Genomic DNA, 56549 nt, shown 5'->3' with positions numbered 1-56549 from the left:
TACACCTTCCCGCTGCACATGGCGGCCAAGTTCAACACCCCTATGCTCTGCTACGGCGAGAACGTCAGCTTTGAGTACGGCGGCAATGCCGACAAGGAAACCTACTCTGCCATGGACCAGATCGAGAACGGCGTGGCCGTGGGCTTCCCCATGGAGGAGCTGGTGGGCGACGGCGTCACCGAGAATGACCTGAGCCTGACCCTAGCTCCCAGTGCCGAGGAGCGTGCCAAGCTGGATCCCTTCTATATGAGCTACTTTGTACCCTGGAACAGCTACAAGAACTACCAGATCGCCAAGGCCCACGGTTTCCACGATCTGACTCATGAGTGGGACCGCACCCATCACGCCGAAAACTTCGACCAGATCGATTCCCGCGCCTACCTGGTGCATTCCTGGCTGAAGTATCCCAAGTTCGGCCATGCGGCTGCCACCGACTACACCGCCCGCTATATCCGCTACGGCATGATGACCCGTGAGGAAGCCATTCCCATCATCAAGGAGCGGGACGGCAAGCTGGATCCCCTCTGTGTGCGGGATTTCTGTGAGTTCTGCGGCTACACCGAGAGCGAGTTCTGGGCCATTATGGACAAGTTCTACAACCGCGACCTGTTCGAAAAGAACGAGTGCGGCGAGTGGGTCCTGAAAGATCCCATCTGGGAGCAGAAGTAAAGCATGAATGATCAGGAACAACTGACCGCCTATCGCGCCATGCAGGCGGCGGTAGAGACGGAGTACACCCGCACGGCGGACAAGATGGCAGCGCTCAAAGCCCAGGGCAAGGAGAAGACTGCCACCTATCGCCAGCTGTTTGCCCGCAAACTTACCTTGAGCGAACTGCTGTCCTGGTACAAGACCTACGGGCTGACACAGAAAGGGGAAAGCAACGTATGACCAAACACATTATTCTCTGGACGCTGAAGGATGAACTGAGCGCTGAGGAAAAAGCCGCCGTCAAGGCAGGCATCAAGGAGGGACTGGAAGGCCTCGCCGGCAAGATCCCGGGACTGGAGTCCATCTACGTGCAGGCTGACTGCCTGGCCAGCTCCACCGCAGACCTGATGCTGGACTGCACCTTCACCGATGAGGAGGCCCTCAAGGCCTACTCGGTGCATCCCGCCCATGTGGCGGTGGCCGACAGCAAGGTGCGCCCCTACACCAAGGTGCGCAGCTGCCTGGATTTTACGATCTGACAAAAAATGCCGCCCCTCTTGCACAACGGGGCAAGTTGTGCTATAATACGCTGGAACGGCAAAGGCGCCGTCCGTTTGGCATCGCCATACGGACGGCGCCTTTTTTGTATTTGGAAACGCCGGATTGGAGTGCAGAAATATGGAAAAATTACCCCGTTACGTGGACATTGATTACAGCAAATACGCCCCGGATATCCCGGAGGATCAGCTGGAGGCCTACTACGGCCTGCCCAAGCATGTGCAGTTCTGCAAGGAATGCGTCATGAGCAACCAGAAGCCCAACTCCTGCTATGAGTTCGAGCACACCATCCATTCCATCAAGAAGACGATGGTCATCCAGGAGGACGGCGTCTGCGATGCCTGCCACGCCTGCCACAACAAGGCCAACGGTCATATCGACTGGGCGCTGCGGGAGAAGGAACTGCGGGAACTCTGCGACGAGTACCGCAAGAACGACGGCTCCTACGACTGCCTGGTGCCGGGCTCCGGCGGCAAGGACAGCTTCTATGCCGCGCACCTGCTCAAGTACAAGTACGGCATGCATCCGCTGACCGTCACCTGGGCACCCCATATCTACACCCCCTGGGGCTGGGAAAATATGCAGGCCTGGATCCATGCGGGCTTTGACAACTATCTGTGCACGCCCAACGGCATGACCCACCGCCTGCTGACCCGCCTGGCCACCGAGAACCTGTTCCATCCCTTCCAGCCCTTTATCCTGGGCCAGAAGCAGCTGGCGCCCAAGATGGCGGCCAAGTTCGGCATTCCTCTGGTCTTCTACGGCGAGAACGAGGCCGAGTTCGGCAATCCCATCGCCGACAACAACTCGGCACTGCGGGATGAGCATTTCTTCGCGGTGAACGATTACGATCACATCTATCTGGGCGGCGTGAGTCTGCGCCAGCTGGAGGAGGACTACAAGATCGACAAGGCCGATCTGGCCATCTATCTGCCCTCCGAGACCTCCAATCTGGAGAAAAACCACATCCAGGTGCGCTACCTGGGCTACTACGAGAAATGGCATCCCCAGGGTGCCTACTACTACTCGGTGGAGCACGGTGGCTTCCGTCCGGCACCGGAGCGTACCCAGGGCACCTACTCCAAGTACAACTCCATCGACGACAAGATCGACGATTTCTTCTATTACACCACCTACATCAAGTACGGCATCGGCCGCACTACCTACGACGCTGCCCAGGAGATCCGCAACGAGGAGATCACCCTGGAGGAAGGCAAGGCGCTCTGCAAGAAATTCGACGGCGAGTATCCCGATCGTTTCGAGAAGGAGATCATGCAGTATCTCTCCATCGACAAGCAGCATTTCCCCCATGCGTCCCAGCTGTTCGAGCAGCCCAAGATGGACCGGGCCTACTTCATGCATCTGGCCGACCGGTTCCGTTCGCCCCACCTGTGGAAGTGGGAGGACAACATGTGGAAGCTGCGTCACACCCCCTACGAGGGCGACAGCGAGGTGCTCTGGGGCGATCCCAAGGGTACCCACCACGAGATCTGATCCCGTTGAATCGGAGGCAAACACATGGCAGACAAAATACGCCTGATCGCGCGGCTGGATGTCAAGGACACCAACCTCGTCAAGGGCATCCAGATGGAGGGGCTGCGCAAACTGGGCGACCCCAACCAGTTCGCCAGGCGCTACTATGAGCAGGGCATCGACGAGCTGTTGTATATCGACATTGTAGCCAGCCTGTATAACCGCAACAACCTCAGCGACATCGTGCGCAAGACGGTGGATGACGTATTCATCCCGGTCTGTGTGGGCGGCGGCGTGCGCAGTGTGGAAGATGTGCGCCACCTGCTCTCCATGGGCGCTGACAAGGTGGCGGTGAATACGGCGGCCATCAAGCGCCCCGAGCTCATCACCGAGATCGCCGAGGCCTTCGGCAGCCAGTGCATGGTGCTGTCCATCCAGGCCAAGCGCAGCCGGACCTGGCCCGGCAAGTGGGAGGCCTACTACGACAACGGCCGTGCCCATTCCGGGTACGATGTGGTGGAGTGGGCCAAGCGTGGCGAAGCACTGGGGGCAGGGGAGATCCTGCTCATGAGCGTGGACAACGAAGGACTCCAGCGCGGCATGGACCTGGAGCTGATCCAGGCGGTGACCAGTGCGGTGCATATCCCGGTGATCTGCGGCGGCGGTGTGGGCTGCGGCGATGACATCGTGGAGGCGGCCCGGGCAGGGGCCGATGCAGTGGCGTGTGCGGCGGTGCTGCATTATGAAAAGGAAACGGTCCCGGAGCTGAAAGAGGAGATCCGGGCCGGAGGCGTGGAGGTGCGCAGCGTATGAAGGTCACGGTAATTGACTACGGACTGTCCAACCTGCGCAGCGTGCAGAATGCCTTTGCCCACTGCGGGGCCGAGACATTGCTGACCAGCAGCCCGGCGGATGTGCGAGCCGCCGAAGCGCTGGTACTGCCGGGCGTGGGCGCTTTCCGGGACGGCATGGCCGGCCTGGAGCGGCTGGGCCTCGTGGATGTTATCCGGCAAAAGGCCGCGGAGGGAACCCCTTTGCTGGGCATCTGTCTGGGAATGCAGATGCTCTTTGATGAATCGGAGGAATTCGGCACCTACCCGGGTCTGGGTCTGATCCCCGGCCGGGTGGTAAAAATTCCCGATACCGATGTGCAGGGCCATCCCCAGAAGGTGCCCCACATCAGCTGGGATCCGCTGTTTCCGGCGGGCGGCCATGCCGACTTTGCCGGTACCGTGCTGGCGGAGGTGACCCCCGGCCAGGAGTGCTACTTCATCCACAGCTACGAGGCCAAGCCCGCCGATGAGGCAGACCGCCTGGCCGATACCCGCTACGGCGGACGCAGCGTCTGTGCGGTCGCTGCCCATGGGCCGGTGGTGGGCTGTCAGTTCCATCCCGAAAAATCCGGTCCGGTGGGATTGTCGATCATCAGTCAATTTATAAACATTTGTCAAAAATAAGCCTTCGCCCCGCGTCCAGCCCGACGCGGGGCGTTGCTTTTTATATGGCAATCGGCTATAATGTATTCTGTATGAATGTGTAGAAATGGGGCGAAGCGTGTGCACAATGATCTTCTGGTAGGATCCACCGGATTTGTGGGCGGCAATCTGATGGCCGCCCACGATTTTGCGGCGGTCTGCCACAGCAAGGACGTGGCGGTACAGTATGGCAGCCGCCCCGATCTTTGTGTGTACGCGGGGGTGCCGGCGGCTATGTTCCTGGCCAACGCCGACCCCGAGGCGGACCTGGCGGTCATGGCGGCCGCCCGGGAAAATCTGCGCAAAATCGCCCCCAAAGCGCTGGTACTGATCTCCAGCATTGCCGTCTATGGCGACAGCCGCGGCAAGGATGAGGACGACCAACCCGATACCGGAAACCTTTCGGCTTACGGCCGCAACCGGCTGCAGCTGGAGCATTGGGTGCGGGAGGATTTCCCCGATGCCCTTATTGTGCGTCTGCCGGCGCTGTATGGCAAGGGACTCAAGAAAAACTTCCTGTACGATCTGCGCACCATCACGCCGTCCATGCTCAAGCCGGAAAAATACGACGAACTTTCCCGGAAATCGGCGCTGGTGCGGGACGGCTATACCCTGGCGGACAACGGTTTTTACAAGCTCAACGGCGCCGTAAATGCTGCCGCACTGCGGGACTTCTTTGCCGGCAATGACTTCAACGCCCTGGCTTTCACCGATTCCCGCAGCCGCTACCAGTTCTACAACCTGGGCCGCCTGTGGAATGATATTGGTACCGCGCGGGCGGCGGGGCTGCATCTGCTTCACCTCTGCACACCGCCCCTCTCGGCGGAAAGGGTGTATACCGCGGTGACCGGCAAAACCGACTGGCATAACGAACTGCCCAAGCCTCCCTTTGATTACGACCTGCGCAGCAAGTACGCGCGGCTTCTGGGCGGCAGCGGGGCCTATCTCTGCACCGAACAGGAAGAACTGGACGATATACGGAATTTTTTGCAGCCGGGAAAGGAGCGGGACGATGCCCGTATGTAAGCTGGCCATCTCCAACATTGCATGGCATAAAAATGACGACGAAGCGGTCTACACCGCGATGCAGCAGGCCGGATTCACCGGCCTGGAGATCGCCCCCACCCGGATCTTTCCGGCGGAGCCCTATGAGAATCTGACCTCCGCCGCTCTCTTCGGCGGCTACCTGAAAAACCGCTGGGGCTTTGAAGTGCCCAGCCTGCAGAGTATCTGGTACGGCCAGAAGGGCAATATTTTTGATGCGGCCCAGAGTGAGGAACTGCTGGATTATACGGCGGGGGCTTTTCAGTTTGCCCACAGTCTGAACTGCCCGTCGCTGGTCTTCGGCTGCCCCAAGAACCGGATGCGGCCGCTGGGGGCCGAGGATGCTCTGGCGGAATCCTTCTTCATGCAGGCCGGCAATCTGGCGGCGCGGTACGGCGTGCGGCTGGCCATCGAGGCCAACCCGCCGGTGTATACCAACTATCTCAACGGCACCGCGGAAGCCTTTGCCCTGGTCAAACGGCTGGACAATCCCGGTCTGGCGGTGAATCTGGATCTTTCCACCATGCTGGCCCAGGGAGAACGGCTGCAGGATTTTGTGGATGACCTGCAGTACGTCAGCCATGTGCATATCAGTGAGCCGGGCCTTGCGCCCATCCAGAAGCGCCCGGAACACAAGGAACTGGCGCTGCTGCTGGGGGCTGTGGGGTATCGCGGCTATGTCTCGGTGGAGATGGCCAACACCGATCTGGACACTGTCCGGCGGACGCTGGACTACGTTGCGGAGGTTTTTGCATGATCGAATATGAACGCCATGACCTCTCCGGTGTGCCGGATTACCGTGCCGCCGAACTGGAAGCCCGGCTGAGCGATTACTGCCTGCTGATCCCCGTCATCAACGAGGGCGCCCGCATCCTGACCGAACTGGGCCGTGCCCAGCGGGCCGGGGTGGACAAGCTGTGCGATATTGTGATCTGTGACGGCGGTTCCACCGACGGCAGCATGAACCCCGAAACTCTGGCCCTCTACGGCGTCAATACGCTGCTCACCAAGACTGGCCCCGGCAAGCAGGGGGCCCAGCTGCGCATGGGCATCTATTTCGCGCTGGACCGGGGCTACAAGGGAATTCTGACCATCGACGGCAACAACAAGGATTCCATCGAGGATGTGCCCCGCTTTATCGAGAAGCTGCAGGCCGGGTACGACCTGGTCCAGGGCAGCCGGTTCCGCAGCGGCGGCCACGCCATCAATACGCCGCCCATCCGCTATGCGGCAGTGCGCCTCATCCATGCGCCGCTGGTCAGCCTGGCGGCTCACCAGTGGTTTACGGACACCACCAATGCTTACCGTGCCTACAGCCGGGAATACCTGACCCATCCCGAAGTGCGCCCGCTGCGGGACGTCTTCCAGGGGTATGAGCTGCTGGCCTACCTGAGCATCCGCGCCACCCAGCTGGGAATGCGCGCCTGTGAGGTCCCGGTTACCCGGGCCTACCCGGCCACCGGCAAAACGCCCACCAAGATAACCGGCTTCAAGGGCAACAGCGATCTGCTGAAAGTCCTGCTGGCTGCCATGGCGGGCAAGTACAATCCGTGACACTTTGGGCAGGCGGCAGAAAACCGCCGCACAGGGAAGAGCGCTGTGTTCTGTCCGGGCCGGTCTGCGCAGCAGAAAGGATCTTTCATGAACTACGACAAAATCATCCTGGGAGCCGGACTGTACGGCCTGTATGCGGCGCAGAAATGCGGTGCGGCGGGCCAGCGCGTCCTGGTGCTGGAACGGGACCCGGCGCCTTTCATGCGGGCCACCTATATCAACCAGGCGCGGGTGCATATGGGGTATCATTACCCGCGCAGCTACTCCACGGCCATCAAGAGCGCCCATTATTTTGAACGGTTCTGCCGGGATTACGGTTTCTGCCTGTACACCGAATTCGACCAGATCTACGCCACCAGCGCCCATTTTTCCTGGACCAACGCGGCGGAATTCCGCCGCTTTTGTGGGGCAGCGGGGATCCGCTGCGACGACGTGGCCCCCACCAAGTATTTCAATCCCGGCCTGTGTGACGGCGCTTTCCTGACGACAGAATATACCTATGACGCCCAGGTGCTGAAGAAGTGGTTCCTGGAACAGCTGGCAAAACAGCCCAACGTAACGGTACAGTACAACCATAAGCCGGAACGCATCGAGCGCGTGGGCAGAGCATGGCGGGTGACGGCGGGGGAGATCACCGCCGAAGCGCCTTACCTGCTCAATGCCACCTATGCGGGTGTGAATGATGTGCACGCCCTGCTGGGACTGCCGCCTTTCCAGATCAAGTACGAAAAGTGTGAACTGATTCTTTGTACAGTGGACGAGCGGCTGAAAAACACCGGCATCACGGTGATGGACGGGCCGTTTTTCAGTCTGATGCCTTTCGGACAGACCGGGCTGCACAGCCTGACCAGCGTGACCTTCACCCCCCACGAAACCAGTTACGACAGCGTGGCAACCTTCCCTTGCCAGCAGGAGAGCGGCGGCCGCTGTGCGCCGGGCAGCCTTTATAACTGCAACGAGTGCCCGGCCAAGCCGGTGAGCGCCTGGCCCTACATGAGCCGACTGGCCCGGAAGTATCTGAAAGAGGAATACGGCTTTGCCTACCACAGCAGCCTGTTCAGCATGAAGCCCATCCTGAAAGCCAGCGAGATCGATGACTCCCGGCCTACGGTGATCCGGGTGATGTGTGAGGAACCCAAGCTGGTGAGCGTATTGTCGGGCAAGATCAACACGGTATACGATTTGGACGAGGTGCTGGAACTGTGAATACCAAAGAGAAAAACTTTATTTCGGCGGTCGTCTATCTCCACAATGACGGCCCCCGGGCGGCGGAATTCTGCCGGACCATCGCGGCCGAGCTGGATGCCCATTTTGCCCAGTACGAGCTCATCGCGGTGGACGACGCCTGCAGCGACGACACGGTGGAAGCCCTGCGCGCCTGGGGCAAAGAGCAGTCTGCCCCGCTGACCATCCTGCACATGAGCCTCTACCACGGGCTGGAAAACGCCATGAACGCCGGGCTGGATGCCTCCATCGGCGATTACGTCTACGAGTTCGATTCCACCGGGATGCCCTATCCGGTAAGCTGCATTTTCGAGGCTTACCGCACGGCGCTCCAGGGCAACGACATTGTCTCGGTCTGCCCGCGTACCACCCGCAGCGGCGCCAGCAAACTTTTTTACAAGATCTTCAACGCCAATTCCCATTCGCCCTACCGGCTGCGCACCGATGCCTTCCGGCTTGTCACCCGGCGGGCCATCAACCGGGTACACGCTTCCAGTGCCCATCTGCCCTACCGGAAGGCTGCCTACGCGGCCTCCGGCCTCAAAATGACCGACCTGGTGTTTGACGGCCGGATGATCGAAAAGCAGGCGGGACGCTTCAATCTGGCGGTGGACAGCCTGGCGCTCTACACCGACGCCGGCTTCAAGACCAGCATGGGCATCACCCTCTGCATGCTGGTGCTGGCCCTGGCCGAATTGCTGTACACCCTTGTGATTTTCTTTACCGGACATCCGGTGGCCGGGTGGACGACCACGATGTTCGTCATCACCGTGGGCTTTGCCGGTCTGTTTGCCGTGCTGACCATTGTGGTCAAATATCTGTCCCTGCTGCTGGATCTGACCTTCAAACAGCAGAAATATCTTGTGGAAAGCATCGAGAAACTGCAAAAATGAAAAAATCCCGCCTGCAACTGAGCTCCCGCGCCTTCTGGCTGTGCGTCGCACTGCTGGTGTGTTTGCGCTGCGCACTCACCGGCTTTCAGCAGGCATATACTTGGGTGGGCGGCGCGCCGCTGGACGATGAACTGATGTTCCGCGCGGCCAACGCCGTCTCGGCAGGGGAGTGGCTGGGGGCCTATGACTACCTGACCCTCTCCAAGGCCATGTTTTTTCCGGTGTGGGCGGCGCTGCTCCATCTACTGCATCTGCCCTATCTCGTGGCGGGGGCAGCCTTGTGGTGCGCTGCTTCGCTGCTGGCGGCCTTTGCGTTTTCTCCGTTGTGGCGGCAAAAAAACACAAGCCGAATCTGTACTCTGGCGCTGTTTGCCTTGCTGGCCTTTCTGCCCTCCAGCTGGGCGTCCTACACTTTGCGCTTTTATCGGGATAACATCTTTCCGGCGCTCTGCCTGATTTTTTTCGCCGGTATGGCCGGCGCGGCGCTCCGGATCGTGCGCGCACCTGCCGCCGGAACGCGCCGCTGGCCCTGGGTGCTGGCGGCCGGCATTGGTCTGAGCTGCGCCTACCTTGACCGCGAGGACGCAGGGCTGTTCCTGCTGCCCTTTGCGGCGGTGGCCACCGTCGTTATGGTGGTGGTGCTGGTCCGTGGCCGACGCTGGCGCAGCTGCGCCGCCCAGCTCCTGCCCTACGGTGTGCTGGCGGCAGCCGTGCTGACTTTCTGCGGCCTCAATTACAGCCATTACGGCGTGTTTGCCCTGTCGGATTTTTCGGAAGGTTCCTTTGCCGCGGCCATGGGCGCCATGATGCGGGTGGATACCGACAGCGAGGAACCGCTGCTCTCGGTACCTGCCGACGCCCGCGCCCGTATCTACGAGGCGGTACCCGAACTGGAACCGCTGGCCTACTGGCTGGAGGAAGACCTCCAGATGCAGAATGATTTCCGGGACCCGCAGCTGGACGATTACCGGGCAGGCAGTTTCTACTGGGCCATCCGCCGTGCCGCCCAGTATGAGGGCATCTACGATACCCCCCAGAAGGCGGACGCCTACTGGCAGCGTGTGGCCGATGCTATCAACGCAGCCTGCGATGACGGTACCCTGCCCAGCCGCACGGGGGAGCGGGCGGCCACCAGCCAGCCCATCAAGGCATCCTATGTGGCGCCTACCCTGGCCGAGACGGTGCGGGGGATCGTCCATGTAGTGACCTTTGCGGACTGTGCGCCCTATGAAACGCTGCGCTCCATCGGCACCGAGGAGGATATTGCACAGTGGTCCTCCTATCTGCACTGCGGCCTCAACAACGCCGCTGAGGCGGGCAAGGATACGCCCTATTACAGCCCCTGGCAGAAGATGGCCTTCGGCGTGATGGAAGCCATCGCCTGGGTCTATCGTGCCCTGTTGTGGCTGGGGCTGCTGGCGGGGTTGGTCTGCCATTTCGCAGCGCTGCCGCGGGTGCTGCGCCGCCGCACCGCCGGCGAGGTGGTGCCCTGGCTGCTGCTCTTCGGAGTTCTGGGCATGGCGCTGCTGCGCTGTGCCATGATCGCCTTTGTGGAAGTGTCCAGCTTTGGCATCGGCACCAGTACCATGTACCTGGCTACGGTGCATCCGCTGTTTTTGCTCTATGCGTTTGTGTCGGCCGCAGCGTTCGGCAGACCGAAAAAAGGAAAGGAGAACGCTGCATGACCGATCTTCTGATCATCGGGGGCGGTGCCGCCGGCCTGATGGCGGCGGGGGCTGCCTGCGCCCGCGGGCTGCGGGTCACGGTGCTGGAACACAACCCCAAGGGCCCGGGACAGAAACTGCTCATCACCGGAAAAGGACGATGCAACGTCACCAGCGACAGCGATGTGCGGGAATTCCTGCCCTTTGTGCGCCACAACGGCCGGTTTCTTTATTCCAGCCTGTATGCCTTTCCGCCTTCGGCAGCGATGGAACTGTTTGAATCCCTCGGTGTGCCGCTGAAAACCGAGCGGGGCCGCCGGGTCTTTCCCCGGAGTGACCGGGCGGCGGATGTGCTGGCCGCGCTGCGCAGCTATGCCCGGGAGGCAGAGTTTGTGCGCGGCAGCGCCAGGAAGCTGCTCCTGGAGGAAGGCGTCTGCCGGGGCGCCGTGACCGACCGCGGTCAGACTTTGCGGGCGTCGGCCACCCTGATCGCCACCGGCGGCATCAGCTACCCGGTCACCGGCAGCGACGGCAGCGGCTACAAACTGGCTGAACAGGCGGGACACGCCATTGTGCCGCCGCAGCCCAGCCTCTGCAGCCTGGTCAGCCCCGACCCGGCCTGCCGCAAAATGATGGGGCTCTCACTGCGCAACGTGAAACTGACGCTGCTTTGTGACGGCAAACCGCTGTTCTCGGAGCAGGGCGAGGCGCTGTTCACCCACTTCGGCCTGTCGGGACCGCTGGTGCTGTCGGCCAGTACCTACATCGAGGATCTGGCCCGTCACCGGTATGTCTGTGAGTTTGACCTCAAGCCGGCCCTGGACGAGAAGACCCTCTATGACCGGCTGACCCGGGATTTTGCCGCCCTTGGCGGGCACAGTGCCCAGGGGGCGCTGGAAAAGCTGCTGCCTCACTCCATGCGCCCCGTGGCGGTGGAAAAATGGGGTGTGGACCCCGCCACCCGGGCTGCGCAGATCACCAAAGAGCAGAAGCAGGCGCTGGTCCGGCTGTGCAAACACTGGCAGGTCCCCATCACCGCCCTGGGCGACCGGGAACATGCGGTGGTCACGGCAGGCGGCGTGGATGTGCGGGAGGTGGACCCCAAGACCATGGCCAGCAAATGCTGTGGGGGACTGTATTTCGCCGGGGAAGTGTTGGATGTGGATGCCCGCACCGGCGGCTACAATCTGCAGATCGCCTGGTCCACGGCCCAGGCGGCGGTGCGTGCCGTTGCAGAAAACCAAGGATGAATCCGGGCGCTCTGCCCGTCAACAATAGGATACGAGGTGTTTTTCCATGATTTCTGTTGCCATCGACGGCCCTTCCGGGGCCGGTAAGTCCAGCCTGGCCAAGCGGCTGGCGGCAGACCTGGGCTATGTCTATGTGGATACCGGTGCCATGTACCGGACTATCGGGCTCTATGCTGCGCGGCAGGGCGCCGATCTGCACAATGCCGATGCCGTGGCGGCACTGCTGCCCCAGATCCGGCTGGACATCCGTCTGGAGGACGGCACTCAGCATGTCTACCTGAACGGGGAGGACGTGAGCGAAGCCATCCGTGCCGAGGCCATCGGCATGGCGGCATCGGCCGTGTCGGCCCATCCGCCGGTGCGGAACTTCCTGCTGGATACCCAGCGCAGCCTGGCTGCCAACCAGAATGTGCTGATGGACGGCCGGGATATCGGCACCGTGGTGCTGCCCCATGCCACCGTCAAGATCTTCCTGACCGCCAGCCCTGAGGCCCGCGCACAGCGCCGCTGCAAGGAACTGCAGGAAAAAGGGCAGAATGCAGCCTATGAGACGGTACTGGCGGACATCCGCCAGCGGGACTATCAGGACACCCACCGGGAGATTGCGCCGCTGAAGCAGGCGGAGGACGCTGTTCTGGTGGACACCAGCGACATTGATTTCGACCAGAGTTTTGCGCTGCTCAAGCGCACGATCCTGGAACACATCTGACAGGGAGGCCGCACATGCTGCTGTATTGGATCATTCTGCCCATCGTCTGGGTTCTCGCGCGGCTCGTCTGGCGCATCGAGGTCGTCGGCCTGGAACACTATAAGGCCGTGCGCGACGGCCGTGCCTATGTGATCGCGTCCAACCACATCGCCAACCTGGACCCCGTGTTCATCGCCATTGCCGTCATGGACTGGCGCCGCATGTGCGTGCTTGCCAAAGAGGAACTTTTCAAGAATCCTTTCATCGGCTGGTTCCTGCGCTGCATGGGGGCAGTCTCCATCGAGCGCGGCAAGGGGGACACCGCCACCATCGACAGGGTCACTTCGGCCTGCCGCAAGGGCACCGGCGTGCTGATCTTCCCCGAAGGCACCCGCACCAAGAACGGCAAACTGGGGGTCCTGAAAAGCGGTGCTTTTGTCATTGCTGCGGCGGCGGGGGCCGACATGCTGCCCTGCCGCATCATCTACCATACCAAGGACGGCAAGCTGCACCTGTTCTGCCGTATCCGCATCGTTTTCGGTCCGGCTATCCCCGCTTCGGAATTGCAGATCGCCGATGCAGGGCATAAGGTCACGGCACTGCGTCATATGAAGAACAAGCTCAAGACTGCGCTGGAAACCCTGCTGGAGGAGAACGCCTTTGAACCCTATCCCGTGCAGGAGGAGGCGTCGGCCGGTTCTGTGGCCCCGCCGCTGCCCCAGGGGGATACCCCGTCCCAAACCTGAACATTTCACAAGGAGTCCGTTTATGAAAGTCATCCGAGCCAAGACCGCCGGTTTCTGCTTCGGCGTGGACCGGGCCGTCAAGCTGACCTATGATCTTTTGGGGCAGGGGCGCCGCGTAGCGACGCTGGGGCCCCTGATCCACAACCCGCAGGTGGTGCAGGACCTGGAAGCCAAGGGTGCGCTGACCTGTGACGGGGTGGAGGATGTGCCCGACGGGTACGAGGTGATTATCCGAAGTCACGGTGTGCCGCAAAATGTGTATGAGAAAATAAGCACACGTGGCCTGGCGTATCATGACGCCACCTGCCCGTTTGTAGCAAAAATCCATAAATTGGCCGCAGAAGCGGGCAAAAAAGGTGCGCTTCTGCTGGTGGCAGGGGATGCGAACCACCCCGAAGTACAGGGAATTGTGGGCCATGCGACGGGCCCGGTGCGGGTTTTTGCCGATCTGGAAGAGCTGCAGAATTTGCTGCCGGAGCTTTTGCAACAAGAGTCCATTCATGTGGTGGCGCAGACGACTTTTCGTGTAGAAAGTTGGGAAAGCTGCAAAGCTTTTTTAAAAAAAGAGTGTACAAAAGCCGAAATTTTTGATACAATATGTAACGCAACGTGGGCGAGGCAACAGGAAGCGGAAGACCTCAGCCAAAAATGTGATCGTATGGTCGTCATTGGTGGTCATCATTCTTCCAATACCCAAAAGCTGTTACAGGTCGCCGCCAGGCATACCACCGCCATCAACGTCGAGACTGCTGATGAACTCGACCCTGCATGGCTGGCTGGTGCCGAAACGGTGGGCGTGACGGCCGGGGCTTCAACGCCTTCGTCTATAATTGAGGAGGTACTTAACAGTATGAGTGAAGAGATCCGTGACGACATGAGTTTTGAGGAGATGCTCGCAGCATCTGAAGCAAAACCCCTGTATGCAGGCAAGATCGTAAAAGCCAAGGTCATCAGCGTTTCCCCGACGGAATGTGTCGTCGGCATCGATGGCTCCAAGCACACCGGCGTTGTGACGCTGCGTGAGATGAGCCATGACCCCAACGCCAAGATGGAAGACCTTGTTAAGGTAGATGACGAGCTGGATCTGGTGGTTGTGAAGACCAACGACCAGGAAGGCGTGGATACCCTTTCCCGTGTCCGTTTCGAGGCCCAGAAGGGCATGAAGGACGTCGCTGAGGCTGCCGAAAACGGCACCGTCATGGAAGGCGATGTCATGGAAGCCAACAAGGGCGGTGTGGTCGTCAATGTGAAGGGCGTGCGCGTCTTCGTGCCCCGTTCTCAGGCCACCATGCGCCGTGACGAGGACTACACCAAGCTGGTGGGTCAGCATGTCAAGCTGGTCATCACCGAGTGCGCCGGCCGCAAGATCGTCGGCAGCATCAACAAGGTGACCGCCGAGGCCAACAAGGCCAAGCGCGAGGAGTTCTGGGCCAATGTCGAGGTCGGCAAGAAGTACCAGGGCGTCGTGAAGAGCCTGACTTCTTACGGTGCTTTCGTGGACATCGGCGGTGTGGACGGTCTGTGCCACATCAGCGAGCTGAGCTGGTCCAACATCAAGCATCCCTCTGAGGTCGTCAACGTGGGCGATGAGATCGAAGTCTACGTCAAGAGCTACGATCCCGAGAACCAGAAGGTCTCCCTGGGCTACAAGAAGGAAGAGGACAACCCCTGGGTCAAGCTGGAGAATGAAGTGCCCGTGGGCACCGAGTTCACCGCTCCGGTGGTCTCCATCACCAAGTTTGGCGCCTTTGTCCGCATCATGCCGGGCATCGACGGTCTCGTTCACATCAGCGAGATCAGCAACGAGCGCGTCAACAAGGTGTCCGATGTGCTGAAGGTGGGCGACGAGGTCCGCGTCAAGCTGACCAACGTCGACTTCGACCGCAAGCGCATCAGCCTGTCCATGAAGGCTTGCCTGAACGAGGACGAGAGCGCCGAATAATTTTTCTTCGCAACCGTAAGGGGGCCTGCCTGTCAGTACAGGCAGGCCCTTTTTGTTGAAAAAAGTGGAATTATGCAAAAAATCAAAGATTTCATCGTAAAATATTACGAGGGCCTGGCCTACCTGTTCTTCGGCGGGGTGGCCACCCTGTTGAACCTGGTGCTGTTCGCGGCGTTCCAGGCAGCCTTCGGCACGGACTTTGCCGCCGGCATCGGCAACGTCATCGACAACATCATCTGTATCCTCTTCGCCTATTGGACCAACCACACCTTCGTTTTCCGCAGCGAGAACAAGGGCAAGGCGGCCCTGGCGGAGTTCGGGCAGTTTGTGTCCTGCCGCATTGCCACGATGATCATGGACCAGTGCATCATCTGGCTGGGGGTCTCCCTCATCGGGCCCCATGTGGCGTTTGCCGCGGCCAACGGCGAACTGTGGGCCATGGGCGTCAAGCTGTTCAGCCAGGTCATGGTCATCCTCTCCAACTACGTGTTCAGCAAACTGTTCATTTTTAAAAAGAAATAAGGCTTCAGCCGCCGTGGTATCTACGGTCGGTTTGTACGATTTTCTGATTCCCGAAGGAGGCAACTCTCATGAACAAGAAAGTCCGCGGTCACGGTTTTCGCCTGGTCGGTCTGATCCTGGGCATTGTCGGTGCCACGATCAGCATCACGTCCATCGTCTTCTCGGCACTGGGCCTGCACCAGGCACGTCTGTGCAAACACTGTACGAAAGGAGATAATTTCCGTTGAAATACACCAAGGAATATATGCTGAGCAAGGTGGATCACACCCTGCTCAAGCCGGAGGCCACCTGGCCCCAGATCCAGACTCTCTGCGATGAGGCCATCGCCAACCACTGTGCTTCGGTCTGCATCAACACCTGCTATGTCAAGCAGGCGGTGGAATATATGGCCGGTCGGGTGCCGGTGTGCTGCGTCGTCGGTTTCCCTCTGGGTGCCATGGACACCCGGAGCAAGGCCTTTGAGGCCAAGACGGCGGTGGAAAACGGCGCCTCGGAAGTGGATATGGTCATCAACATCGGCTGGCTGAAGAACAAGCAGTACGATGACGTCCGTGCCGACATCGCCGCCGTCAAGGCGGCTGTGGGAGACAAGGTGCTCAAGGTCATCATCGAGACCTGCCTGCTCACCGATGAGGAAAAGATCAAGATGTGCGACATCGTGCCCGAAGCCGGTGCCGACTTCATCAAGACTTCCACCGGTTTCTCCACCGGCGGCGCCACCTTCCATGACGTGGAACTTTTTGCCGAGCACGTCAAGGGTCGCTGCAAGATCAAGGCGGCGGGCGGCATCTCCACCGTGGAGGACATCGAAAAGTTCCTCGACCTGGGCGCTGACCGCCTGGGTACCTCCCGTGCCGTCAAGCTGCTGACCACCGGCGAGTCCGGCAGCGGCTACTGATCCGGAACCAAGCCATCACTTCTGCGCCCGCTGCCCAGCGGGCGCTTTTTGTATAGAGCCCGGCCCCTTTGCATAGGTTTGAAAAAACCACAAGGGGGCTTTTGTCTATGCATCCATTGCTGCTCACCACCCTGGCCGGGCTGTCCACCGGCCTGGGCGGCCTCATCGCCCTGCTCTTCCGCCCCGGCGAAAAGCTGCTCACCGTCAGCGCCGGTTTTGCGGGAGGCGTTATGCTGGCAGCCTCGCTGGCTGATCTGGTGCCCGGGGCGCTGACCTTTTACAGTGCCTATCTGCCACCGCTGGGCTGCGGAGCGGCGCTGGTTCTGTTGCTGCTGGCTGGCATGGTGGTGGCGGCCCTGCTGGGACGGCTGTTGCCCGACGAGGCCGAACTGGCGTTGCGCCTGGCGGGGGACAGCGCCCGCACGGCGGCCCTGCGCACCGCGCTGCTCACCGGCACGGCCCTGCTGCTGCACAATTTTCCCGAAGGCGTGCTGACCCTCTTTGCCGGAACGGCGGACCCGGCCCTGGGATGGCGCACCACCCTGGCCATCGCCCTGCACAACATTCCCGAAGGACTGGCTGTGGCGGTGCCCTTTGTCTTTGCCCTGCACAGCCGGACGCTGGGAGCCCTGGCGGCCTTCCTCTCGGGATTGGCCGAACCGGCGGGAGCGGTGCTGGCTCTTCTTTTTCTGCAGCGGTGGTTTACCCCGGGGTTCCTCAACGGTACGGTGGTGCTGGTGGCGGGGGTCATGCTGTGGGTGGCTTTGGGACAGCTGCTGCCTGCGGCGCTGACCGGACGGAACCGGATCGTCGGACTTCCCGGTGCGGCGGCGGGCATCCTGCTGATGCTGCTGGGCATTGCGGCTTTGCCCTGAATGTGTTATACTATACCCTGTATCAATGTTGAAAAAATGCCGGGAGGGATGCCGCGTGAAGAGCCGAATCATCGCCCTTGCGCTGGGCGTTGTGCTGCTCAGCGGTTGCAGCACCTCCAATGACGTGGAGACGCTGCTGCGGGCACCGCAGCTTTCCGGCGAGTCGGCTGCCGTGCAGAAAGCCCTCAACAGCTATCTGGGGGGCAGTGCCACGCTGAAGTATCCCGCCAGCGGCGACTTCCTTTCTCCCTTTGCCTTCGGCGACTGGGATGGTGACGGCACCCAGGAAGCGGCGGTGCTGTATACCGCCGACACCACAGGCTCCAACGTCTTTCTGGCGGTGCTGGAACCCAACGGGGAGGACAGCTGGCAGGTCAGCCGCACGGTGGAGGGACTTTCCAGCGAGGTGGAAACCTTCTCGGCCGCCCACCTGCGGGATGCCCAGAGCCAGCAGATTCTGGCGGGGTACGGCAGCGCCCAGGGGGACCGCTACCTGGTGGTGTATGAATACAACGGTACCGAGCTTTCCACCATCATCAGCAATCGCTACAGCGAGATGGTGTTGGGGGATTTCACCGGCAAGGGAGATACCCAGGATCTGGTGCTGGCGCTGCCCACCGATACCGAGTACGGCGGTGTGACCCTGCAGCTGCTGACCAACGTGGACGGGGAATTCCGTTCCTACCAGACGCTGAATCTGGGGGAGGGATCCTACAGCGGCTGCGCGGCGCTGAGTGCCGGGCAGGGGCGGGATGATGCCATGTATCTCGTGATGGATGCCTGGTCGGGCAACAACAGCCTGGTGTCGGACATCATCCTCTACGATGAGGAGACAGGCTTCCTGCAGCCCTATCATCCTCCGGGCCTGACAGACCCCCAGCGCAGCACCCTGCGCTACCACACCGAGCTGCTCAGCCGGGACATCGACGGCAACGGCACGGTGGACATCCCCGTGGAGGTGGATGACGGCGGGAATCTGCAGTCGCCCATGGACAAGAGTCTGGTTTTCTTGCTGTGGAAGGACTATGCCGGTGCCGACGGGGGACACAGTCATTTCGGCATCTATGACAGCAAAAACAATTTTTATATGTCCCTGCCGGAATCCATGCACGGCAGCATCCTGATCCGCAGCAATCCCGCGGGCAATGGCTGGATGATCTGCAACAGTGACGGCACCACCGTCTACTGCGAGATGCGGGTGGTGGACCCGGCGGAGGAGACCGACAGCGGTGCGGCAAGCTACGAGCGGATCGCCAACATCGGCAGCCAGCAGTTGCAGGCGCGGATCGTGACACCCTATTACGGACTCAGTATTGACTCCATCACCGGCAGCACAGTGCTGCTGGGACTGGAATGAGGAAAGGGAGCGCAGTATGAAACGAGTTTTGGTCGTGGAAGACGAGGCCAGCATCCGGGAGATGGTGGCCCTGAACCTCAAGATGGCGGGCTGGGAAGTGCTGGAAGCGCCCAGTGCCGAGCGGGCGCTGGAACTGATGCACAAGAGCGAGCCCTGCGATGCGGCGCTGCTGGACATCATGCTGCCCGGCATGGACGGATTGAGCCTCTGTGAGACCATCCGCCGCGACGACAACGACATCGGCATCATCATCGTGTCGGCCAAGGGACAGGAGAGCGACAAGATCCGCGGCCTTTCCATCGGCGCCGACGACTATATCACCAAACCCTTCTCGGTGTCGGAACTGGTGGCGCGGCTGGAGGCACTGACCCGCCGCATCAAGCGTGGCTCCTCCTCTCCCAAGGCGGCGGAGGAACCCGAACAGCTGGTCAGTGGTCCCTTTGTGCTGGACGAGAAGAGCCGGGTGCTCTACAAGGCCGGCAAACCCATCGACCTGACCCAGGTGGAGTTCCAGATCATGGAATTGTTCTTCCGCAACCCGGCCACCGCCCTGGTGCGGGAAAAGATCCTGGAGGGTGTCTGGGGTGAAAACTACTTCGGCGACGTCAAGATCGTGGACGTCAACATCCGCCGCCTGCGGATGAAGATCGAGGATGAACCCAGCAATCCGCAGCACATTCTCACCGTATGGGGCTACGGCTACCGCTGGAACGCCTGAGCGTCGGCACATCACAAGGGGCACCGCGGTGCCGGAAAGGGGAAAGGGCGATGGCAAAGACCAGCATCATCCAGCGCTGGATCAAGGGCAGCCTGCTCATTATGGTGCTGGTGCTGTTCGCGGCCGAAGCAATCTTCCTCTACAACAGTTATCGGGAACTGTATGGCGGTGTACAGCATGCCATCGAAAACCGGTTCTCCACCATTGCGGGCCGCCTGCAGGCCACCGGCACGGCGGGGGATAGCCTGGAAACCGCCGAAAGCCGGGGTCAGGCACTGCGGCGCACGGTGGAACAGTTTGACGAAAAGGACAAGTTTGAATTCATGCTGCTGGACGCCCAGGGCGTCATCCTGACCACCAGCAGCGGCACCATGACCCGGGATCTGACGGACGGCACCGATTTTGCCCAGGCCCTTACCTCGGCCAGTGGCATGGGACATGCCATCTTCACCACGCCCCAGGGGGAGCGGGTCATGGCGGTGACCTCGCTGGTGCCCTACGCGGCGGGCAACATCGCCGCCATGCGGATGGTCACCAGCCTGACCCTGGTGGACCGGCAATGGGGACAGTATGTGGCGCTGTCGGCAGGCATTGGCGTGCTGGCGTTCCTGCTCATGCTCTGGAGCGGGCTGTTTTTTGTGCGTTCCATCGTGCGCCCGCTGGGCGAAGTGGAGGCTACAGCCACCCGCATTGCCCGGGGCGATCTTCAGGCCCGGCTGCCGGACACCAAATACAACGATGAGATCGGCCGCCTGTGCGGCACTATCAACCAGATGGCGGAGGACCTGGCCGAGACCGACCGGCTGAAAAACGAGTTTATCTCCTCGGTGAGCCATGAGCTGCGCACGCCGCTGACCTCCATCAAGGGCTGGGTGGAAACCATCAAGAACATCGATGATCCCACCAATGAAAACTATCGCCGGGGCCTTGCCATCATCGGTACCGAGACCGACCGGCTGTATACCATGGTGGAGGAACTGCTGGATTTCTCGCGGCTGCAGAACGGCATCCAGCTCCACTGCGAGGTGCTGGACCTGGTGGCGGAGGCCACCGACGCGGCGCTGTTTGTGGAGGCCCGCATCCGGCAGGAGGGACTGCACTTTGTCTACGAGGAACCGCCCGAACCCTACCCGGTCTGGGCGGATCCGGCGCGGCTGCGGCAGGTCTTTGTGAACATCTTCGACAATGCCATCAAATACTCCGACCCCGGCGGCACCATCTTCCTGACCATCACCCGCACGCCCGAAACCGTAACGGCGGCGGTGCGGGACCAGGGCCGGGGTATCGCCCCGGAGGATCTGGACAAGGTCAAACAAAAATTCTTCAAAGCCAAAAACTCGGTGCGCGGATCGGGCATCGGTCTGGCGGTGGTGGACGAGATCGTCCAGGCCCTGGGCGGCAAGGTGGAGATCGCCTCCGCTCTGGGCCAGGGAACGACGGTCAGCATCACGCTGCCGGTCTACCATCCGGGGCAGGAACACCTGCACGAGACCATCTGATCCGCAGCCAAAAGGAGACATTATGCCCAAGGAATTCCGCACCTCCGTCGGCGGCCAGGCCCTGATGGAAGGCATCATGATGCGCGGCCCCGAAAAAATCTGCTGCGCGGTACGCCGTCCCGACGGGACCATCGACCTGAGCTACGACACGGTGCATACCCACTGGTACAATAAGGTGCCGCTGGTACGCGGCGTCTGCAATATGGTGGAAAACCTCTACAAGGGGTACCAGTATCTCATGCGCGCCGCCGATATCGCCATGGAGGGGGAGACCGAACCCGCTGAATCCAAGTTCGACAAATGGCTGGAGGATCATATGGGCCCGGCTGTGCAGAACGTTCTCATGGGGGTGGCGGTGGTGGCCGGCGTGGCGCTGGCCCTCTTCCTGTTCACCTTTCTGCCTACCTTCCTCACGGGAGTGATCAGCCAGGTCGTCCCCATGGGGCGCTGGCCGCGGGTCATCCTGGAGGGGGTGCTCAAGATGGCCATCTTCCTGGTCTACATGTTCCTGTGCACCCGCTACAAGGAGATGCACCGCGTCTTTGAATATCACGGTGCCGAGCATAAAACCATCGCCTGCTATGAGGCGGGGCTGCCGCTGACGGTGGAAAATATCCGCAAGCAGAGCCGCTTCCACCCCCGCTGTGGTACCAGCTTCATGATCCTGGTCATTATCATCAGCATCTTCCTCTACGCGGTACTGCCCTGGACCAGCACTGGCCTGCGCATCGTGTACAAGCTGTGCATGTTCCCGCTGCTGGTGGGCATCTCCTATGAGGTGCTCAAGTGGGCCGGACGGTCGGACAGCCTGCTGTCCCACATTGTTTCCCAGCCGGGGCTTTGGATGCAGCGGCTGACGACTTTTGAACCGGATGACTCCATGATCGAGGTCGCCATCGCCGCTGTCACCCCCGTTCTGCCGGAAAACCGGGAGGATGGTCGCTGGTGAACGCTGCATTTCAGTCCCTCTGTGCCCGGCTGCAGGCCGCCGGTGTGCCCGACGCCCGGTTCGATGCGGCCCAGCTCTACCGTTTTGTCACCCGGCGGGACCCCCGCCTGGACGATGGTCCCACCGACGCCGAGGCCGCCCGTCTGGATGTGCTGGCCACACGGCGTGCCGCGCGGGAACCGCTGCAGTATCTCTTGGGAGAGTGGGATTTTCTGGATTTCACCCTCAAGGTGGGCCCCGGAGTCCTTTGTCCCCGGGCGGACAGCGAAGTGGTCTGTGAAACGGCCATCGAGCTGCTTCGGAATGTCCCGCATCCGACCGTGCTGGACCTCTGTGCCGGTACCGGCTGTCTGGGCTTGGGCGTTGCCCGGGCCTATCCTGATGCCCGGGTCACCTGCGTGGAAAAAAGCGGGGATGCCTGGCCATATCTGCAGGCCAATACCATGGATACCGGGGTGGAGACGGTCCGGGCGGATGTATTCAGCTGGTATCGCACCCTGGCCCCGGAGAGCGTGGACCTGATCCTCTCCAACCCGCCCTATCTGACGGCAGGGGAGATGCGGGCGCTGATGCCGGAGACCTCCCATGAACCGGCCATGGCGCTGGATGGCGGCACCGACGGCCTGGATTTTTACCGGCTGCTCTGTGCCCGGTACAAGGCGGCTTTGCGTCCCGGCGGCTGGCTGGTCCTGGAGATCGGCTGCGCCCAGGCCGCCCAGGTGCTGGCGCTGGGCGGGCAGTACGGCTGGCAGAACGGACGCTGCCGGAAAGATTACGGCGGCAACGACCGGGTCGTGGTACTGCAGAAACCGGAAAAAGATGGCTGAAAGTCCCGTCTATAGGATAATTAACACACAACATAAGGTTGTAATTTTTGCGCGAATCGTATATAATAGACCCAAACGCAAAGGATAAGAGCGATTGTAACAGATAAAGGAGAAACGCAAGATGGCAGCTAAAAAAGATACAACCCCTAAGAGCAGCGGTCCGGCCACCGACAAGAAGGCCGCGCTGGAGACCGCCCTGGCTCAGATCGAAAAGCAGTTCGGCAAGGGCGCCGTCATGAAGCTGGGCGCCAATGTCACCATGCAGGTGGATGCGATCCCCACCGGAAGCCTGGGCCTGGACCTGGCCCTGGGCATTGGCGGTCTGCCCCGCGGCCGTATCATCGAGATCTATGGACCGGAATCTTCCGGTAAGACGACGCTGGCCCTCCAGGTGCTGGCGGAAGCCCAGAAGATGGGCGGCGAAGTGGCTTTCATCGACGTGGAGCACGCCCTGGACCCGGCTTACGCCAGCGCACTGGGCGTGGACATTGACAGCCTGCTGGTCAGCCAGCCCGACACCGGCGAGCAGGCCATGGAGATCTGCGAAGCGCTGGTGCGTTCCGGCGCCATCGACGCTGTGGTCGTGGACTCTGTGGCAGCCATGGTGCCCCGGGCCGAAATCGAGGGTGAGATGGGCGACAGCCATGTGGGTCTGCAGGCCCGTCTGATGAGCCAGGCGCTGCGCAAGCTTACCGGCGTCATCGGCAAGACCAACACCGTCTGTATCTTCATCAACCAGCTGCGTGAGAAGGTGGGTATTGTCTATGGCAACCCCGAAGTCACCACCGGCGGCCGCGCGCTGAAGTACTATTCCAGTGTGCGGATCGATGTGCGCCGCATTGAAGGCCTGAAGGATTCCACCGGCGCCTTCATCGGCAACCGTACCCGCGCCAAGATCGTCAAGAACAAGGTGGCACCGCCCTTCCGTGAGGCGGAGTTCGACATCATGTTCGGCGAGGGCATCTCCAAGATCGGCGAGATCCTGGATCTGGGCGTCAAGCTGGGCATCGTCCAGAAGAGCGGCGCCTGGTTCAACTACGGCGAGATGCGCCTGGGCCAGGGCCGCGACAACGCCAAGCAGTTCCTGAAGGAGCACCCCGAGGTCTCCGACGAGATCGAGAAGATCGTCCGCGCCAATGCCGACCGTTTGCTGGCGGCCGGCAAGAAGGGCACCGTCAAGCCGCTGGATCCCAGTGAGCTGGTCAAGCCGGTGACGGCGGCCGAAGCACCTGCTGCGTCCGCCCCGGCTGCCAAGACCACCGGCAGCGAAGTGGATCTCGACATTATGGTTGACGAATAATGCCCCGGCTGACCCAGATCAAGGAGACAAAAAAAGGACGGCTCGCCCTCTTTCTGGACGGGGAGTTCGTCTTTTCCCTGGATGAGGATACCTTCGCGCGGGCCAACCTGCACGAGGGAGACGACCTGGAACCCTGGCAGGTGGAGGACCTGCGCAAGCAGAGCGACACCCGCCGTGCGTTGGACAAGGCGATGGATTATCTGTCGCTGCGGGACCATGCCGCGGGGGAACTGTACCAGAAGCTCTGCCGTAAATTCGATGAACACAGTGCCGCCTACGCGGTGGCCCGTGCGGGAGAACTGGGCTTGCTGGACGATGCGGGCTTTGCCCGGCGCCGGGCAGCCGAACTGCTGCGCAAACGCAAGTCCCGGCGGGAGATCCTGCGGGATCTGGCGGCCAAAGGCATTGACCGCGACACCGCCGCCGACGCCGTGGAGGCCCTGTACGACACGGACGAGGACGGTGAGAATCCCGAGCTGACCGCCGCCCGGGCGCTGGTGGAGCGGCAGTATGCTGCCAAGCTGGCTGCCGGCAAGCGGGACCAGGTGGCGGCTGCGCTGGCCCGGCGTGGGTTTTCCCACGCCATTATCCGCGAAGTGCTCGCGGAGGACGAAGACTGACCCGAACGCGTCTGCCCTCCGGCAGACACCAGACTCTATACGCATAAGGACGTACCTATGAACATTGCCATCATTTCTCTCGGCTGCCCGAAAAACCAGGTGGACGCCGACGTTTTTTGCCATGCTCTGCTCAAGGAAGGGCATACCACGGTAGCCGATCCGGCAGAAGCCGATGTCATCATTGTCAACACCTGCGGCTTCATCGAGTCCGCCAAGGCGGAGGCCATCGAGAATATCCTCATGGCCTGCCAGTACAAGCAGCAGAACCCTGACCTGAAAGTCATTGTGACGGGCTGCCTGGCGGAGCGCTACAAGCAGCAGATCGTGCAGGAAATCCCCGAGGTGGACGCTGTCATCGGTATCGGTTCCAACGCGGCGATCCCCGCCATTGTGGCCCGGGTCTGCGCGGCGGGGGCCGGTCAGGTAGAAAGCTACGGCCCCAAGAGCGACATGCCTCTGGGCGGTGCCCGGGTGATCTCCACGCCGCGGCACTACGCCTACCTGAAAATTGCCGAGGGCTGCAACAACCGCTGCCATTATTGTGCCATTCCGCTGATCCGCGGTCCGCTGCGCAGCCGTCCCATCGAGGACTGCGTCGCCGAAGCCCGCTGGCTGGCAGGGGAGGGGGTACGGGAACTGATTCTCGTGGCCCAGGATCCCACCGCCTACGGCGAGGACTGGGGCAAGCCCGGTGCCGTCTGTGAGCTGCTGGACCGTCTGCAGCAGATCGATGGCATCCGCTGGATCCGCATCCTGTATGCCTATCCCGAGCGCATCAGCGACGCTTTCATTGCCGCCATGGTGCGCAACACCAAGGTGGTGCCCTACCTGGATCTGCCCATCCAGCACTGCGACGATGCCGTGCTCAAGGCAATGAACCGCCGCGGCGGCCGTGCCGATATTGAGGACGCCATCGCCCGGCTGCGGGCGGCCATTCCCGGTATCACGCTGCGCACTACGCTGATCGCTGGCTTCCCCGGCGAGACCGAGGAACAGTACGCTGAACTCTGTGACTTCGTCAAGACCATGCGGTTTGACCGGCTGGGCTGCTTTGCCTACTCGGCGGAGGAAAACACCGTGGCTGCCAAAATGGATGGCCAGCTGGACGAGGAAACCAAGCAGCGCCGCGCTGACCATATCATGGAACTGCAGGCGGAAGTCAGCGCCGACCGGGAAAAGGAAAAGGTGGGGCAGACGCTGGAATGCATCTGCGATGGCGTGGACGATGAGACCGGCATGTATCTGCTGCGTTCCAAGGCGGATTGCCCCGAGATCGACGGCAATGTGCTGACTCCGGCCGACACTCTGCTGGAGACCGGCGCCTTCTACAACGTGACCATCACCGATGCCGATACCTACGACCTCTACGGCTATGTGGAGGAAAAACTGGAGGACTGAGTCATGAATTTGCCCAATAAACTGACGATGCTGCGTGTGATCCTGGTGCCGGTATTTATGGTGTTCGCGGCATTCAGCCGCTATGGCACCTCCGATTACAATCAGACTTTCATGCTGGTGGCGGGCATCGTCTTCGCAGTGGCCAGCATCACGGATTTTCTGGACGGCTACCTGGCCCGCAAATACCATCTGGTCACTGATTTCGGCAAGTTTATGGATCCCCTGGCCGACAAATGCCTGACCACCGCTGCGTTTATTTACATGGTGGCCGACGGCATCTGCTCGCCGGTGGTGCTGGCCGTGATTCTGTTCCGGGAATTTGCTGTGGCCGGTGTGCGGATGATCGCCGCTGAGTCCGGCACCGTCATCGCTGCCAACATGTGGGGCAAGGTCAAGACGGTGCTTCAGATGCTGACCATCCTGTTCTACTACTTTGCCGCGGCGCTGGGCGGCCCCACCGATGTCATGGGCGTGGGTCTCATCACCCAGGTGTTGTGCTGGCTGGTGGCTGCCGCCACGGTGATCTCCGGCGGCATCTACCTGTGGCAGAACCGCGCCTGCTTCATGCAGGCCAAATAAAAACGGGGGACTACTGCTTTGCCGAACTTTTCGCCCCGCGCAAAAGTACAGCAGTATTTTGCCAGAATGACCCGCGCCGAGCGGGCCGTTCTGGCTTTGCTGTGTGTTTTTGCCGTTAAATTTCTTTTCAGTACCGCGGCCCGGTTTCTGCCGGTGCTGCAGTGGGTGGACAGCCTGGGCAGCGGCCGTCATCCGGTGGATCTCTGGCTGCTCCTGCTCTGCTGTACGGCGGTGCTGGGCACCTTCTGCCTCTACCGCCGCGCCCTGCATGCGGTGGGGGCTCGCCTGACCCGCTTCGACGGCGTTGTGCTGGCGGTTTGCTGCCTGCTCAGCGCGGCTTTCTACCTGCACGCCATGGTGGGCCGCCAGAGCCTGTACCTCTGGGACAATGCTACCTACTATAATCTGCAGATCCGTCTGGAATCCAATTTTGCAGACGGCGTCTTCATGGGCGTGGGATCTACGATCTACAAGACCTGGTTCAACGACTACGCGCCTTTTGTCATCAACATTCTGCTGGAACCCTTCTTTATGTTCACGGCACGGACGGCCAATACCTTTGCCATCCTTTGCGCCCTGCTGATTCCGTCGCTGGTGTATTTCAGCGCACTGGTGTTCCTCATGGCCCTGCGCCGTCAGCTGGCCCCCCGGGCCCCGCGGCTGTTCACAGTGCTGGGCATGGCGTTTGTGCTGCTCATGCCGCTGATGCATGTGGCCCTTTACCGCGGTATGCCTGACCTGCTGGGCGTGGCTTTCGCCTTCATGCTCATGGCCCTGCTCACCGGGTATGACTTCGATCGTCCAGCGCCTGCCCGCCTGGTCAGCCTGACCACCTTTACCGGCCTTCTGATCCTGACCCGCCGCAGCTATATGTTCACGGTGGTTACGATTTTCCTGTTTTATGGCGTTCGTGCGTTGGTGCAGGCTCTCCGTGGCCGGAACCGCCAAGCTTTGCTGCGCTTTGTGCGGTTTGCCGTGGTATCGGTGCTCTGTGTCGGCCTGCCGCTGGCACCCATGTTCTGGCGCATTGTCCGTGCCGACTACAGCGACCGCTATGCCACTTATCAGACCGGCGGTTTCCTTTCGGAGCTGAACAACCAGCGGGTCTATCTGGGGTATTTTCTGCTGGCGGTGCTGGTGGTTGGCGTATTATACGGACTGTATAAAAAAGGAACAAAATTTCTTTCTGTACTTTCAATTGCTGGTGCAGTTCTCACGATTCTGCTGGTGACCCGGGTACAGAACATGGACGACCATCAGTCGCTGGCGGTGGCACCCTTCTATCTTTTGGGCTTTTTCCTCTGCGCGCTGGCGGTGGCCAATCTGCGCCCCTGGCCGCTGCGGGCCGTACCGGCTGCGGTGCTGGGGGGCATGTGCGTGCTCAACTTCGGGGCCTGCAGCCAACTGCTGCCGCCGCGGTATATTCCTACGGAGGTTTACAGCGGACTCTATTTCTTTGTGGACGACATACGCGACGATATGGAAGGAATTGCAGCGGTCAACGACTGGCTGCGGGAAAACTGCAGCGGAACCAATTCCGCCTATATGATCTGCCATGGCAGCAAGTATAGCGCAGATGTTTTCCGGGCGGCAGCCCTGCCGGACGAGAGTATCCGTTCGATCCTCGCCTACGGGGCGGTGAATCCCGGTAATGATGCGTTCCCGAAGGAACTGTTCACCGCGCAGGCGGTGCTGACCTGCACCCCCTTTGACCCCAACAACCATACCGAGAAGATCAACAGTGCTTTCCTGGAAAACCAGGACAAGTATCAGCCCTTCGAGGTGGCGGCTACCTTCGATATGGGCAACGGGTATACGATCACGGCCTACCGCCGCATCAAGGCGCCTACGGTGGAGGAGCTGGACACCTACCGCCGCTGGCTGGCAGAGGAAGACGCCCAGTTCCCCTACAATTTCAGCGCCGTGTGGGATCAGCTGGAAACGGAGTTTGCAAATAATGGCTGAAGGCTTGCAACAGGGCCTTGCGGCGGCTATAATAGAAACCATCGGAGACCATTGAATTGGGAAAGGATTGTGCCACCATGCAGATTTTCAACACCATGACCCGCCAGAAGGAGGAATTCGTCCCGCAGAAAGAGGGCGAGTACCGCATCTATGTCTGCGGCCCGACGGTCTATAACTATATTCACATCGGCAATGCCCGGCCGATGATCGTGTTTGACACCCTGCGCCGCTATCTGGAATACTGCGGCAACAAGGTCTACTATGTTTCCAACATCACCGACATTGACGACAAGCTGATCCAGAAAGGCCAGCAGGAGGGCATCTCCATGCAGGAGGTGGCCCGCAAGTTCGAGGCCGAGTACATCAAGGATTCTGAGGGGCTGAACGTGGAGGAACCCACCGTGCGTCCCCGCGCCACCGAGCACATCGGGGAGATCATCAAGATCGTCAAGGATCTGGTGGATTCCGGGCACGCCTATGTGGCCCGCAACGGCGATGTCTATTTCCGGGTCAAGTCCGATCCCGGCTACGGCAAGCTGAGCCATCTGAACCTGGACGATCTGGAGAGCGGTAACCGCACGCTGCGCAGCCAGATGGACGATGATCTGAAGGAAGATCCCGCGGACTTCGCGGTCTGGAAGGCGGCCAAACCCGGCGAACCCTACTGGGAGAGCCCCTGGGGCCACGGCCGTCCCGGCTGGCACATCGAGTGCAGTGCCATGGCACGCAAGCACCTGGGCAACACCATTGACCTGCATGCCGGCGGCCAGGATCTGATCTTCCCCCACCATGAGAACGAGATCGCCCAGAGTGAGTGCGCCAACGGCTGCACTTTCAGCCGCTACTGGATGCACAACGGCTTTTTGAACATCAACAACGAGAAGATGTCCAAGAGCGCAGGCAACTTCTTCACGGTGCGGGAGATCGCCGAGAAATACGGCTATGAGCCTATCCGTTACTTCATGCTGACGGCGGGGTACCGCATGCCGCTGAACTACACGGTAGACCTTATCGAGAGCTGCAAGAACAGCCTGGAGCGTCTGTACACCTGCCGCGACAATCTGGACTTTGCCATCGAGCATGCCCACGGCACTGACACGGCGCTGGCCGCCAAGTGCGAGGAAGCGCGCACCAAGTTCAAGACCGCCATGGACGACGATCTGAACACCCCCGACGCGCTGGCCGCGGTGTTTGATTTCGTCAAGGAGATCAACACCCTGTCCGACGCTTCCGACAAAGCCACGCTGGAACTGGCCGCCAAAACCTTTGACGAGCTGACCGGCGTGCTGGGCCTGCTGTACAACCGCAAGAAGGACGAGGTCCCGGCGGATGTGACGGCTCTGGTGGAGGAGCGCGCTGCTGCCAAGAAGGCGAAGGACTGGGCCAAGGCCGATGCCATCCGTGCACAGCTCACCGAGATGGGCTGGAGCGTGACCGACACCGCCCAGGGCCCCAAGATCGCAAAACTGTAAACCAACAACGCAGGGGCATGCCTGCGTGCCCGCCTGTGTCCAACACGGCGGACGCGCGCGGGCAGGCCCCCTTTTTGAGAGTATGACGATACAGAAACGACAATCCGATGCCAGGACCCTCTGGCTGGTGCTGGGGGCAGCCCTGGCGCTGCGGCTGCTGCTGGCGCTGGTGACCGAAGGTTACCCCTATGATATGAGCTGCTTTGTGGCCTGGGGAGACAAGCTGGCCTCTCAGGGCCCTGCGGCTTTCTACAGCGAAGGCTATTTTGCCGACTACCCGCCCGGTTATCTCTTTGTACTGGGGCTGGTGGGGCTGGTCCGCGGGATGTTCTCCATTCCCTACGAGTCTCCGCTGACCTATTTCCTTCTGGCACTGGTGCCCAGCCTCTGCGACTGTGCGGCGGCCTGGCTGGTCTGGCATGTGGGCAGCGAGTTCCGACCCGCCAGCCGGGTGCCACTGCTGCTGGCGGCCTTCACAGCCTTCAATCCGCTGCTTCTGTTTGATACCGGGGTATGGAAGCAGATCGACGGTGCCTTTGCGCTGCCCTTGCTGGGCTGTTTCTGGCTGCTGGAAAAGCCGCGTTATCTGCCGGCGGCCTTCTGGTACGGTGTGGCGCTGGCCATCAAACCCCAGGCGCTGCTTTTCGGCCCGGCTCTGGCCGCCTGCTTTCTGGCCGCCATTGCCCAGGAGGAGAACCGCTTCCGCGCGTTCGGCCGCTGCTTTGGCGGCGCAGCGGTGGCGCTGGTGCCGCCGCTGGCGGCGGGGGTTCCTTTCTATGGGATCCGGGACCTGCTGCCCTCCTTGCTGGAAAAATACGCGGGTACCGTTTCGGGGTATCCCTATGCCTCCATCAATGCCTTCAACTGGCTTACGGCTCTGGGGGGCAACTGGCAGCCGCTGGAAAATACGGCGCTCTTCGGCATCAGCTGGCATACGCTGGGCTGGTTCCTGATTCTGGCGGTCACCGGCGGGCTGGTGTTTTTTGCGGTGCGCAGCGTCCAGTGCGGCCATTTTTCGCCGTTGTTGCTGGCCGCTTACTACGGGCTGGGTGTTTTCACCTTCGGTCATTGCATGCACGAGCGGTACATGGTGCCCGGTGTGCTGCTGACTCTGCTGGCGGCCGCCCGCTGGAATGATATCCGGCTCTATGCCGCCGGGTTCGGGCTGTCACTGACCGGCTTTATCAACCTGGCAACGGTCTACTCCCTGGCCGGCTCTGAGGACGAGTGGCTCAGCAGCGCCACCAGCTCCACCGTGGCGGTGCTGGTAGGCCTGGCCGAGACCGTCTGTTTTGTGATGCTGCTCTTTGCAGTGTGGGACCTGGCGCTCCACGGCCATGCCCTGTCCCTGCCGGAGCGCCCCCGGCCCGAGGATCCTGTCCCGGCCGGACAGCCCCGATGGCAGCGCCGGGAAGTGCTGGGCCTTGCGGGGCTTACGCTGGCCACGGCGGTGCTGAGTTTCACCTATCTGGGTGATACCACGGCGCCCCAGAATCCGCTGGATGCCACCGACACGATCCTGTCCGAGACCGTTACTGTGGAGGGAACGGCTATCAATCTCTGGGTGTATCCGGGCGTGTCCTTCGGCGGCAGCCTGAAGGTATCGGACGCAGAGGGGAATGTGCTGCTGGTGCAGGAACTGGGGTACAGTACCTGTTTCAGCTGGAGTGAAAACCGTCTGCCGGTCTCAGCCGGCCAGACGCTGACCGTCACGGTGGAAAATGCCCAGGTCTTTGAGCTTTCCTTCCGGGACGGGGACGGCAACCCGGTGCCGGTCACCGGCGGCGGGGCGCTTTTCGATGAGCAGACGTCGGTGCCGGACACCATCAGCCAGCTCAACAGCATGTACTTTGACGAGATCTACCACGGCCGCACCGGCTATGAACAGCTGCACAAGATGCCGGTATACGAGACCACCCACCCGCCGTTGGGCAAGGACCTGATCATGGCGGGCATCGCTCTGTTCGGCATGACCGGATTCGGATGGCGGTTTTCCGGCACGTTGTTCGGTGTGCTGCTGGTGCCGCTGGCCTGGTGCTTTGCCCGTCGCCTGACCCGCAAACGGTGGATCGGAGCGGTGGCCGGGGTACTGCTGGCGCTGGATTTCATGCGGTTCGTGCAAAGCCGCATTGCCACCATCGACATCTATGGCACCTTCTTCATTTTGCTGGGCGCCTACTTCATGCTGTGGTACTGCCAGAGCGTGCTGCAGAAGGGGGTTACCCGGTCTCTGCTGCCCATGGCCCTGGGCGGTGTGGCCTTCGGGCTGGGATGTGCGGCCAAATGGACCGGTATCTATGCCGGGGCAGGGCTGGCCATCCTCTACCTGGGCGTGCTCTATGCCCGCTGGCGTCAGAAAAAACCAGGCTTTTCCTCGGAGTTCCGCACGGCGGCCTTGGGCGGTGTGGTGTTCTATGTACTGCTGCCGCTCTGCATTTATATCGCGTCTTATCTGCCTTACTGGTGGCGGAATCCGGATTTCAGTCTCGGCGACTGGTGGAACTGCCAGGTCTCTATGTACGAATACCATTCCAACCTGGAGGCCACCCATCCCTTTGAGAGCCGCTGGTACACCTGGCTGCTGGGGCTGCGCCCTGTGTGGTATTATCAGAACACCCATCTGCCCGATGGCCTCAGGGCCAGCATTGCAGGGCTGGGCGGTCCGGTGATCTGGCTGGCGGGGCTGGCCTGCCTTGTGGCATTGCTCTGGCATCAGGTCAGCCATCGGGGCAGCCGGGCCGGCGCCGGGGTATTGATCCTCTACGGCACCCAGCTGATCCCCTGGATGCTGGTCACCCGCTGCACCTTCCTCTACCACTATTTCCCCAGTTCCATGTTCTGCCTGGCGGCCATTGCGCTGGTACTCTCCCATATTCATAGGGAGTCGCTGGCCCGCCGCATAGGCATCGGACTGTGTGTGGTATCGCTGGTGCTGTTCATCTGCTACTATCCGGCCCTGTCCGGTCTGCCCATCCCGACCTGGTGGGCCGAGGCGCTGGAATGCCTGCCCAGTTTCGGCTTCTATTAAACAGAAAAAGACCCTCGCAGGGGAGTTCAAGTCCTGCGAGGGTCTTTTTGCGCCTGGCGTTACTCAGGCTTCTGGGAGGTAAATATGATGAGGCAGGCCTTCCACATAAATGGGGGTCAGTTCGGCCTGGATCAACGGCATAGCGTAGTCGATAAAGTCCTGGGTCATGGCCGTATGATCGGCGTTGACCCATTCCAAGGGGACCTTCTTTTCGAGGTTGGCGACCTCGCAGATGGGATGCAGACTGGTGCCGCACTGGTAGGGAGCGTTGGAGATGCGGTCCAGTGCCACCATCTCGCCGGTGTGGCCCTCAAAAGCGGCCTTGGCGGCGGCACCGCCCACCTGATACGCCTCGGTAATATCGGTGCGGCTGGTCAGATGACCGGCGCAGCGCTGCAGGGTGGAAAGCTCGATGCAGCGGGTCTTGGTGTCCAGGCGGCGGGCCACTGTGTTGGCCAGGAAACGGGCCGTACCGGTCAGGGCCTTGTGGCCGAAGGCGTCCACCGCGTGCACATCGTCGGCCAGCTCACAGACGTAGCGGCCATCCTCCAGCTTGACGCCTTCGGATACCGCAATCACGATGGACGGCTTGGCCTTCTGCATCCGCTCTACCTTCTCCACAAAGTGGTCCACGTTGAAGGGAACTTCCGGCAGGCAGATCATGTCCACGCCCTCGCAGTCCTCGGCCTTGGCCAGCGCTGCGGCGGAAGTAAGCCAGCCGGCGTTGCGGCCCATGATCTCCACGATGGTCACATACTTGGTGCCGTAGACGGTGGCATCCCGGATGATCTCCTTCATCACAACGCCAATGTACTTGGCAGCACTGCCGTAGCCCGGGGTGTGATCGGTGACCATCAGGTCGTTGTCAATGGTCTTGGGCACGCCCATAAAACGGATCTCACTGCCGATATGGGCGCCGTAGTCCGCCAGTTTGCCGATGGTGTCCATGGAGTCGTTGCCGCCGATATAGAAGAAATACCCGATTTCCAGTTCCTGCAGGATGGCGAACAGCTTCTGGTAAACGGCCTCTCCCTCGGGAGTGTGCCAGTCGGGCAGCTTGTAGCGGCAGCTGCCCAGATAGCTGGACGGCGTGCGCTTGAGCAGTTCAATGTCCAAGGCACCATGGAGTTTGTCGTCCAGTACGCAGACGCGCCGTTCCAGCAGACCGGCCACGCCGTGCAGCATGCCGTAGACCTTGCCGGCACCGCGGCTCTTGCAGCTTTCAAAGACGCCCGCCAGACTGGCGTTGATGACCGAGGTCGGGCCGCCGGACTGGCCGACGATTGCATTTTTTGCCATAAGGAACCTCCTGCCTGATTCCGTGATCTTTCACCAAAAAAACGCCCCACGGGGCACTGAATTTGTTGTATTCAGTGTACCATGGGGCGGCTTGTTTTTCTATTGCAGGGGTTGCTGAAAAAAAGACGCTGTGTTGGGAATTTTGTGTTCCACTATACGGAACGCGAAAAACGTCGGATCAAGTGGCACACAAGAGCTGTTCCACTATACGGAACGATGCGGGCTATTCAGCGGACAAAATCCCCAGTATTACCTTGCAAAAATTGCGAAGGACAAGGCGGAATGCACAAAAACCATCAATCCAGATGGATGTGGCGGGGCACGCCGTTGATGTAGATGGGCGTCAGCTCCGCCTGGATCAGGGGACGGGCATAGCGCTCGAAGTTCTCGTTGACATGCATGCCGTCGGCGGTGATCCACTCGTCGGGGACCTTCTTCTCAAAGTTGGCTACCTGGGTCACGTCCACCATCTCGGTCTCCACGCGGTAGGGCTGGTCGCTCAGCCGCTTGATGGCGCACATCTCGGCGGTCTCCCCGCGCACGGCAGCTTCCACCGAGGCACCACCCACCTGATAGGCCTCGGTGATGTCGGTGCGGCTGGCCAGATGGCTGGCGCAGCGCTGCAGGGTGGAGAACTCGATGGCCCGGGTCTTGCAGCCCAGGCGGACCCGGATCAGATCGGCCAGGTAGCGGCTGGTGCCGCTGAGAATCGCCTTGTGTCCGAAGGCATCCAGCTGTCCGGCCGTGGAGACCAGATCGCAAAGGAAGACACCCTCGGCATTCTTGACACCCTCGCTGACGGCAATGATGACGTTGTGACGCTCCTTTTCCAGTTTGGCGACCCGCTCCAGGAAAGCATCCTCGTTGAAGGTGCGCTCAGGCAGCAGGATCAGGTCGGGACCGTTGCAGTCGGGACCGGTGGCCAGGCTGGAAGCGGCAGCCAGCCAGCCGGTGTGGCGGCCCATGATCTCGGCCACCGTAACGCTGCGGATGTCGTAGACGCTGGAGTCGCAGATAACTTCTTTCAGGATGGTGGCGATGTATTTGGCCGCACTGCCATAGCCGGGGGTGTGGTCGGTGAGCATCAGGTCATTGTCGATGGTCTTGGGCACGCCGATGAAGCGGATCTCGCTGTTCACCGCCTTGCCGTAGGCAGACAGCTTGGCGATGGTGTCCATGGAATCGTTGCCGCCGATGTAGAACACGGCACCGATGTCGTACCGGGCAAACAGATCGAACAGGGTGTGATAGGGACGATCGTCCACGGTGGGGTCAGGCAGCTTGTGGCGGCAGCTGCCCAGGAAGCTGGAGGGCGTACGCTTGAGCAGCTCGATGTCCATCTTGTCGCACAGGACGGTGTCCAGGTCGACGATCTTGCCCTCCAGTACACCCTCAATGCCGTACTGCATGCCGTATACGTGGGGGGCGCCGCAGGCTTTGGCGGTCTCGTAGACGCCGGCCAGGCTGGAGTTGATAACGGCAGTCGGGCCGCCGGATTGGCCTACCAATACATTTTTCATCTTATATACCTCTTGTACTATTTATTTTGAATATTACAATACGTATTTTTCAATCGCTTCTGCCACGCCATCGTGGTTGTTGTCGGCAGTGATGACGTCGGCGGCCTGGCGGATTTCTTCCGTAGCGTTGCCCATGGCAACCCCCAGGCCCGCCAGCTCCACCATGGTGCGGTCGTTGCCGGAATCTCCCACGGCCATCACCTGTTCCCGGGCAAGGCCCAGCCGTTTGGCCAGGGCCATCAGACCGGGTCCCTTGCTCACACCGGGTGCATTGAGTTCCATATTGCGCTCAATGCTGGAGGTGATCTCCAGGGTAGGGCAGGCTGCGGCCACCGCCTGCCAGGCGGCGTCGCGCTGGGCCTCGGTGGGGTAGAGGATGCTGAATTTCTCAATTTCGTGGGGATGCTCCTCCATCATGCGGTGCATGTCGGGCACCACATTGCGGGTGGTGCGGAAGTATTCCCGCAGATTTTCCGGCACCATCTCCAGCCCGTCCCCCGAGGTGGAAGCGGCCGTATAGCTTTCGCCGTTGATGAAGACGCTCAGCATCCCACCAAAGGGACGGACCACGTCGAAAGCCCGCTCCGCCAGGGCGGCGTCAAAGGGAAGACAGACCAGTTTTTCCCCCGTCTGCAGATCCACCACCGACGCGCCGTTGGAGGTCAGGGCATACCGTACACCGGGAATCTCGGCAAACTGGCGGGGAACGCCTGTCACCGTGCGACCGGTGGCGGGCAGCACATCCACGCCTTTGGCCAGCGCGGCGCGGATAGCGTCCAGCGTGCGCGGGCTGATCTGCTTTTCGTCGTTGAATACCGTCCCGTCCAGGTCCAGGGCGACCAGACGTATCTTGCTCATATACTTTCTCCCCAATCCTTGTAATCCAAGCTAAATTTTACCGCAAAACGCCGTTGATTGCAACCTGAGGCGAGCTGTGCTACAATGAATAAACTGTAAAATTTCGGAAAGGGCAGGGGGAGCATGACGGCAAAACGGCTTTGGCTGCTGGATGTGGTGCGCGGTGCGGCGCTGGTCAATATGCTGGCCTACCATGCATTGTACGACTGGGTCTATGTATTCGGCCATGCCAGCAGCTGGTACGATATCAACGGGGCGGGATGCCACGTATGGCAGCAGTATATCTGCTGGAGTTTCATCCTGGTGTCAGGGTACAGCTTCACCCTGGCGCGCAAGCCCTGGAAAAACGGTCTGCTGGTGGCAGGTTGTGCGGTGATCCTGACGGCGGTCACGGTGGGATTCATGCCGTCGGAATCAATCTGGTTCGGCGTGTTGCATCTCAATGGGGCGGCGGTGCTGCTGAGCTGGCTGGTGCGCCCCTTGCTGGAAAAATGCCCTGCGGGCGTGGGCCTGGCAGCCTGTGCTGTACTCTTTGCGCTGACCAATCAGGTTCCCAAGGGGTACCTGGGATTTGAGACCCTGCGCCTGTGGGCGCTGCCCGATGCCTGGTACCGCCCCAACTGGTTCTGGCTGGGGCTGCCGGATCTGACGAGGTTTTCCTCGGCGGATTATTTCCCGCTGATCCCGTGGCTGTTCCTGTTCTGGTGCGGGCTGTTCCTGGCCCGTCTGTGGCGGCCGCGGGCCGGGCAGGCGCCCGCCGTGGTGCGGCCGCTGGCCTTTGTGGGACGGCATACGCTGCTGGTCTATATGCTCCATCAGCCGGTCATCTATGGAGCTTTGTGGCTCTGGCATGCAGTGTGCTGAAGCCGCCTCGTGGAAAAGCGGAAAAAATGTTAAAAAATTAAAAATTCGACGTTCTATGTCCCCTTTCCCGGTTGACATCGGAGGGGTAAGTATAGTATAATCTTGTTTACTGGTTGATTGTATTTGACCGGCAAACTCCTGTCTCAGGTCAAGGGAGGGAAGAAGATGTCGGAGATCCGTGTCAAAGAGGGCGAGTCCCTCGAGAGCGCTCTGCGCCGTTTCAAGCGCAGCACCGCCCGCAGCGGCGTGTTGGCCGAGGTGCGCAAGCGTGAGGCTTATGAGAAGCCGTCCGTGCGCCGTAAGAAGAAGTCCGAGGCTGCCCGCAAGCGCAAGTTTAAGTAAGCTAGCTTACAAAGAACGACTGTGCAGGCCCGCGTTTTGCGCGGGCCTGCACTTTTTGTATAAGGAGCATAACCATGATCCTGACCCCGGAATATATCTTTCGCAGGGTGGAGGCCATCCGCCCGGAGTTTCTGGCTCAAAAGGGAATCCAGGCGCTGGTGCTGGATGTGGACAACACCCTGACCGGCGACGGCAGCCAGGTGCTGGAGGACAGCGTGCAGGCCTGGCTGCAGGAGATGCGGGAGGCCGGCATAAGCCTGACCATCGTTTCCAACAACACGGCCAAGCGGGTGCGTCCCTTTGCGGAGCGCATCGGTCTGGCCTGGGTGTCCATGGCCTGCAAGCCGCTGCCCCTGGGATTGATGGTGGCGCGTCACCGGCTGGGTGTCAAAAAATCCCAGATGGCCATGGTAGGGGATCAGATCTACGCCGACCGGATGGCGGCGGGCCTGTACGGCATCCCTTGTCTGTTCCTGCTGCCCCGCACACCCCACGATAAAGCCCGCAGCGTACAGATCAAGCGGAAGTATGAACCCCATTGGATCCGGCGGTATTACGAAAAGGGAGGCAAACTCTATGAGTGAGACACCGCGTTTCGGGTCGGCAGGCCTGTCGGACAGCTACCCCGGCAAGAAGTTTGACCCGGAGGGCATTGCGTCCTACACGGCGGGGTTCGGGCTTACGGCCTTCGAATACCAGTGCGGCCGCGGCGTGCGGCTGGCGCTGGACAAAGCGGAGGCGCTGGGCAAAGCCTGCGCCGAGAAAAATATCTCGCTGTCGGTGCATGCGCCCTACTATATCAGTATGTCCAGCCTCGAGGAGGACAAGCGTCTGCACAGCATTGACTATCTGCTGCAGAGCTGTGCCCTTGTCAAGGCGCTGGGGGGCCGGCGGGTGATCTTCCACACCGGTTCCTGCGGCAAGCAGAGCCGGGAGGAGGCCCTGGAAAAGGCGCTGGATACCATGCGCCGCGCCGTGGAGGCCTGCGATGCCGCCGGGTTCGCAGACTGCATCCTCTGTCCCGAGACGATGGGCAAGGTCAATCAGCTGGGGACGCTGGACGAGGTGCTGGCGCTGTGCCAGGTGGATGAGCGCATCACCCCCTGCATTGATTTCGGCCATCTGTATGCCCGCAGCCAGGGCGTGCAGTTTGCCGAAGCAACAGCCACGGAGGACTATGCCGCGCTGCTGGACAAACTGCAGGTGCTGGGGCCGGAACGTGCATCTCGTTTCCATGCTCATTTTTCCCGCATTGCCTACACCAAGGGCGGCGAAAAATGCCATCTGACCTTTGCTGATACGGAATACGGCCCGCCCCATGCGCCGCTGCTGGCGCTGCTGAAGGAGCGGGGACTGGCACCCACCATCATCTGTGAATCGGCGGGCACCCAGGCCGAGGATGCCGCCGTGCTGGGGCGCACCTACGCCGCTTTGTGAAGGTCCGGGGCAAAAAATTAGCGAAAAGGACCCAAAAAAAGCAGCCCGGGTCTTGCAAAACGACGCAGTATCCTGTAAAATAGATACAGCTATGTAGTACCATTCTATTATTGGAGGAATTTTTATATGATTTCTGCAGGCGAATTCCGCAACGGCGTTACCTTCGAACAGGACGGCCAGGTCCTTCAGGTCGTTGAGTTCCAGCACGTCAAGCCCGGCAAGGGCGCCGCGTTCGTGCGCACCAAGACCAAGAACGTCATCACCGGTTCCGTGGTTGAGACCAGCTACAACCCCACCGCCAAGTTCCCGCAGGCCTTTATCGAGCGTAAAGAGGTCACCTACTCCTACGAGGACGGCGGCCTGTACCACTTCATGGACGTGGAGACCTACGACGACATTCCCGTCAGCGCCTCCGACGTGCCCGAGAACTTCAAGTTCTGCAAGGAGAATGACACCTGCAAGCTGCTGAGCTACAAGGGCAAGGTCTTCAGCGTGGAAATCCCCAACTTCGTCGAGCTGGAGATCACCGCCACCGAGCCCGGCATCAAGGGCAACACCGCGACCAACACCCTGAAGCCCGCCACCGTGGAGACCGGTGCCGAGATTCGTGTGCCGCTGTTCATCAACGAGGGCGACAAGGTCCGCATCGATACCCGCACCGGCGAGTATATGGAGCGCGTCAACTGATTTCTCTGCCGGGCATGGCATACCGCCGCGCCCGGCTCTTTTTGACACAAGCAAACGGAGGAAAAGCACTATGGCTATGGATCTGAATGCAAAAGCCGCCTACATCCGCGGCCTGATGACTGGCATGGAATTTGACCCCGCATCCAAGAACGGCAAGGTCATTGCAGCGATGATGGACCTGCTGGAGGAGATGGCAGCCAGCGTGACCGAGCACGACAACGCCCTGGACCAGGTCTACGATGAGCTGGAGACGCTGGACCAGGATCTGGACGATGTGGTGGCCGACCTGTACGGTGACGAGGAGGACGAGGAAGGCGACGACGAGGACAGTGAGGACCTCTATGAGGTGACCTGCCCCAACTGCGGCGCTGTTTCCACTGTGGACGAGGAGACCTTGCTGGATCAGGAGTCCGAGTTGGTCTGCCCCAACTGCGGTGCGGCCTTTGACATCGAGCTGGAGGGTACCGAGGAGGAAACTCCGGCGGAGACCGATCAGCAGGATCAGTAATTCAATAAACAGCAAAGTCCCCGGCAGATCTCTGCCGGGGACTTTTTATGTCTGCAGCATATACAGTGCACCGTAAAGGTTGAAGAGGATGGCGGCACCGCACAAGGTCCAGGCCCCGGAGCGGGGACGCCAGGCGGGCCGGGCCAGGAACCAGAGGATCACCCAGGGGAAAAGATCCACCAGATACCTTGCCCCGAACTGCCAGCCGCCCAGCGTGCGGTGCAGGCAATACAGCAGCGCTGTGCCTGTGCCGGCGGCGGCAAGAAACCATCCCTGGGTGGGCAGGGGCAGTTTCCCGGTCCGAGGCTCTTTGTGCATAACGCAGGACGCTCCGCGCAGAGCCCAGAGCAGGAAGAGGGGATTGGCTACAAAAAACAGAAAGCCGTTGAAAACCTCAAAATGCAGCTGGAGGCTCCCGTCCAGTGTGACAGGGCGCAGCAGATTGGCAAGATTGCCCGGCAGATAGGAAAGAGAAAATTGGGGATCTCCGCCGCGGGCAAATTCCGGAAGATACATTCGGCCGAACTCCAGGGGATTGCCAAAGCGGGCGACATTGTATCCCATCAGGCCGCAGGCCACCAGCGCCGCCGGCAACAGGGCAGGCAACAGTATCCGGGCGGTCAAGGCCCGGCGGTTCCGTACGACCCGGCAGAGAAACCAGACGGCCAGAAGTGCCGCGTAGAAGGGCCGGCAGCCCACCGCCAGGGCCATGCACAGGGAGGCGGCCGCGGTGGAAAGCGCCGTCTCTTGCTGGGCAAAGAACAACCCCCACAGCGCAAGACAAAGCCCCAGCATCTGGGCCAGGAACCAGACGCCGCCGCTGGTGGCGAGCCAGAACGCATTGGAGCCAAAGCTGACAAAGAGCGTCAGGCAGGCAGCGGTTTCGGGCAGCAGCCCGGCCCGGGCGCAGCAGGCGTAGCAGCCCGCTGCGCAGAGCAGGGCCAGCAGCGCCATCGCCAAATTGGAGGGAACAGCCGCCGCGCTGCCGAAAGCTACTACCCAGGGCAGCATCCAGAGCACCGGCACCGGCGGGAAAGAGTGGTAATACCGTCCCTCATAGACTGCCAGTTCCAGCCAGGGATAGTTTTCTCCATTGGCGATATAGTTGCGCCCGGCCAGCCAGTTCTCTGCCTGGAGGGAATAACTGTCGTAGGGGTTGGAACTCAGCAGTGTGCCGCCTGCCAGGGAATGGTAGAGCAGCAGTGCCAGCCCCAGACAGGCAAGAATACCGCCCAGCGCTGCGGCATGGTCCCGGCTGCGCATAATAATCCCTCCTTTGTCCTGAAAGCAAAAAAATCCCGGCAAATCAGTGCCGGGAATTTTTTGTCTGCCTTATTTTTTCTGCAGTGCGCCCTGCAGCATGATGTCACCGAAGGACAGCGCGTTGAACAGCCCCACACGGTTGGCCTGGCGGACGATGCGCTCGGGCAGCGGCTTGGAAGCGTCGGTGGACAGCAGTACCAGATGGACTTTGTCGGCCACTTCCACGCCGTTCTCCTGGCGGTTGCTCAGCACCTGCAGGTAGACGATGTAGGGATCGGTCATGGAACCATAATAGATGTCATTGCCGCAGCGCACCAGCGGACGGCCTTTATAGGTCAGTTTGGGCGTGAATGCCATAGCGGAAACCTTCTTTCGCTCATATTACTATTATACCATTATACCACAGTTAGGCATATATTACAAATCTAATTTGTCGCGCTCCACTTTTTCCTGGTTCAGGGCGACCTGTTCGGTGAGCATCCGGACCTTGCTGTCCAGCTGGCTGAGACGGATGGACATGAAGAACTGCTTGGCCAGCAGCAAAAAGATGATGACCACATAGACGAAGTTGATGGGACTCATGAAGCCCAGCAGATCGGCCGCCCAGTAGGCGATACCGGGGAAGATGGCCAGAATCAGCAGCGCCGCGCTGAACACCAGCCAGAAGATGGTGTCCTCGATCTGGACCTTGGCCAGCCGCACCCGGCGCAGGATGAAGCCTGCCGTAAAGAGGCTGCCCACGATCAGGCAGATGCGGATGATCGTTTGATCGAACATATCACAGGCTCCTTTCGGGGTAGGGGGTCTCAGTGTCGCGCTTGCGGAACCACTGGATCAGCAAAATGGAAATGGACATCTTGACCATATACTGGATGCTGTTCCAGAGATTCAGGTAGCTTTGCCCGGCGGTGCGTTCGCCCATCTCCACCTGGACCTCCTTGACGGTGGCACCGTTCTTGATCAGGTAGCTGATGGTATCAGGCTCCGGTCCGTAGTTGAGATTCTGGGCAAATTCCTCCACCATGGCGCGGTTGAACATTCGCATGCCGCTGGTGGGGTCGCAGATGGCCCGGCCGGTGGTGAGCCGGATGGACCAGCTGATGATGTAGCTGCCCAGCATCCGCAGCGTCTTGGGCTTTTTCACGGTCAGGAACCGGCTGCCGATGACGATGTCGTTGCCTTCCTCCAGTGCTTCCAGCATGGGACCGATGTATTCCGGTTTGTGCTGGCCGTCGGCGTCCATCTGCATGGCGCAGTCGTAGCCGTTGTCCGCCGCATAGCGCAGCCCGGTCTGGAAGGCGCCTGCCAGACCCAGATTGATGGGCAGGTCGATCAGCCGGTAGCCGTGGGCCCGGCAGATGGCAGCCGTTTTGTCCCGGCTGCCGTCGTTGACCACCACGTAATCGTATTCGGGGTACCGGCTCGTCAGGTTTTCCACCACCTGTACGATGTTGTCCTCCTCGTTGTGAGCGGGGATCACGATGAGCAATTTCGACATCTTAACTCCTTTTTGCGCTCGTCCGGGCGTCCTGCGCCGTTTTCATCATTGTAGCAAAGACCGCCTGCCATGTAAAGCGGGCCGTCAGGTTTTCAAAGGTGCGCGCTGCGCGGGTCCGGGCTGCCTCCGGGTCTGCCAGAACGGTGCGCAGCGCGGCTGCCAGGGTGTCGGGGCGGGTGTCTTCCAGATAGACGGCATAGTCCTCGTCAGGCAGCAGTTCGCCGGTGCCGGCGGTGTGGGTGCATACAATGGGGCAGCGGCAGGCCGCGGCTTCCAGCAGTGTGGTGGGAAACCCCTCGGCGTATTCGGTGGGCAGGCAGTAGCAGTCCGCCTGGTCCAGCAGCTGAATGATCTGCGGGTGAGGCAGCGCGCCCAGCACCTGAACAGAACCGCCCAGCGCCCGCAGTTTTTCCTCCTCGGGACCGGTGCCGGCCACGGCCAGCACACATCCCGGCAGCTGCTGCACGGCCTGGGCCAGCTGGAATGCTCCTTTTTCGGGAATCAGCCGTCCCACAAAAGCAATCAGGTGGCCTTCTGCCGGAACCGCCAGCTTTTGCCGCCAGTCGGTATGCGGCTCGGCCTGCGCCAGAGAAGTCAGCTCCTCCGGGTCCACGGCATTGGGCAGCGTGCCCGCCGCCGTGATGCCGAAGGTCCCCAGCCACCGGCAGACATCGCCGGAAACACCGTAGAACGGGAATCCGCAGTGCCGGATGATGCCGCAGGCCAGGTGTTCATACCAGCGTCCCAGCAAGCCGCCCAGTCCGCCGTGCATCATGTAACCGGTGGAGTGGTCGATGACCAGGGCGGGAATATCCTGCTTGCGGCACTGCCTTGCCGCCCAGACGCTCTGGGTGTACATCCGGGTCTGGATGACCGCAAAATCGATGCCTTGGGCCCAGAGATCCTCCGCCGGTGCCAGGGGACGCAGCACAGGAAAACGCCCGCCCATCACCGGAAAGGCCGGCAGGCGGTAGATCTCCAGCCCGTCGGCGTCCCGTTCCCGGGACGGCAGGCCCGGCAGAGCGCTGGTCACGATGAGGGCGCGATGTCCCGCCGCCACACAGCGACGCGCCAGATTCCAGGTATAGCGCTCCACACCGCCCGGGGTGGGCAGGTACTGCGCCGAGAAAAAGCAGAAAGTCATAGGAATTCCTCTGCCGTTATCTTGCGATGACGGCCAGCATGGTATTCATCAGTACGCCGAACTGGGTCAGGGCCAGGGCCCCCATCAGACGGACCGTGGCGGTGTCCTCATCCGTTACCCGGGCCACCTGTCGGGGCAGGCAGACCAGCAGAAGCAACGGCAGCACGGGCAGGAAATACCGCCCCTGCAGGCCGTAGAGGGTGTCGTAATGGGTGGGGGTCCAGAGCAGGCATCCCGCCACCGCCAGCAGGCAGCAAAGCACCGCGGCCATCCCACACCAGACACGGCCGCGACCGACAGGCAGCAGGGAAGCGCCCTGCACCGGCAGCGCCGCGTAAACCAGCAGCAGATACAGCAGAACCACCCAGCCCCAGGCCAGATCCAGGGAATAGTAGCTCAGACTGCCGCCCACCAGGGTGCGCAGATAGTGGTCGCCGTTTTCCACGGCGGAGCGCACCAGCAGCAACACCGTGTCATACAGGTGGGTCAGAATATAGCCCGGTGTGTAGGTGATGCTGTCGGCCTCGTCGGTCACGCTCTGGGTGGCACGGGTGGCCTGGGCCGCCTGTACTTCAGCCGCGATGGTATCCCGGTCGAGTGGCAGACGGTCATCCATGACACCGGGCTCCAGGCCCAGTTCCGCGAAGCGCTCCTTGCAGTACTCCAGGCTGTAGACGACCTTGTAGACCGCCTGCGCGCCGCCGGTGGCATAGTCGGCGGCCAGATCGGTGTTGCCGGTCTGGACAAGATCCTCGCCCAGCAGGGCCAGCGACGCCTGGGAGAGAACGTCCTCCCCGTCGGTATAGCTGTTGATCTTATCGGTGTTGAACAGGAAGGTCTGCCCCAGCACCACCGGGGATACGTCGCCCTCTTTCAGAGCCTGTACCCAGAAATCCACCTCGCTCTGGGCGGGATCGCGGGTATCCTCCACATAGTAGTAGAGACGCCGGACATAATTTTCCAGTGTATTCTCGCCGCAGATGAGGTCCTCGTAGGCGTCATCCGGTTCGGTTGGCCGGGCCTTTTCGGTGCGGGACACCGGGGAAAACCCGGTGGTTTCGGCCACGGTGGAAGCGGTTGCCTCTTCGGAGGAGGAGGCTGTGGCCCCGGCCAGAGTGCCGGTATTGAGCACCAGGGCCAGCAGGACGCAGGCGGCCAGATAAGCGGCTTTCTTGGCGTTGGCATAGCGGCCCAGCCGCAGGCCGGGCACCAGGAGTACCAGGGCCGCCAGGGGCAGATAGACCATTTTGCCGGGGGCCAGCAATACGCCGGTGAGCAGCAAAGCCGCCAACCGTGCCGGGGAGAGGACTTTGTGGGAATCGGGGCCGAAGGCGGCATCCAGTACCAGGGCCGTAAAGGCAAAGCAAAGCCCCAGCAGCGGGGCGTCCCGGCTGAAACTGGCCGCCAGATGGAGCGTCATGGGCAGCAAAGCCACCGCGGCAAACACCCGCTTGCCGAAAGGCGCCACACGCACGGCCCAGGCCGCCAAAGCGGCAAAGAGCAGCAGATTCGCCAGCCGTCCCAGGGCCAGCGCCGGCGTAAAGCCCCAATGCAGAAGATAGGCCAGAAACACCGCCGCACCGCTGACAAGGTAAAGCAGCGGATTCTGGTCGGTCTGCAGTTCAGCGTATTCCTGGTGGCTGTCGAAGGAGGCGTCGGTGGTGGTGAACAGTGTGCCGGTGAATTCCTGCCAGGTGAAGACGGTGGTGTTCTCATCCTGCAGGGTGGCATCCACATCGGTCTCCCGGCGGAAACTGGTGGTGGTGGGCACATGGCCCATCTGCCATCCGTCGTCCGAGAAGAAATTCGCCCATCGGCAGGCCAGGGTAAAGCTCTGGTTGATGTGGTATTTCTCGTCAGGAGCGGCGTAGGGGGGCAGCACAAAGCTGTAGAGTACACCCAACCCCAGCACCAGCACAAAGACAAGGCGGGGCAGGCGCACTTTGCGGCTGAGCACTGCCCAGACGGTGAAGGCGGCCAGCAGGGCTGCAAAACCGCAGATCAGCAGGAAAAACCGCGTCAGATAGCCGCCGATGCGCTGGCAGGTCACCTGGACGGCCATGGTGCCGTCCACCGGGGAGCCATCCAGCTGCATGGGGTCCTGCCAGAGGGCCACACCGCTGCTGTGCCCGATGGCCAGCACGTCGGTTCCGGTGTAGTGGGGCGTCAGCGAGAGCTGATACCGCCGCCCGGCGGTGCCCTGCACCTCCCGGTCCAGGCCCAGCACGGTGTACTGGGCGGGCACGATGTAGCCCATCACGCCGGTGGAGCGGGCCAGCTCTTCGCCGGTATCGGCGTCGGTGAGCACCAGTTCCAGTTCGCCCTCAGGCTGGCCGCCCGGCAGGTAGAATTCCACGCCCACAGCCAGCAGATTCTCGTCAAAGGTGAAAGTTTGGCTGGCGGTCTGACCGTCCTGCAGGATGGTGGAGGCGCTGTAGTCGTCACTGATGGATTCCGACCGGCCTTTGCCCAGTTCGGGACGCACCAGGGCCAGCCACACCAGCACCGAGACCGCCAGCAGTACCGCCAGCGTGCCCGCCGCCCAGAACAGTGGTTTATCCAGTTTTTTCAGTTTGGGTCTGCCCGGCATACAACCCCTCCGGTTCAATCCAGCGGTACGCCGAAGGCGGCAAACACCGCATCTTTCCAGCGTCCGTCCGTTTCCAGAATTTTCTGTACGGCCCCGCGCACGGCCCCATGGCCGCCGCACTGGGGACAGATGTAATCCGCCCGTGCCCGGATGATGTCCGAAGCGTCGGCGGGGCAGGCGACAAAGCCGCAGAGGTTCATCGCCGCCAGATCGTTGATATCATCGCCGCAGTAGGCCACTTCCTCTTTGGTGTAGCCGTTTTCCGCCATGAATTTCCGCAGAAAATCCGATTTGACCTGTACGTTCTGGTACACATCGGTGATTTTCAGGTCGGCGGCCCGGCGGCGCACCGGCTCGCCTTCCCGTCCGGTGCAGATCATCACCCGGATGCCGGCGGCATGGGCAATGAGCAGCCCGGCTCCGTCCTTGGCGGCAAACTTTTTGATCTCGGTGCCGTGGGAATCGTAGTAGATGCCGCCGTCCGTCAGGGTACCGTCGACATCCAGGACCAATAAACGAATCATGGGTTACGCCCTTTCGTATTCACTGGGAGTGAGGAACCGCACCGGCAGTCCGGCAGCCCGGATGGCACCGGCCATCTGGGCGTTGTAGGCGTCGCCGCGGCCTGTGTGGGTGTGCAGCCCGGCGTCAGCGTAGGCGGGAGCCCCCGGCCGGTAGCCGTCGGCACCGGCCAGCAGCACTTCTGAAGCGCCGCACAGCCGCAGCAGCCGCAGCAGCATCAGCACGCTGTTGCCGCCCTGGGCGTCGGTGCCGGAAAGCCGGTCGTAGTTCACCACGGTGGCTGCGGCGTGAGCGCGCAGGTTGCTGGTCAGGATCACCGGGCAGGGGTAGGCGCTCTCCTCGTCAAAGCGCTTGGCGTTGGTGAAAAACGCATAGCCGGGCGTGACAAAGTCCGGCACAAAGTTGGCCGAAACCGTCACATCGGCTTGGGCAGCCTGCACGGCGGCGCGGCCTTCCTCGGTAGCCAGAGAGGCGCCGGGGGCCAGCACGAGGACTTTCTTCCCGGCAAAAGCATCCCGCAGGGAGGCCAAAGCGGCCTCGTCATCGATGCGGCGGTTGCGGTACTCGGTGTAGAGTTTGTCGGCGTAGGCGGCATCAAACACCGTCTTCTTGCCGGGATCGATGGCCGCCAGGATGTGGTTGATGTCCCGGTTGGTCAGATCGCCCTTGTTCAGGAGATGCTCGGCGTAGTTGCGGTGGAGGTTGAACCGGGCCGACAGGAAGTAGGCGGGGGTGTAGCCCCACTCGCTTTCGCCCTTGATGGGGGCGATGTGGTCCTGAATGGCGTCCATGATCTCGTCCAGGTCGTAGTGGCAGCTGCCGGTCTCGTTGCGGTAGTCCGCCACCAGTTCGATGGGCAGATTGCCGGGGGCGCGGCCCATGCCCATCAGGCTGGCGTCCACGGTTTTGTCCCGCAGCAGGGGTTTGTCGATGAATTCCTGGGCCAGACAGAAGCTCAGGGCCATGTTTTCATGCAGATGCAGGCCCAGCCGGATGTCGGGGGCCAGGTTGTGGTCGGCCAGGGAGACGATGCGCTCCAGATCCCGGCGGCGCATGCTGCCGAAGGTGTCCACGATGGAGAACTGCCAGGGATGGATGGCGTTGACCTGGTCGAAGATCCACAGCAGGTCCTTGTCATTGTAGCCCATGATGTTGATGGGATTGATGGACAGCTTGTAGCCCCGGGCCTTGACCTCCCGGGCAAAGTCCATGCCGTCCCGGATATCGTAGTCGTGGGCGGTGATGCGGATGAGCTCGATGCCATGGCCGTCGTAGGGGCTGAGTTTGGAAATGTCATAGTTGGAGCGCATGGCCATGCCGGAGTAGAGGGTGTGGCCACGCTGGCCCTCGTCGGGCAGCAGGCGGTTGAGCTCCTCGATGGTGTTGCAGACCGTCACATCGGGGTCGTAGCCCTCCACGTTGCGCAGAAAGCCCACCTCCACCAGGTCGGTGCCGGCCCGGGTCAGGGACTGGATGATCCGCCGCGCCGAACCGAAGCCCCAGCGCCAGTCGTTGATGTAGCCGCCGTCGCGCAGCGTGCAGTCCAGCAGTTTGATGTCAGGCATGATGTTTCTCCTTCAAAATCTCGTTGACCAGCGCCAGATCCTTGGGGGTGTCCACGCTGACGGTCTTGTAGGGGCTCACGATGGCGTGAACCTTGTGGCCGTTCTCGATAAACCGCATCATGTCGTTCTCCTCGGCCTTTTCGAGAATGGATTTGGGGGTTTCGTGATAGAACGCAAGAGCCTGCTTGCTGTAGAGCTGGATGCCGGTGACCTTCTCGTACTCGAAATCCAGCGTGCCTTTGGGGTAGGGGATGGGGCTGCGGGAGATCAGCAGGATCTCCCGGGCTGCGTTGGTCACCACTTTCTGGTTGGAAAAGTCGATGACGTCGGCGGGATGCTCCATGATGTTGGTCAGCACCGCCACGTAGTAGGGATCCTCAGGCAGTGTGTCGGGCAGGATCAGGTCGAAGGCCGCCGGATTCACCAGCGGTTCGTCCCCCATCAGCTGCAGGTACAGGTCGGCTTCCACCTTGGTGCTGACCTCCCAGATCCGCCCGGTGGGGGTATCGTGGTCGGGGCTGGTCATCAGATACTGCATCTCGTACTGTTTGCAGGCGTCGGCGATGCGCTCGTCGTCGGTGGCGATGAGCACGTCGTCCAGCTTGGGACAGGCCTTGGCAGCCTGGTACACCCACCAGATCATCGGCTTGCCCAGCACATCAGCCAGGGGCTTGCCGGGCATGCGGGTACTGGCGTACCGCGCGGGGATCACAGCGATCGTTTTCATGGGGAAAACCTCCTGTAAACGGATTTTATTGGGAAATCAGCGCCTGGGCCTCCTCCAGCGTGAGGAGAATCTTTTCCTCGGCCGCCGTAAAGCCCCGCAGCACGAAGCTCTGCACGGTTACGGCCCGGCGGAAGGTAAAGGGCAGGCAGAAGTTAAGTACCTCACTGGGCATGGTGCGTTCCAGGATCACCGCATCGGGAAAGAGTGCCTGATAGTCGGTGGTGTCCCGGGGGTGGGTCTTGATGAAGAGCGGCCCCACCGCATAGCGGGCGGCCACCGCCCGGAACATGGCGTCCTGGTGCTCCTGGGTCATCAGCCCGTCGGCCACAAAGCTGCGGGGCAACAGCAGGGTGGCGCCCTCGGCCTGTTCGGGCAGCGGCTGGGTCAGAAAGACGGTGCGCACCATGGCTTTTTCGGCGTCGGTCAGTGACTGGAGCAGCGCTCCTTTGCTGTCGGTGACCAATTTTTCGGGCCCGAACAGGGTGCACCGGCTGGCGTCCTCGCTCTCCACGAGCTTGCACCAGGGGCTGTCCCCCCAGTAGAGATATCCCTTGCCGGAGTTCTGCTTTTGGGCAAAATCCGGGGCGGCGCGCTGGTCGGTGACCAGATGCTGGTCGGGCCCCAGGGTGCTGCCGAAGGTGTCCTCGCAGAGGATGTACCCGGCATGGCAGTCCTGGAGATACCGTCCCAGCACGCTCCAGTCGTTATGGATATACACGTTTTCATACCGGCCGCGGTCCAGCTTCCAGCCGCAGAGCTTTTCAAAGGCCCGGCGGGCACGCAGAGCGGCCAGCGGTCCTGTCACGGTGCCGGGCCAGCGGGTCTCATCCACCAGCACGGTTTGCACCACGCCGGTCTTGTCCAGCCGGACCGCCAGGGCTTCGGCGTCGGCCACCGCGGCGGAAAGTACCATGGTGTGGGGGCCTCCTTCGGCCCGGCCCGCCCGCAGCAGGTCCACCAGCACCTGGTAGGCCGTGTGGCAGATATACAGATTGGGTTTCATGCCTCCGCCTCCAGCAGCTTGACGGGCGGGAAGTGGATGCGGCCCCAGCCGGCGGCCCATTCGGGCATGGTCAGGTCGCTGTTGGTGACCTCAAAGGCAAACTCCGTCACCGGCTTGTCCAGGCAGACCGCCTGGCGCAGCGCCCCGTCAAAAATATCCAGGTAGAAATAGTATTGTCCCTCGCCCAGAAGGCTGGGGTCAAATTCAAACACGGTGGTGTAGAGCTGACCCGGCTGGGCGGCGCCCAGGTCCACCGGATGGGTGATGCCCACGGGTGTGGAGTCCCGGGCGTGGAGGTTCATCTTCATGTGGATGCCCGCGAAGGGTTCCGCCACCCGCCAGGTGATCTTCACCCGCATCTTTTCGGTGTCGGCAAAGACGCTGGATTCCTTGCCCACAAAGTCCAGGGTCTCCAGCCGGAACCGCTTGCCGGCGCTGCCGGTCATGCGGGCTACGTTGGCCAGGTCGTAGTGCACTACATTCACGTCGGTGGTGTCCATATAGATGGCGATGGCCTGTTCCACGTCGCCGTCAAAGATCACCTTGCCCTTGTCCAGCACGATGCAGCGATTGCACAGCTGGCGGATGGTGCTCATGTTGTGGCTGACGTAGAGGACGGTGCGGCCGTCCTGGTTGGCCACGTCGCTCATCTTGCCCAGGCATTTCTGCTGGAACTTCATGTCACCCACGGCCAGGACCTCGTCCATGACCATGATCTCGCTGTCCAGATGGGCGGCCACGGCGAAGGCCAGCTTGACGAACATGCCGCTGGAATACCGCTTGACGGGAGTATCGATGAAGTCCCCGCACTCGGAAAATTCGATGATCTGAGGGAGTTTCGCGTCGATCTCCGCCCGGGTCATGCCCAGGATGGCGCCGTTCATATAGATGTTTTCCCGACCGGTCATCTCGTTGTTGAAGCCGGTGCCCACCTCCAGCATGGAGGCCACCCGGCCCCGGATGCGGATCTCACCCTCGGTGGGGGCGGTGATGCGGGAGAGCAGCTTCAGCAGGGTGGATTTGCCGGCGCCGTTGCGGCCGATGATGCCCAGCGCTTCCCCCTGGTAGACCGTCAGGTCCACGCCGTTCAGCGCCATGAAGGTCTGGCCGAACAGCCGCTGGTCGGTGCCGATGACGGTGTTGGGGTCCTCCTTGCCGCGGACCCGCGCCCACCAGCTCTGGAGATCGTGGGTCAGGGTGCCGCCGCCGATCTGGCCCAGTTTGTATTGCTTTTTCAGTCCCGTGACCTGGATGACGGGGCGTTTTTCATTTGCAGACATGTCGGCCCCCTCCTTACACGGTATCCATAAAGGTTTTTTCGATGCGGCTGAAGAGCACCACGCCCAGCACCAGCGCCACCAGGGTGAACGCCACGCTGTAGAGGATGGCCCCTGCCGATACACTGCCGGTGCCCAGGGTGGCCGCCCGGAACACTTCGATGGGGGCGGTCATGGGGTTGAGCTCCACCAGCACTTTCAGGCGGGGGCTCTCATCCAGCATGGAGAGGGGATAGACCACCGGGGAGGCGTACATCCACAGCTGGACGCCGAAGCCCACGGCGATGGCCAGGTCTCGGTACTTGGTGGTCAGGGAGGAGACGATGATGCCCACACCCAGCCCCAGCAGCATGACCTGGAGCATGACCAGCGGCACCGCCAGTGTCCACAGGGTGAAGTGCACCTCGGCACCGGTGGCGAAGAAGTAGAGCCAGAACACCAGGTACATGGCGGCCTGGATCAGGAAGTTGATGAGGCTGGTGAGTACCTGGCTCACCGGCATGGTCAGCCGGGGAAAGTAGACCTTGCCGAACACCTGGGAGTTGGTCACAAAGGTGTTGGCGGTGTTGTTGACACAGTTGGCAAAAAAGGTCCAGACGGTGTTGCCGGCCATATAGAAGAGGAAGCCCGGCACGCCGTCGGTGGGCATGCCTGCCATGTTGCCGAAGACCACGTTGAAGATCAGGGTGGTGATCAGCGGGTTCAGCAGGATCCAGGCGGGACCCAGGATGGTCTGTTTGTAGAGCACCGTGAAGTTGCGCTTGACGAACATGAGGGTCAGGTCGCGGTACTGCCACAGCTCTTTCAGGTTGATATCGAACCAGCCGCTGCGGGGGCGGATGACAGTCGTCCAGCCGTCGTCGGCGGGGCGGGAAGTTTGGATGTTTTCAGCCATAGGGCACCTTTTCCTTTTAGAATAGCATACCAATAGATACTACATTTTACCACAATACCTGCGAAAATACAACAGAGCGTCCCGGTGTTGCGCGGCGGCGCCGGACATGGTATACTCAGCGCAGAAGAAGTGGTCTGCCAAAAGGAGGTACATCCATGAGCGTCCCTACCGTTTGGGTTCTCAGCGTATTCTGGACTGGTTATGGAATTCTCGGGATTCTGGGCATTCAGAACATTCCGGAAAAATACAAATACAAGAGCTGGACGCCGGATTATATCCGGATGAACGGGATCGGCATGGTGATTTTTGGAGTCAGCTGGTTTATTCTGGGGTTTGTGCTCAAGGCGTTTCCGCTGCCGCTGCTCAAGGGTTTTGGGCTGACGGTGCTTTTCTCGCTGCCGGCCCTCGGGTACGCCCTCTACGTCGACCGGAAAAGCAAGGCATGGCGCCGGGAGGCGGACGAAGAATGGCGCCGGAAAAACGCGAAAAAATAAAGCAACCCCGGCAGGGAGAAAACTCCCTGCCGGGGTTTTGTCATGCGGCGGTTGCCTGACGCTGCCGCATTCGCGACCAGTTGATGAAACCGTAGATATCGTTGGCGAAGAACATCACAAAGCAGACCACCACCGACAGATAGGAAGGATCCTCTGCCACCGCCAGGCCCCACAGCAGGATGAGCACCAGATCGTTGGCGGCGTAGGCCACCGCGAAGGCAGGGCTGCGGCGGGCTGTCAGGTAGACGGCCAGGAAGCTGGTGGTCACCGACAAGGTGCTGGGCAGCAGGTTGGCGGTGCCGAAGGCCCGGAGGATGAAGTAGAACACCACGGTGACGATGATGCTGAGCACCACGGCGAAAACGCCCTCCCGGCGGGAGATGCTGCCCACCTTGACCTCGGCGCGGCCGGCGCCGTAGGGGTGGCGCAGCCAGCAGATCAGGGCGTACAGCGACATGGGGGCGGTCATGCCCAGATAGGTGATCATCTCGCCGTAATAGGAACAGGTGAAGGAGATATAGCCGTACAGCAGGCAGAAGGCGATGCCCAGCACCTGCCCGAAGGGATTGCCCTTGGCGTTGAAGATGAGGGCCGTCACCCCGATGAGGGAGGCCGTCAGGGAGAGATAGTCGCTTTGCTGGAAGAGCAGGAAGGTGCCCACGATCATCAGGACCGAGACACCCCACAGGGTCCATTCGGCTTTGGTGAAGTATTTGAGCTTGGCAGACATAATAACCTCCGTAAAAAAACGCATCCGCCTGTACATCTTCAAAGACCTACGATGTACAAAACGAATGCGTTATGCATTACCTACCCGGTGGTAGTTTGTTTCTATTCAGTTGCGAGGCTATGATAGCATATCGCCTGCCGAAAGTCAACCCTTACCAAAAAGAGGAAGTGCCCGAAGGCACTTCCTCTTGTCATTGGGGAAAAATCAGACGTTGAACACCTTGTTGGCGATCTCGTCCTTGACCTGGGCAACAAAGGCGTCCAGATCCATGGCCGTGGTCTCGCCTTTGCGGTTGCGCACGCTGATGTTGCCGGCTTCCACTTCCTTGGCACCCAGCACCAGCATATAGGGGGCGCGGTCCTCCTGCTGGGCCAGACGGATCTTGTAGCCGATCTTCTCGTTGGACTCATCCAGCACGGCACGGATGCCGGCGGCTTTCAGCTTGTCGTTGACCTCGCGGGCGTAGTCCAGCGTCTTTTCGCTGACGGGCAGCACCTTGACCTGCACAGGGGCCAGCCAGGTGGGGAAGCGGCCCTTGGTCTCCTCGATGAGGTAGGCCATGAAGCGGTCCAGAGAACCCAGGATGGCGCGGTGCAGCACCACGGGGGTCTTCTCGCTGCCGTCCTTGTCCACATAGGTCAGGTGGAACTTGGCAGGCAGGCAGAAGTCCAGCTGGCAGGTGGACAGGGTGTACTCGGCACCCACGGCGGGCTTGACGTTGACGTCCAGCTTCGGGCCGTAGAAGGCAGCCTCGCCGATCTCCTCGGTGAACTGGATGCCCAGCTCGGTGAGCACTTCCCGCAGGGCCTGCTCGGCGTGGTTCCACATGGCGTCGTCGTCATGGTACTTCTTCTTGTCGGCGGGGTCGCGCAGCGACAGCACGCAGCGGTAGTCGGTGATGTGGAAATCCTTGTACACATCAAAGATCAGGGCGCAGACGGCAGCTACTTCGTCCTTGATCTGCTCCGGCGTCACAAACAGGTGGGCGTCGTTCTGGCAGAAGTGACGGCCGCGCTCGATGCCTTTCAGGGTGCCGCTGGACTCGTAGCGGAAATCGTGGGCGATCTCGCCGATGCGGATGGGCAGCTGACGGTAGCTATGGGGCTGGTTGGCGTAGATCATCATGTGGTGCGGGCAGTTCATGGGACGCAGCACATAGCTTTCGCCCTCCATCTCCATGGCGGGGAACATGTTCTCACGGTAGTGATCCCAGTGACCGGAGGTGCGGTAGAGGTTCACGGTGCCGATGCAGGGGGTCATGACATGCAGATAGCCGCGCTCGCGCTCCTTCTGCTTGATATAATCCTCCAGCTGCTGCCACACGATATAGCCGTTGGGCAGGAACATGGGCAGACCGCGGCCCACCAGGTCGTCGGTCATGAACAGCCGCATCTCCTTGCCGATCTTGCGGTGGTCGCGCTCACGGGCTTCCTGCTGCTGCTTCTCCCATTCTTCCAGTTCCTCCTGGTTGTGGAAGGCCACACCGTTGATACGGGTCAGCATCTTGTTTTCCTTGTCGTTCTTCCAGTAAGCACCGCTCTGCTGGGTGATCTTGAAGGCCTTCAGCGCCTTGGTGTAGGTCAGGTGAGGTCCGATGCACATGTCCACATACTCACCCTGCTGGAAGAAGCTGAACTCGGTCTCATCGGCCAGATCGGACATGTGCTCGATCTTGTAGTGCTCCTGGCGCTCCTGCATCAGCTTGAGAGCCTCGTCGCGGGGCAGGATAAAGGGCTTGATGGGCAGGTTCTCCTTGCAGATCTTGCGCATCTCTTTCTCAATGGCGGCCAGATCCTCGTCGGTGAGCTTGGTGTCGCCGAGATCCACGTCGTAGTAGAAGCCGTTCTCGGTGGCGGGACCAAAGGCGAAGTCCGCCTCAGGGTACAGGCGCTTGATGGCCTGGGCCATAATGTGTGCGGCGGTGTGGCGCAGAACGTGCAGTTCCTGGTCCTGCGGGCATTCCGCCACGGTGCCGTCCTTGTAGATGATTTTCATGGTAGCTGCCTCCAAATAAAAAATGCTTCATCCCTTACTGTTCCCAGGGATGAAGCATACAAATACTCCACGGTTCCACCCAACTTGCGCTTTATATAAGGAAAGCGCCACTCGCGGCGGCTGTAACGGGCCGTACCCGGCGGGGGTTCGCCCCCACACTCG

The 56549-nt window shown here is 61.2% G+C and carries 56 protein-coding genes (1 of these 56 running past the window's edge); 39 read left to right on the top strand and 17 right to left on the bottom strand.

Translation table 11 applies throughout. The features are described 5' to 3' along the window. The 32 genes from NQ490_RS04025 to NQ490_RS03870 all read left to right on the top strand — a co-directional run. On the top strand, positions 1-669 hold the 3' portion of the coding sequence (locus tag NQ490_RS04025; protein ID WP_040917817.1) for an N-acetyl sugar amidotransferase. It extends 450 nt beyond the left edge of the window; only the last 669 of its 1119 coding nucleotides appear in the window; its start codon lies beyond the left edge, outside the window; it ends in the stop codon at positions 667-669. Positions 670-672: 3 nt separating this feature from the next. Then, complete coding sequence (locus tag NQ490_RS04020; RefSeq protein WP_007047568.1) at positions 673-891, top strand: hypothetical protein; 219 nt, start codon at positions 673-675, stop codon at positions 889-891. Then, positions 888-1190 (top strand): Dabb family protein, encoded by a 303-nt coding sequence (locus tag NQ490_RS04015; protein WP_007047567.1) that lies wholly within the window; start codon positions 888-890, stop codon positions 1188-1190. The genes NQ490_RS04020 and NQ490_RS04015 overlap by 4 nt, the downstream gene beginning before the upstream one ends. A 139-nt stretch (positions 1191-1329) precedes the next feature. Then, the gene (locus tag NQ490_RS04010; RefSeq protein ID WP_007047566.1) at positions 1330-2703 is read left to right on the top strand and encodes an N-acetyl sugar amidotransferase; all 1374 of its coding nucleotides are present in this window, start codon (positions 1330-1332) and stop codon (positions 2701-2703) included. Positions 2704-2727: 24 nt separating this feature from the next. Further along, entirely contained in the window at positions 2728-3495 is a 768-nt protein-coding gene (gene hisF / locus NQ490_RS04005; protein ID WP_007047565.1) for an imidazole glycerol phosphate synthase subunit HisF, read from the top strand. After that, entirely contained in the window at positions 3492-4139 is a 648-nt protein-coding gene (gene hisH / locus NQ490_RS04000) for an imidazole glycerol phosphate synthase subunit HisH (protein WP_007047564.1), read from the top strand. The genes hisF and hisH overlap by 4 nt, the downstream gene beginning before the upstream one ends. Before the next feature lie 99 nt (positions 4140-4238). Next, positions 4239-5183 carry a sugar nucleotide-binding protein gene (locus NQ490_RS03995; RefSeq protein WP_198005056.1) on the top strand — a complete coding sequence of 315 codons (945 nt, stop codon included), beginning with the start codon at positions 4239-4241 and terminating at the stop codon, positions 5181-5183. After that, complete coding sequence (locus tag NQ490_RS03990) at positions 5170-5958, top strand: sugar phosphate isomerase/epimerase family protein (RefSeq protein WP_007047562.1); 789 nt, start codon at positions 5170-5172, stop codon at positions 5956-5958. Before NQ490_RS03995 ends, NQ490_RS03990 begins: the two co-directional genes overlap by 14 nt. After that, complete coding sequence (locus tag NQ490_RS03985; protein WP_007047561.1) at positions 5955-6755, top strand: glycosyltransferase family 2 protein; 801 nt, start codon at positions 5955-5957, stop codon at positions 6753-6755. Before NQ490_RS03990 ends, NQ490_RS03985 begins: the two co-directional genes overlap by 4 nt. An 87-nt stretch (positions 6756-6842) precedes the next feature. Continuing rightward, positions 6843-7961 (top strand): FAD-dependent oxidoreductase, encoded by a 1119-nt coding sequence (locus tag NQ490_RS03980; protein ID WP_007047560.1) that lies wholly within the window; start codon positions 6843-6845, stop codon positions 7959-7961. After that, positions 7958-8872 (top strand): glycosyltransferase, encoded by a 915-nt coding sequence (locus NQ490_RS03975; RefSeq protein ID WP_007047559.1) that lies wholly within the window; start codon positions 7958-7960, stop codon positions 8870-8872. Before NQ490_RS03980 ends, NQ490_RS03975 begins: the two co-directional genes overlap by 4 nt. Further along, on the top strand, positions 8869-10557 hold the full coding sequence (locus tag NQ490_RS03970; protein ID WP_007047558.1) for a hypothetical protein: 1689 nt from the start codon (positions 8869-8871) through the stop codon (positions 10555-10557). Before NQ490_RS03975 ends, NQ490_RS03970 begins: the two co-directional genes overlap by 4 nt. Then, positions 10554-11786, top strand: a complete 1233-nt coding sequence (locus tag NQ490_RS03965; RefSeq protein WP_007047557.1) for a BaiN/RdsA family NAD(P)/FAD-dependent oxidoreductase — start codon at positions 10554-10556, stop codon at positions 11784-11786. Before NQ490_RS03970 ends, NQ490_RS03965 begins: the two co-directional genes overlap by 4 nt. Before the next feature lie 46 nt (positions 11787-11832). Further along, entirely contained in the window at positions 11833-12495 is a 663-nt protein-coding gene (gene cmk, locus NQ490_RS03960) for a (d)CMP kinase (protein ID WP_007047556.1), read from the top strand. A 14-nt stretch (positions 12496-12509) separates the two neighbouring features. After that, complete coding sequence (locus tag NQ490_RS03955; protein ID WP_007047555.1) at positions 12510-13220, top strand: lysophospholipid acyltransferase family protein; 711 nt, start codon at positions 12510-12512, stop codon at positions 13218-13220. 22 nt (positions 13221-13242) lie between these two features. Continuing rightward, entirely contained in the window at positions 13243-15162 is a 1920-nt protein-coding gene (locus tag NQ490_RS03950; protein WP_007047554.1) for a bifunctional 4-hydroxy-3-methylbut-2-enyl diphosphate reductase/30S ribosomal protein S1, read from the top strand. A 72-nt stretch (positions 15163-15234) separates the two neighbouring features. Beyond that, complete coding sequence (locus NQ490_RS03945; protein ID WP_007047553.1) at positions 15235-15684, top strand: GtrA family protein; 450 nt, start codon at positions 15235-15237, stop codon at positions 15682-15684. A gap of 68 nt (positions 15685-15752) precedes the next feature. Further along, complete coding sequence (locus tag NQ490_RS03940; protein WP_007047552.1) at positions 15753-15911, top strand: hypothetical protein; 159 nt, start codon at positions 15753-15755, stop codon at positions 15909-15911. Positions 15912-15928: 17 nt separating this feature from the next. Continuing rightward, on the top strand, positions 15929-16582 hold the full coding sequence (gene deoC / locus NQ490_RS03935; RefSeq protein ID WP_040918209.1) for a deoxyribose-phosphate aldolase: 654 nt from the start codon (positions 15929-15931) through the stop codon (positions 16580-16582). 107 nt (positions 16583-16689) lie between these two features. Continuing rightward, positions 16690-17457 carry a ZIP family metal transporter gene (locus tag NQ490_RS03930; RefSeq protein WP_007047549.1) on the top strand — a complete coding sequence of 256 codons (768 nt, stop codon included), beginning with the start codon at positions 16690-16692 and terminating at the stop codon, positions 17455-17457. A gap of 55 nt (positions 17458-17512) precedes the next feature. Continuing rightward, positions 17513-18814 carry a hypothetical protein gene (locus NQ490_RS03925; RefSeq protein WP_040917816.1) on the top strand — a complete coding sequence of 434 codons (1302 nt, stop codon included), beginning with the start codon at positions 17513-17515 and terminating at the stop codon, positions 18812-18814. 16 nt (positions 18815-18830) lie between these two features. After that, entirely contained in the window at positions 18831-19532 is a 702-nt protein-coding gene (locus tag NQ490_RS03920; protein WP_007047547.1) for a response regulator transcription factor, read from the top strand. Positions 19533-19582: 50 nt separating this feature from the next. Then, on the top strand, positions 19583-21031 hold the full coding sequence (locus NQ490_RS03915) for a sensor histidine kinase (protein WP_007047546.1): 1449 nt from the start codon (positions 19583-19585) through the stop codon (positions 21029-21031). 22 nt (positions 21032-21053) lie between these two features. Next, positions 21054-21980, top strand: a complete 927-nt coding sequence (locus NQ490_RS03910; protein WP_007047545.1) for a DUF1385 domain-containing protein — start codon at positions 21054-21056, stop codon at positions 21978-21980. Further along, positions 21977-22807 carry a peptide chain release factor N(5)-glutamine methyltransferase gene (gene prmC / locus NQ490_RS03905; RefSeq protein ID WP_007047544.1) on the top strand — a complete coding sequence of 277 codons (831 nt, stop codon included), beginning with the start codon at positions 21977-21979 and terminating at the stop codon, positions 22805-22807. Before NQ490_RS03910 ends, prmC begins: the two co-directional genes overlap by 4 nt. A 121-nt stretch (positions 22808-22928) precedes the next feature. Beyond that, the gene (gene recA, locus NQ490_RS03900) at positions 22929-24107 is read left to right on the top strand and encodes a recombinase RecA (protein WP_007047543.1); all 1179 of its coding nucleotides are present in this window, start codon (positions 22929-22931) and stop codon (positions 24105-24107) included. Then, positions 24107-24727 (top strand): regulatory protein RecX, encoded by a 621-nt coding sequence (locus NQ490_RS03895; RefSeq protein WP_007047542.1) that lies wholly within the window; start codon positions 24107-24109, stop codon positions 24725-24727. The genes recA and NQ490_RS03895 overlap by 1 nt, the downstream gene beginning before the upstream one ends. Before the next feature lie 57 nt (positions 24728-24784). Beyond that, on the top strand, positions 24785-26125 hold the full coding sequence (rimO, locus tag NQ490_RS03890) for a 30S ribosomal protein S12 methylthiotransferase RimO (RefSeq protein WP_007047541.1): 1341 nt from the start codon (positions 24785-24787) through the stop codon (positions 26123-26125). Positions 26126-26128: 3 nt separating this feature from the next. Next, positions 26129-26704, top strand: a complete 576-nt coding sequence (gene pgsA / locus NQ490_RS03885; protein WP_007047540.1) for a CDP-diacylglycerol--glycerol-3-phosphate 3-phosphatidyltransferase — start codon at positions 26129-26131, stop codon at positions 26702-26704. An 18-nt stretch (positions 26705-26722) separates the two neighbouring features. Beyond that, entirely contained in the window at positions 26723-28669 is a 1947-nt protein-coding gene (locus NQ490_RS03880) for a hypothetical protein (protein WP_147644693.1), read from the top strand. A 77-nt stretch (positions 28670-28746) separates the two neighbouring features. Further along, positions 28747-30141, top strand: a complete 1395-nt coding sequence (gene cysS, locus NQ490_RS03875; protein ID WP_007047538.1) for a cysteine--tRNA ligase — start codon at positions 28747-28749, stop codon at positions 30139-30141. An 82-nt stretch (positions 30142-30223) separates the two neighbouring features. Next, positions 30224-33169, top strand: a complete 2946-nt coding sequence (locus NQ490_RS03870; protein WP_007047537.1) for a phospholipid carrier-dependent glycosyltransferase — start codon at positions 30224-30226, stop codon at positions 33167-33169. A 63-nt stretch (positions 33170-33232) separates the two neighbouring features. Here NQ490_RS03870 and NQ490_RS03865 read toward each other — a convergent pair whose 3' ends face one another. From NQ490_RS03865 to NQ490_RS03855, 3 genes are all read right to left on the bottom strand, one after another. Beyond that, complete coding sequence (locus tag NQ490_RS03865) at positions 33233-34468, bottom strand: 6-phosphofructokinase (protein WP_007047536.1); 1236 nt, start codon at positions 34466-34468, stop codon at positions 33233-33235. Between the two features lie 296 nt (positions 34469-34764). Further along, the gene (locus tag NQ490_RS03860; RefSeq protein ID WP_007047535.1) at positions 34765-35988 is read right to left on the bottom strand and encodes a 6-phosphofructokinase; all 1224 of its coding nucleotides are present in this window, start codon (positions 35986-35988) and stop codon (positions 34765-34767) included. A 33-nt stretch (positions 35989-36021) separates the two neighbouring features. Further along, positions 36022-36846, bottom strand: a complete 825-nt coding sequence (locus tag NQ490_RS03855; protein WP_007047534.1) for a Cof-type HAD-IIB family hydrolase — start codon at positions 36844-36846, stop codon at positions 36022-36024. 123 nt (positions 36847-36969) lie between these two features. Here NQ490_RS03855 and NQ490_RS03850 point away from each other — a divergent pair, with 123 nt between their 5' ends. The 6 genes from NQ490_RS03850 (at position 36970) to NQ490_RS03825 (ending at position 40684) form a co-directional block, all read left to right on the top strand. After that, positions 36970-37710, top strand: coding sequence for a heparan-alpha-glucosaminide N-acetyltransferase (locus NQ490_RS03850; RefSeq protein ID WP_007047533.1), 741 nt, complete (start codon positions 36970-36972; stop codon positions 37708-37710). Between the two features lie 165 nt (positions 37711-37875). Further along, a complete protein-coding gene (gene rpsU, locus NQ490_RS03845) occupies positions 37876-38052 on the top strand; it encodes a 30S ribosomal protein S21 (RefSeq protein ID WP_040917814.1) in 177 nt (58 codons plus the stop codon). A 74-nt stretch (positions 38053-38126) separates the two neighbouring features. After that, positions 38127-38636, top strand: a complete 510-nt coding sequence (locus NQ490_RS03840) for a YqeG family HAD IIIA-type phosphatase (RefSeq protein ID WP_007047531.1) — start codon at positions 38127-38129, stop codon at positions 38634-38636. Beyond that, on the top strand, positions 38629-39489 hold the full coding sequence (locus NQ490_RS03835; protein ID WP_007047530.1) for a TIM barrel protein: 861 nt from the start codon (positions 38629-38631) through the stop codon (positions 39487-39489). The genes NQ490_RS03840 and NQ490_RS03835 overlap by 8 nt, the downstream gene beginning before the upstream one ends. Positions 39490-39615: 126 nt before the next feature. Beyond that, positions 39616-40176 carry an elongation factor P gene (efp, locus tag NQ490_RS03830; RefSeq protein WP_007047529.1) on the top strand — a complete coding sequence of 187 codons (561 nt, stop codon included), beginning with the start codon at positions 39616-39618 and terminating at the stop codon, positions 40174-40176. Between the two features lie 70 nt (positions 40177-40246). Beyond that, positions 40247-40684 carry a CD1247 N-terminal domain-containing protein gene (locus NQ490_RS03825; protein WP_007047528.1) on the top strand — a complete coding sequence of 146 codons (438 nt, stop codon included), beginning with the start codon at positions 40247-40249 and terminating at the stop codon, positions 40682-40684. A gap of 45 nt (positions 40685-40729) precedes the next feature. Here the strand turns inward: NQ490_RS03825 and NQ490_RS03820 are convergent, their stop codons facing one another. The 12 genes from NQ490_RS03820 to NQ490_RS03765 all read right to left on the bottom strand — a co-directional run bounded on the left by NQ490_RS03820 (position 40730) and on the right by NQ490_RS03765 (position 53168). Continuing rightward, on the bottom strand, positions 40730-41947 hold the full coding sequence (locus NQ490_RS03820) for a hypothetical protein (RefSeq protein ID WP_007047527.1): 1218 nt from the start codon (positions 41945-41947) through the stop codon (positions 40730-40732). Between the two features lie 69 nt (positions 41948-42016). Next, positions 42017-42304 (bottom strand): hypothetical protein, encoded by a 288-nt coding sequence (locus NQ490_RS03815; RefSeq protein ID WP_007047526.1) that lies wholly within the window; start codon positions 42302-42304, stop codon positions 42017-42019. A 60-nt stretch (positions 42305-42364) separates the two neighbouring features. Next, positions 42365-42724, bottom strand: coding sequence for a DUF2304 domain-containing protein (locus NQ490_RS03810; protein ID WP_007047525.1), 360 nt, complete (start codon positions 42722-42724; stop codon positions 42365-42367). 1 nt (position 42725) lies between these two features. Continuing rightward, positions 42726-43445: a glycosyltransferase family 2 protein gene (locus tag NQ490_RS03805; protein ID WP_007047524.1), complete on the bottom strand. Its 720-nt coding sequence runs from the start codon at positions 43443-43445 to the stop codon at positions 42726-42728. A 1-nt stretch (position 43446) separates the two neighbouring features. Next, positions 43447-44589, bottom strand: a complete 1143-nt coding sequence (locus tag NQ490_RS03800) for a glycosyltransferase family 4 protein (protein WP_007047523.1) — start codon at positions 44587-44589, stop codon at positions 43447-43449. A gap of 16 nt (positions 44590-44605) precedes the next feature. Continuing rightward, entirely contained in the window at positions 44606-47179 is a 2574-nt protein-coding gene (locus NQ490_RS03795; RefSeq protein WP_007047522.1) for a DUF2142 domain-containing protein, read from the bottom strand. Between the two features lie 14 nt (positions 47180-47193). Then, positions 47194-47703 (bottom strand): KdsC family phosphatase, encoded by a 510-nt coding sequence (locus NQ490_RS03790; RefSeq protein WP_007047521.1) that lies wholly within the window; start codon positions 47701-47703, stop codon positions 47194-47196. 3 nt (positions 47704-47706) lie between these two features. After that, positions 47707-49266: an aldolase catalytic domain-containing protein gene (locus NQ490_RS03785; RefSeq protein WP_007047520.1), complete on the bottom strand. Its 1560-nt coding sequence runs from the start codon at positions 49264-49266 to the stop codon at positions 47707-47709. After that, a complete protein-coding gene (locus tag NQ490_RS03780; protein WP_007047519.1) occupies positions 49259-49993 on the bottom strand; it encodes a 3-deoxy-manno-octulosonate cytidylyltransferase in 735 nt (244 codons plus the stop codon). The genes NQ490_RS03785 and NQ490_RS03780 overlap by 8 nt, the downstream gene beginning before the upstream one ends. Before the next feature lie 25 nt (positions 49994-50018). After that, complete coding sequence (locus tag NQ490_RS03775) at positions 50019-50996, bottom strand: glycosyltransferase family 52 (RefSeq protein WP_007047518.1); 978 nt, start codon at positions 50994-50996, stop codon at positions 50019-50021. Next, positions 50993-52276, bottom strand: coding sequence for an ABC transporter ATP-binding protein (locus NQ490_RS03770; protein WP_007047517.1), 1284 nt, complete (start codon positions 52274-52276; stop codon positions 50993-50995). The genes NQ490_RS03775 and NQ490_RS03770 overlap by 4 nt, the downstream gene beginning before the upstream one ends. A gap of 13 nt (positions 52277-52289) precedes the next feature. Next, the gene (locus NQ490_RS03765; protein ID WP_007047516.1) at positions 52290-53168 is read right to left on the bottom strand and encodes an ABC transporter permease; all 879 of its coding nucleotides are present in this window, start codon (positions 53166-53168) and stop codon (positions 52290-52292) included. A 155-nt stretch (positions 53169-53323) separates the two neighbouring features. Here NQ490_RS03765 and NQ490_RS03760 point away from each other — a divergent pair, with 155 nt between their 5' ends. Then, a complete protein-coding gene (locus NQ490_RS03760; protein ID WP_007047515.1) occupies positions 53324-53662 on the top strand; it encodes a hypothetical protein in 339 nt (112 codons plus the stop codon). A gap of 40 nt (positions 53663-53702) precedes the next feature. Here NQ490_RS03760 and pnuC read toward each other — a convergent pair whose 3' ends face one another. Beyond that, the gene (pnuC, locus tag NQ490_RS03755; protein WP_007047514.1) at positions 53703-54428 is read right to left on the bottom strand and encodes a nicotinamide riboside transporter PnuC; all 726 of its coding nucleotides are present in this window, start codon (positions 54426-54428) and stop codon (positions 53703-53705) included. Positions 54429-54596: 168 nt separating this feature from the next. Then, complete coding sequence (gene thrS / locus NQ490_RS03750) at positions 54597-56387, bottom strand: threonine--tRNA ligase (RefSeq protein WP_007047513.1); 1791 nt, start codon at positions 56385-56387, stop codon at positions 54597-54599. Positions 56388-56549 lie beyond the last annotated feature (162 nt).

The sequence above is a fragment of the Subdoligranulum variabile genome, from assembly GCF_025152575.1.
Classification (GTDB): Bacteria; Bacillota; Clostridia; order Oscillospirales; family Ruminococcaceae; genus Gemmiger; species Gemmiger variabilis.
Note: the sequence above shows the minus strand (reverse complement) of the source record. Positions and strands in the feature narration are given on the sequence as shown.

Excerpts from the sequence above, each read along its gene's own strand:
- NQ490_RS04020 (WP_007047568.1), top strand. The coding sequence starts at position 673 with ATGAATGATCAGGAACAACTGACCGCCTATCGCGCCATGCAGGCGGCG.
- NQ490_RS04015 (WP_007047567.1), top strand. The coding sequence starts at position 888 with ATGACCAAACACATTATTCTCTGGACGCTGAAGGATGAACTGAGCGCT.
- NQ490_RS04010 (WP_007047566.1), top strand. The coding sequence starts at position 1,330 with ATGGAAAAATTACCCCGTTACGTGGACATTGATTACAGCAAATACGCC.
- hisF (WP_007047565.1), top strand. The coding sequence starts at position 2,728 with ATGGCAGACAAAATACGCCTGATCGCGCGGCTGGATGTCAAGGACACC.
- hisH (WP_007047564.1), top strand. The coding sequence starts at position 3,492 with ATGAAGGTCACGGTAATTGACTACGGACTGTCCAACCTGCGCAGCGTG.
- NQ490_RS03990 (WP_007047562.1), top strand. The coding sequence starts at position 5,170 with ATGCCCGTATGTAAGCTGGCCATCTCCAACATTGCATGGCATAAAAAT.
- NQ490_RS03985 (WP_007047561.1), top strand. The coding sequence starts at position 5,955 with ATGATCGAATATGAACGCCATGACCTCTCCGGTGTGCCGGATTACCGT.
- NQ490_RS03980 (WP_007047560.1), top strand. The coding sequence starts at position 6,843 with ATGAACTACGACAAAATCATCCTGGGAGCCGGACTGTACGGCCTGTAT.
- NQ490_RS03970 (WP_007047558.1), top strand. The coding sequence starts at position 8,869 with ATGAAAAAATCCCGCCTGCAACTGAGCTCCCGCGCCTTCTGGCTGTGC.
- NQ490_RS03965 (WP_007047557.1), top strand. The coding sequence starts at position 10,554 with ATGACCGATCTTCTGATCATCGGGGGCGGTGCCGCCGGCCTGATGGCG.
- cmk (WP_007047556.1), top strand. The coding sequence starts at position 11,833 with ATGATTTCTGTTGCCATCGACGGCCCTTCCGGGGCCGGTAAGTCCAGC.
- NQ490_RS03955 (WP_007047555.1), top strand. The coding sequence starts at position 12,510 with ATGCTGCTGTATTGGATCATTCTGCCCATCGTCTGGGTTCTCGCGCGG.
- NQ490_RS03950 (WP_007047554.1), top strand. The coding sequence starts at position 13,243 with ATGAAAGTCATCCGAGCCAAGACCGCCGGTTTCTGCTTCGGCGTGGAC.
- NQ490_RS03945 (WP_007047553.1), top strand. The coding sequence starts at position 15,235 with ATGCAAAAAATCAAAGATTTCATCGTAAAATATTACGAGGGCCTGGCC.
- NQ490_RS03940 (WP_007047552.1), top strand. The coding sequence starts at position 15,753 with ATGAACAAGAAAGTCCGCGGTCACGGTTTTCGCCTGGTCGGTCTGATC.
- deoC (WP_040918209.1), top strand. The coding sequence starts at position 15,929 with ATGCTGAGCAAGGTGGATCACACCCTGCTCAAGCCGGAGGCCACCTGG.
- NQ490_RS03930 (WP_007047549.1), top strand. The coding sequence starts at position 16,690 with ATGCATCCATTGCTGCTCACCACCCTGGCCGGGCTGTCCACCGGCCTG.
- NQ490_RS03920 (WP_007047547.1), top strand. The coding sequence starts at position 18,831 with ATGAAACGAGTTTTGGTCGTGGAAGACGAGGCCAGCATCCGGGAGATG.
- NQ490_RS03915 (WP_007047546.1), top strand. The coding sequence starts at position 19,583 with ATGGCAAAGACCAGCATCATCCAGCGCTGGATCAAGGGCAGCCTGCTC.
- NQ490_RS03910 (WP_007047545.1), top strand. The coding sequence starts at position 21,054 with ATGCCCAAGGAATTCCGCACCTCCGTCGGCGGCCAGGCCCTGATGGAA.
- recA (WP_007047543.1), top strand. The coding sequence starts at position 22,929 with ATGGCAGCTAAAAAAGATACAACCCCTAAGAGCAGCGGTCCGGCCACC.
- NQ490_RS03895 (WP_007047542.1), top strand. The coding sequence starts at position 24,107 with ATGCCCCGGCTGACCCAGATCAAGGAGACAAAAAAAGGACGGCTCGCC.
- rimO (WP_007047541.1), top strand. The coding sequence starts at position 24,785 with ATGAACATTGCCATCATTTCTCTCGGCTGCCCGAAAAACCAGGTGGAC.
- pgsA (WP_007047540.1), top strand. The coding sequence starts at position 26,129 with ATGAATTTGCCCAATAAACTGACGATGCTGCGTGTGATCCTGGTGCCG.
- cysS (WP_007047538.1), top strand. The coding sequence starts at position 28,747 with ATGCAGATTTTCAACACCATGACCCGCCAGAAGGAGGAATTCGTCCCG.
- NQ490_RS03870 (WP_007047537.1), top strand. The coding sequence starts at position 30,224 with ATGACGATACAGAAACGACAATCCGATGCCAGGACCCTCTGGCTGGTG.
- NQ490_RS03865 (WP_007047536.1), bottom strand. The coding sequence starts at position 34,468 with ATGGCAAAAAATGCAATCGTCGGCCAGTCCGGCGGCCCGACCTCGGTC.
- NQ490_RS03860 (WP_007047535.1), bottom strand. The coding sequence starts at position 35,988 with ATGAAAAATGTATTGGTAGGCCAATCCGGCGGCCCGACTGCCGTTATC.
- NQ490_RS03855 (WP_007047534.1), bottom strand. The coding sequence starts at position 36,846 with ATGAGCAAGATACGTCTGGTCGCCCTGGACCTGGACGGGACGGTATTC.
- NQ490_RS03850 (WP_007047533.1), top strand. The coding sequence starts at position 36,970 with ATGACGGCAAAACGGCTTTGGCTGCTGGATGTGGTGCGCGGTGCGGCG.
- rpsU (WP_040917814.1), top strand. The coding sequence starts at position 37,876 with ATGTCGGAGATCCGTGTCAAAGAGGGCGAGTCCCTCGAGAGCGCTCTG.
- NQ490_RS03840 (WP_007047531.1), top strand. The coding sequence starts at position 38,127 with ATGATCCTGACCCCGGAATATATCTTTCGCAGGGTGGAGGCCATCCGC.
- NQ490_RS03835 (WP_007047530.1), top strand. The coding sequence starts at position 38,629 with ATGAGTGAGACACCGCGTTTCGGGTCGGCAGGCCTGTCGGACAGCTAC.
- efp (WP_007047529.1), top strand. The coding sequence starts at position 39,616 with ATGATTTCTGCAGGCGAATTCCGCAACGGCGTTACCTTCGAACAGGAC.
- NQ490_RS03825 (WP_007047528.1), top strand. The coding sequence starts at position 40,247 with ATGGCTATGGATCTGAATGCAAAAGCCGCCTACATCCGCGGCCTGATG.
- NQ490_RS03820 (WP_007047527.1), bottom strand. The coding sequence starts at position 41,947 with ATGCGCAGCCGGGACCATGCCGCAGCGCTGGGCGGTATTCTTGCCTGT.
- NQ490_RS03815 (WP_007047526.1), bottom strand. The coding sequence starts at position 42,304 with ATGGCATTCACGCCCAAACTGACCTATAAAGGCCGTCCGCTGGTGCGC.
- NQ490_RS03810 (WP_007047525.1), bottom strand. The coding sequence starts at position 42,724 with ATGTTCGATCAAACGATCATCCGCATCTGCCTGATCGTGGGCAGCCTC.
- NQ490_RS03805 (WP_007047524.1), bottom strand. The coding sequence starts at position 43,445 with ATGTCGAAATTGCTCATCGTGATCCCCGCTCACAACGAGGAGGACAAC.
- NQ490_RS03800 (WP_007047523.1), bottom strand. The coding sequence starts at position 44,589 with ATGACTTTCTGCTTTTTCTCGGCGCAGTACCTGCCCACCCCGGGCGGT.
- NQ490_RS03795 (WP_007047522.1), bottom strand. The coding sequence starts at position 47,179 with ATGCCGGGCAGACCCAAACTGAAAAAACTGGATAAACCACTGTTCTGG.
- NQ490_RS03790 (WP_007047521.1), bottom strand. The coding sequence starts at position 47,703 with ATGATTCGTTTATTGGTCCTGGATGTCGACGGTACCCTGACGGACGGC.
- NQ490_RS03785 (WP_007047520.1), bottom strand. The coding sequence starts at position 49,266 with ATGCCTGACATCAAACTGCTGGACTGCACGCTGCGCGACGGCGGCTAC.
- NQ490_RS03780 (WP_007047519.1), bottom strand. The coding sequence starts at position 49,993 with ATGAAAACGATCGCTGTGATCCCCGCGCGGTACGCCAGTACCCGCATG.
- NQ490_RS03775 (WP_007047518.1), bottom strand. The coding sequence starts at position 50,996 with ATGAAACCCAATCTGTATATCTGCCACACGGCCTACCAGGTGCTGGTG.
- NQ490_RS03770 (WP_007047517.1), bottom strand. The coding sequence starts at position 52,276 with ATGTCTGCAAATGAAAAACGCCCCGTCATCCAGGTCACGGGACTGAAA.
- NQ490_RS03765 (WP_007047516.1), bottom strand. The coding sequence starts at position 53,168 with ATGGCTGAAAACATCCAAACTTCCCGCCCCGCCGACGACGGCTGGACG.
- NQ490_RS03760 (WP_007047515.1), top strand. The coding sequence starts at position 53,324 with ATGAGCGTCCCTACCGTTTGGGTTCTCAGCGTATTCTGGACTGGTTAT.
- pnuC (WP_007047514.1), bottom strand. The coding sequence starts at position 54,428 with ATGTACAGGCGGATGCGTTTTTTTACGGAGGTTATTATGTCTGCCAAG.
- thrS (WP_007047513.1), bottom strand. The coding sequence starts at position 56,387 with ATGAAAATCATCTACAAGGACGGCACCGTGGCGGAATGCCCGCAGGAC.